We start from the raw sequence: 57,671 nt of genomic DNA, 5'->3' as shown, positions 1-57,671 counted from the left end.
TACGACGCGATTTTTGGAAAAACGATTCCACCTCATAGTATTGTGGCTAAGTTTGTGACATTAGTCATGATGCTACTCGGAATTGGAATTGTGGGAATGTTAACTTCGTCAATTACTTCTTATTTAGTGCGCCGGACTAATGGTGCCAATACTTCACAAAATCATGATAATATTGAACTGATTTTGAAAAAGTTAGACAAATTAGAACAGCAGAATCAAACTTTGGCTGAACAAAATAAGCAGTTAGCAGCAGAAATTCAGGAAATCAAAGATAAAAGTAATGAACATGAATTTTCTAAGTTAAAGGACTGGCTCGAACAGAGAAAGGACAAGATTGATGACTAACGAAAAAAATCAAATGTATTTTGCAGCTAACCCAACTGCTAAACACGATGAACATCTTGTGGATTATCATGTGGATAAGATCGATTTAAAATTCACTACTGATGCAGGAGTCTTCTCAAAAATGCGGGTTGATTATGGCTCAGGTGTTTTAATTAAAGCCATGAAAGAGCAAACTTTTCCAGCTGGCAAAATTCTTGATGCGGGTACTGGTTACGGCCCAATTGGCTTGTTTGCAGCTAAGTTTTGGCCAGAGCGGACAGTTGAAATGATCGATGTTAATGAACGTGGACTAGAATTGGCTAAACGGAATGCGGCTTTAAATCAAATTAGTAATGTCAAAATTTATCCATCAGATGTTTATGCACAAGTGGATAAAAACACCAAATTCGGTTTAATCTTAACTAATCCACCGATTCGAGCAGGTAAAAAAGTGGTTTCGGCAATTATTGGAGAAGCAATTGACCATTTAACTGCTGGCGGCATTTTGTTAGTAGTCATTCAGAAAAAACAGGGTGAACCCAGTGCACGTAAGTTGATGACAGAAGTCTACGGCAACTGTGAAATTTTAGTAAGAGATAAAGGCTACTATATCTTAAAGGCAATTAAGGACTAAAATAAAAAGGACTAAAAAGCTGATTAGATTAGGGTTAGACTTTATAAAAGCGCTTTCTTTTATTAGATTATCTATTTATAATAAGAATATAGTATTTTTACGAGAGGATAATTGTTATGAAAAAAGCGTGTAAATATATTATTGCAGTTCTAATTGTGATCGTCGGTGTATTTATGTTAGGTCTGATTTCTGGAGATAATGAAACTGCTGCTCCTGCCGGGATTGCCGCTTTGTATTTAATTTTGTCAGGAATCTTTTTCTACCATAACTTTAGAAATCGGAAGATTAATAACTTGTAATGTAGCCTATTTTTAAAGGAACCGGTTAATACTATCCGGTTCTTTTTTTGTTAGAATGAATTAAAGACAAAATTTAGTTTAACTGTGAGGGTAAATAATGCTTTCTAGCGACGATAAAAAGAAGTACATGCAATTAGCCATTGAACAGGCAAAAACAGCTGAAAAGCAAGGAGAAGTTCCGATTGGAGCTGTAATTGTTGATCCAGATGGACAGGTGATTGGTAAGGGCTATAATCGCCGCGAATTAGATGAAGATGCGACTCAACATGCCGAAATGATTGCAATTAAGGAAGCTTGTAAGCATCTAGGAATGTGGCGTTTAATTGACTGTAGTTTGTTTGTAACTTTAGAACCATGTCCAATGTGTGCTGGTGCAATTATTAACGCTCGTATTAAAGATGTTTACTTTGGTGCACTTGATCCGAAAGCTGGCGCTGCTGGCAGCGTCATTGATTTATTTGCGGTGGAAAAGTTTAATCATCATCCTAGAGTAATTCGCGGCTTGTTTAAAGAGCAATCGAGTCAAATGCTGAAAGACTTTTTTAGGGCAATTCGCCAGAAACAAAAATTAACTAAATTACAGCAAGATGGTAGCCAAAAAGATTAAAATACGTTATCATATCTAGTGGGCAATGTTTGACCTCTGAATTGTGTCAGGACCGGAAGGTAGCAGCACTAAGGTTGCTCAAGCATGTGCCTTTTACGAGACAATTAACAAACTCTTAACTCTTTTAAAGAGTTAGGAGTTTTTTTACTAGGGAAGAGAATACATGGCTTATCAAGCGCTATATCGAAAATGGCGGCCGCGAACCTTTGATAGTGTCGTCGGACAAGAAGCAATTACTGATACTCTTAAAAATGCAATTAAACGTGGTACTATTTCACACGCTTTTTTATTTGCGGGACCGCGTGGTACAGGGAAGACGTCTTGTGCCAAGATTTTTGCGAAAGCTTTGAATTGTACAAATTTGCAAGATGGCGAACCATGCAATGAGTGTGAAAACTGCCTAGAAGCTGACCAAGGATCAATGCCGGATATTATGGAAATCGATGCTGCCTCAAATAATGGGGTCGATGAAATTCGTGATATTCGTGACAAGGTCAAATATGCTCCAACTCAAGGAAAGTATAAAGTTTACATTATCGACGAAGTTCATATGCTCTCACTTGGAGCTTTTAACGCTTTATTAAAGACACTCGAAGAACCACCCGAGCATGTAGTCTTTATTTTAGCTACGACAGAATTACAAAAAGTTCCAGCAACAATTATTTCACGAACGCAGCGGTATAACTTTAAGCGGATTTCTAAGGCAGCCTTGGAAAAGCGCATGAAGTATATTCTTGATCAAGAAAAAATCGCTTATGAAGATCAAGCAATTAGCGTAATTGCCCAAGTAGCTGACGGAGGGATGCGGGATGCCTTAAGTATTTTGGATCAACTCTTAAGTTATGAAAAAGGTAGTGTTAATTACGAAGATGCCTTGCAAATTACTGGTTTTGCGGCAAGAGAAAAAATTGAACAAATCTTGTTGGCTCTTTTAAATGAAGATACTGGAGCAGCGCTAACCGTCACTAGAGAAGTGTTAGCTAATGGTGCTAGCTCAAAAAATATCTTAGATGAATTAATTGATTTAGCTACTAACGCTTTAATGGTTAATAAAGCAGGTGATACTGAAGATGATGATCATTTTTTAACGCCTGAATTTGCACAAAAAGTTAAAGAAATTCCAAGTGAACGTTACTTTAACCTGATCACTTTAGCCAATACCGCGTTAAATGATTTACGCTATACTAATCAACAGCAAATTCCGCTAGAAGTATTTTTGGTTAGAGCTAGTCAAAAGCCGGCCGTAACTGAGACCACTAAAGAGGCAGCCCCTGTCGCTCCTGCACCTTCTACTAGCAACGCAGGTAATGCTGATTTACAAGCGGAACTGGCGGCTTTGAAAAAACAGGTCGTTGATTTAACGCAACAGTTAAGTCAAATTGCAAATGGCAAAACGGCAACTAATGTCAACCAGGTTTTTCATATGGATACGCCGGCTGCAGTTAAAAAGCCAAGTAAAACGCCAGCAGAAGTTGCGGCAGCTAAGACAGCTCGTAAACCGCGTAGACGGGTTAAGGAAAATCCAAGTCAAAATCGCAAGCAGGTATACCATGTTTTGGAAAATGCGACGCGTCAAGATTTGGAAACTATCAAAAATGTTTGGCCTGATTTACAATCGGTCTTAGCTGTTTCTGAAAGGGCGTTACTTGATGTTTTAGAACCAGTTGCTGCTAGTCCTGACCAAGTAGTCATGAAGTGTAAATATGCTTTATGGTTTGAAAAAGCAAGTTCCGATAGTGACTTATTAACCAAATTAACAGATTATATTGAAAAATTTGCTAAACATAGTTATAGTATCGTTTTAGTACCAGATAGTGATTGGTTAGCAGTTCGGAGTGAATTTGTTAAGAGTCACAAAGAGGAATTGCTAGCTAAAAAGAAGCAAAAAATTGAGGCAATTCAAGAAGAAAAAGCAGAAACTGAAGAAGCTAAGGACGATTCTGAAGTAATTAATAAGGCTAAAGACTTATTTGGTGATACAGTAAATATAAAAGATTAAAAGGAGATTTTAAAAATGAGTAGAAGACCTAATTTCGGTGGTATGGGCGGCATGAATATGCAACAAATGATGAAACAAGCAAAGAAGTTGCAACAACAAATGGCAGAAGAGCAAGAAAATATTACTGCTCAAGAATTCACTGGTAAATCTGCTGATGATTTGGTTGTTGCTACCTTTACGGGAGATCGCAAGTTGAAAGACTTAAAGATCAACCCTGAAGCCATTGATCCTGATGATCCTGATATGTTACAAGATTTAATTATTGATGCAGTTAACAAGGGGATTGCGGAAATTGATGAAGCAACTCAAGCTAGCTTAGGTAAGTACACGAAGGGTTTGATGTAATTGCAATATCCATTACCAATTGCGCATTTAATTGATTCTTATATGAAATTGCCAGGAATTGGGGAAAAGACGGCTACGCGTCTAGCTTTTTATACCTTAGATATGCCTGAGCAAGATGTGCAAGATTTTGCTAAATCATTAAAAGAAGTAAAGGAAAACCTTCACCAATGTTCAATTTGTGGCAATATTACTGAAAAAGATCCTTGTGAGATTTGTAGTAATCCTGCCCGTGATCAAACAACCATCATGGTTGTGGAACAGCCTAAAGATGTAATGGCTTTTGAGGAAATGGGCGAATATGATGGTTTGTATCATGTTTTGCATGGTGTTCTTTCGCCAATGGATGGAGTTGGCCCCGAAGAGATAAATATCAAGTCATTGATTACTCGTTTACAAAAGCAGGATCAAGTTAAAGAAGTAATTTTAGCTTTAAATTCTACGCCTGAAGGTGAGTCAACAGCGATGTATATCAGTAAATTGATTAAGCCAGCCGGCTTAAAGGTAACTAGATTGGCTGCAGGACTAGCTGTTGGTAGTGACATTGAATATGCCAACTCGATTACTTTAAAGCGCGCAGTGCAAGGAAGAACGTCTTTATAATGGCTATGAGAAAAAAAAATAAAATTAAAGAAGAGGGCGATCAAAGATTGATTGCTCTGATTGAAAAACTACAAAATCAATTGGCACTCCAAAAGGATCTTGATCAGACGACCTTAGATATGTCAGATGATAATATTATTGTGAGCAAGATTTTGCGCGCCAAGTATAGTTTTTTATACAATGAAGCACGCTATCGACACACAAGATTTAGTGGTATCACTAATGCCATTACTCAATAGAAAAGTCCCCTTGAAAGGGGCTTTTTTATTTTTGCCCGCAATTAATGCTCAAAGACTGTTAAAGTTAATGAAACTTCTGTAGAATAGACACATGGAGGATTTTATGAGAGGCTTTTTTATTAGTTTTGAAGGACCTGATGGTGCTGGAAAAAGTACAGTTTTGGAGCAAGTTTTAACCCAAATTGGTTCAAAATTGAAGACACAATATCTTGTGACGCGTGAGCCAGGTGGCTCAAAAATTGCTGAAAAAATTCGAAAATTAATTTTAGATCCTGCTAATCAAGAAATGAGTGCCCGGACAGAAGCTTTACTATATGCAGCAGCGCGGAGTCAACATGTTGAGGAAATCATTAAACCAGCTTTAGCAGCTGGAAAGTTAGTAATTTCTGATCGTTTTGTCGATAGTTCTTTGGCATATCAAGGAAAAGGACGCGATTTGGGCATTAGTGCAGTTAAAGAAATTAATGATTTTGCGACTGGTGGAATTGAACCGGATTTGACCTTATTCTTTGATTTAGATCCTAGAGTTGGTCTTAGCCGGATTGCTAAATTGCGACCAGGACATGAAGACCGCTTAGAGCAAGAAAAGCTATCTTTTCACCAGAAGGTATATCAAGGTTATCAAGAAATAGCCCAGAAATATCCTGAACGAATTGTCAGAATTGATGCTGGTCAACCATTAGAACAGGTAGTTGAAGCTAGTATTCAAGCAATTGAAACGCGCTTACCAGAGCTATTTTAAGAGGTGATTTGATGAAATTAATTATTGCAATTGTGCAAAAAGATGATTCTAACAAATTGCAACGTGCCTTTGTTAAAAATAATATTCGAGCTACTAAGTTAGCGACTACTGGCGGTTTTTTAAGTGAAGGTAATAGTACTTTTTTAATTGGGACGCCAGATGAGCAAGTAGATAGTGTTCTAGAAGTAATTAAAAGTAAGTCTGAAGCGCGAGAAGAATATGTACAGCCTAATTTAATTTCAACTGGCTTAGAAATGGATTACCCAGTGAAAGTTACGGTTGGTGGTGCTACTTGTTTTGTCGTGCCAGTTGATCAATTTAAGCAATTCTAATGATTGATATAAATAATATCGCTGCTAAGCAAGCAGCTTTTTTAAAACAAGCTTATGAAAATAAACAATTAGCGCATAGTTATCTGTTTGTCGATCGTGATGAAGTTCGGGCTTTAAATACGGCTTATTGGCTGGCCTGCTTATTTAATTGTACTGGTGAAGAAAAGCCTGATGGAAAGTGTCAAAATTGCCAGCAGATTCTATCAGGTAACCATCCTGATGTCTTACTTGTTCAGCCTGAAGGTAAGCAGAGTTTAGGGATTGATCAAATTCGGCCATTAAAAGAAGAATTGGCCAAGAGTCCTGTCGAAAGTAGTCGACGCTTCTTCTTTATTAATGAAGCACAAAAATTAACCTTGCCCGCAGCTAATGCCTTATTAAATCTGCTAGAAGAACCAGTAGCACCGGTTGTTTCAATTTTGATTACTAATAATGCGGATCAAATTTTGCCAACTGTGCGCTCTAGAACGCAAATTATCAATTTTAATGAAAATGAAGCAGTGGCAGGTCAGGATTTGCTTTTGGCTAACGGCTTTTCTCAAGACGAAATTGACGAATTAGGTGACACCAAAAAGTTTGATCAAGATATTAAGTATTTTTATCAGGAATTATTAGAAAAGAACAATTTATCTTTTGTAAGTGCACATCAGTTAGCTGATTTTGCAAAAACGCTTCCGCAGCAGGAGTATCTTTTGATAAAACTAAAAATGCTGGCACAAAAGGATTTAAGCCAAGAAAGTACCCGCTTAGCAGGAACGTATATGCTAAAATGTTTGATAGATGTTGATAAGATGCGGTTTAGTAATGTGAATTTTCGTAATTTGCTAGATTATCTCGCTTTACAGTGGAAACGGTAGGTGTTAAGGATGGATCCTTATTCCAAGTTGCAACAACTCCACAACTCGATGGAAAATATGACCAAAACGATCGAAAGTCTAGAAAATGATATTCTTGAGACTTTGAAAGAGAACACGGAATTAAAAGTTGAAAACCAACTTTTGCGAGAAAAGTTGGATAAGATGACTGCTAAACGTGATGAACCAGTAGCTAAGATTCATAGTGGTTTAGAGTCATTAAAGCAAATCTACAATTCTGGTTATCATATTTGTAATATCTACTATGGTTCACATCGTGATCCTAGTTCAGATTGTATGTTTTGCTTAGATATTTTGAATAATTTTGGTGAAAAGAAGAAGCGGTAAAGGACGGATAGAATGCAGCGGCAAAGTAGTTACAGTCAAGATACAGGTAAGCTATATTTAGTGCCAACGCCAATTGGTAACTTAGAAGATATTACTATTCGGGCAAAAAAAGTTTTGACGAATGCTGATTATATTGCAGCTGAAGACACTCGAACTAGTGGAATTTTATTAGAAAAAATTGGTGTGCATAACCGAATGATTTCCTTTCATAAATATAATTCTAAGGAACGGGCACCAGAATTGATTAAGTTAATGCAAGATGGGGCCGTGATTGCAGAGATTAGTGATGCAGGGATGCCAGTAATTTCCGATCCGGGCTATATTTTGGTCCAAGAATGCATCAAACATGACATTCCCGTTGTCCCTTTACCTGGACCGTCTGCTTTTGCGACAGCTTTGATCGCATCAGGCTTTGACGCACAGCCATTTACGTATTATGGCTTTTTGCCAAGAAAGGCTAGTGAGCAAAAGCCATTTTTTGAACAAATGAATCAAGCACGAGCAACTTCGATTTTTTATGAAGCACCACATCGTTTAGTTAAAACATTAAAAACAATGGCGCAAATTTTACCAGCAGAACGGCAAATTGTTGCTGCGCGAGAATTAACGAAAATTCACGAAGAATTTATTCGGGGCAGTGTAGCTGAATTGAATGATTATTTCGCTCAAAATGCCCCACGTGGTGAGTTTGTAATTTTGGTTTCACCGAATACAGAAGCGCCTAAACAACTATCTTGGCCAGAATTGATTACTTTAGTTGACCAACTAGTTGCAGCAGGCAATAGTAAAAAGGATGCCATCAAGCAAGTGGCTAAAGAACACCACGTATCCAAGAATGAACTTTATGATCAATATCATCAGGAATAAGAAGCAATGAAATATACGGAAAAATATCAAATCGGCTTTAATGAATGTGACGAAAATCAACATCTAAAATTACCATCAATGGTAGATTTGTTGATGAAGGTTTCTGAAGATCAGTTAGACGCAGGCCGTGCCGGGACTGAGGCATTAATGGAACGTGGTCTGGGCTGGGTAGTAACGCAATATCATTTTGAAATTAAGAACTTACCACGCCCAATGGATAAGGTGATTTTGAGTACTGAAGCGAGTGGTTATAATCGCTTTTTTGAATATCGTGATTTTGGAATTAGTGACCAGCAAGGTAATGAGTTAGTAAAAGTTACCAGCCAGTGGGTAATGTTTGATTTAAAAGCGCGAAAATTGATCCCATGTGATGAAGAATTAATGAAGCAATTTAAGGTGCCATTATTGCCAAAAATGCCGCATTTTTCTAGATTACGCGCCTTGAAGCAATATGATCAGAGCCGCAAGTATCGGGTACGATATGATGATTTAGATACCAACCATCATCTGACTAACAGTCACTATTTCAATTGGTTTATCGACATGATGGATCGTGATTTTTTACGAAAGCACTTGGTTAGTCAAATTGATATCAAATTTGATCAGGAAGTTCGTTATGGTGAACAACCACTATCGCTGATGAGCTTAAAAGAAGACAAAAATGATTTAATGTCGTATCATGCAATCGAGGATGATACTGGCAAAGTTCGGACCGTTTGTGAATTAAAGTGGCGGTCAATTTAATGAAAAAATGTCATGCTTTTTTAGTGAAGGGGAGATGCGCATGAATTTAAAGAAAGCAGTTAACCTTGAATTACGTGAGTTAGTTCTTTTGGGAGTAATTGTTGCGATTAAAATTGTGTTATCGCAATTTTCTTTTGGCCCAGCCTTTGTTAAAGTAGGGTTAGGCTTCATTGGTAGTGTCATGTTAGGATACCTTTTTGGACCATTATGTGGCGCAATTGGTGGGGGAATTAGTGACTTGGTTTCTTCGGCAATTTTTGGTAATCAAGGCGGCTTTTTTATTGGCTTTACATTGACAGCAATGGCTGCACCCTTTATTTATGGTTTATTCTTTTACCAAAAGCCACTTAAAGTCTGGCGGGTAATCGTAGCCACCTTGTTAGTGACAATCATTGTCAATATTGGGATGAATACCTTGTGGATTCATTTCTTATACGGCGTTAACCTGCAAGCAGTATTTTTGCAGCGGCTGCCAAAAGAAATAATTGTGCCGTGGATTCAAATGCTAATTACCTGCATTGTTTTACAGGCGCTATCTCGTGTTAAAATAAAAAGGTAACTATCAAATTTGATAAAGGGAAATTATTAATATGAAAATCTTAAGTGTTTCAACTGCTACTAACCATTTAAGTGTGGCACTAAATAATTATGAAACAATTGTTGAGGAAAAAAACGAGCAAGATCAGCGTAATCATAGTGAACATCTTGATCCAATGATTGCTGCGATTTTAAAAGAAAATAACTTGCAATTAAAAGACCTAGATCGCTTCGCTGTTGCGATTGGTCCTGGCTCATATACTGGCTTAAGAATTGGCATTACAACGGTGAAGATGTTTGCTAGCATCTTGAACAAAGAAGTAGTGGGGATTTCTACCTTGCAAGCTTTGGCTAAGAGTATTGATGAACAAAATACACTAATTGTGACTGGCCTTGATGCTAGAAATGATAATTATTTTGCTGGGGCTTATGTTAATAATGCAGAAAAAATGCCAGAAATGGTGATTCCCGATGGCCACTATCATATTGATGTCTTACTAAAGGCAGTATCTGCTTATCTTGCTGAAAATGATTTAACGAAAGTGATATTTGTTGGGACCGGATTAGCTAAGCAAGATGAACAAATTAAAGCAATGGGCATAGATTATACTTATGCCACAGAAGAACAAAATGAGTTGCATGCTGGGTTAATTGGGCAATTGGCAGTGACTGCTCAACCGGTTGATCCAGATCAGCTTTTGCCCCGTTACTTGCGTAGAACTCAAGCCGAAGTAGATTGGCACAAGAAGACGGGCAAGCCTTTCGGTCCAGATAGTGATTATGTTGAAGAAGTTTAAAAGGCTGAATAATTTCTTTCATCCAGAAGTTAATAAGATTGATATGAATTTTAGTCCGTTTGCGATGACGGTTAATGGTAAGGTCTTGCAAGTCATGCAAGCAACGGATAATGATATTCCCGCCTTATTGGTTTTAGAAAAAGCAGTTTATTCCGGGCATACACCATGGAGCAGCTTTTCCTTTGAAAGTGAATTAAAGAAACGTAAAAATTCATTATATTTAGTTGTTTATCAAGCTTCGACCCTAGTTGCTTTTATCGGTGCACGTTTTCATCCGCGCGAAGCACATATTACTAATATTGCGGTTGCACCAGATTATCAAGGACAACATATTGGGAGAAGACTATTGGAACTAATGATTGATCGTGCTCGCAAGAATGAAAGTGAGTGCGTTAGTCTAGAAGTAAAAATCGATAATGATGTTGCCAAGCGCCTGTATGAATCAATCGGGTTTGAAGCAACCTTTATTCGAAAAAATTATTACCAAGATACGCATACTGATGCTGTTAATATGATTCTTTGGTTAAAACCACATCAAATTAAGAGAAGGAAGTTAACATTTTGAGTGAGAAAAAAGACGTCCGCATTTTAGCTTATGAAAGTTCCTGTGATGAAACTTCAACAGCAGTAATTAAAAATGGTCGCGAAATCGAAAGTTTAATTGTTGCTACTCAGATTAAGAGTCACCAACGCTTTGGTGGGGTTGTTCCAGAAGTTGCCAGTCGTCACCATATTGAAGTGATTAGTCAAATTACTAAAGAAGCCTTAAATGAAGCACATACGAGTTGGAACGATATTGATGCAATTGCGGTAACTGATGGCCCAGGTTTAGTTGGTGCCTTGTTAATTGGGGTTAGTGCTGCAAAAGCTGCTTCAATGGCAACAGGGATTCCGCTGATTGGCGTGGACCATATTATGGGACACATTATGGCAGCGCAATTAAAAGATCAAATCGAATACCCGGCTTTAGCTTTACAAGTTTCAGGTGGTCATACTGAAATCGTCTTAATGAAGGATCCAATTAATTTTGAAATTATCGGTGACACCCGGGACGATGCAGCTGGTGAAGCTTATGATAAGATTGGCCGAGTACTTGGGGTTAATTATCCAGCTGGTAAAACAATTGATGCTTGGGCTCATGAAGGAAAAGATACCTTCAACTTCCCACGGGCAATGATGGAAGACGATGATTATGACTTTTCGTTCTCTGGGTTGAAGAGTGCTTTCATTAATACTTGTCACCACGCTGATCAAATTCATGAAAAATTGAATAAATACGACTTGGCAGCTAGTTTCCAAGCTGCAGTAATTGATGTTCTGGCTCATAAGACAATTAGAGCAATTAAACAATATCAACCGAAGACCTTTATCATGGGTGGCGGTGTTGCTGCTAACCATGGTTTGCGTGATTGCATGAGTGCTGAAATTGCTAAGTTACCTAAAGCAAAACAACCAAAGGTTATCTTGCCAGATATCAAGTTATGTGGTGATAATGCGGCAATGATTGGGGCTGCTGCTTATAACTTATACAATGCGGATAAGTTTGCGGATTTGACTTTGAATGCTGATCCATCACAAGAATTGCCTTATGCTAATAGTATGTTGAATTAAAGAGTAAAAGTAAAAGCCTTAGTGTATCAAGCAGAATACACTAAGGCTTTTTATGTGCAAAATTATATCTCTATCAGCATCTATTTATTACCTATTTTTTATATTAAAATTGAAGTTAAATACATCTTTTTCAAACTGATTCGAAAAACTTGCTATTAAGCAATGTAAGCGCATCCATTAATATTGAAAGTGAATCAAGCGAAAAGAGGTATTTAGAAATGAATGATTGGTTAAATTTGGAAGATAAAGTTTACATTGTTACAGGTGGCTCATCCGGTATTGGTGCAGCTATTGTCAAGGAACTTTTAGGTCATGGTGCTAAAGTAGTTGACGCCGACTTAAACGAACCTAAGGAAGAGCATGATAACTTAGTCTTCTACAAGACCGATGTTACTAATAAGGAAAATGTTGAAGCAACAGTTAAGGCAACTGTTGATAAATTTGGCAAAATTGACGGGGTTGTTAACAACGCAGGTATCAATTTACCAAGATTATTAGTTGATGATAAGAAGCCTGAAAGTCAATATGAAATGACGGAAAATGATTGGGCTAAAATGTTCAGCGTTAACGTTAAGAGCGTCATGTTGATGTCACAAGCTGTTGGTCGTCACTTAGTTGCTCAAAAGCATGGTGTGATTGTTAACATGTCAAGTGAAGCTGGTCTTGAAGGTTCACAAGGTCAAAGTATTTATTCAGCAACCAAAGGTGCCATTAACGGCTTCACTCGTTCATGGGCTAAGGAATTAGGTAAGTTCAATGTTAGAGTTGCAGGTGTTGCTCCTGGGATTATGGAAGCTACGGGTTTAAGAACTCCAACTTATGAAAATGCATTAGCTTACACGAGAAATATTACTGTTGATCAACTTCGGGCAGGTTACAAGAGTACCACAACTACTCCAATGGGACGTAGTGGTCACTTGTATGAAGTTGCTGACTTAGTTTCATACTTGCTTTCAGAAAGAGCAAGTTACATCACTGGTGTAACTATCAACGTTGCAGGTGGTAAATCAAGAGGATAATACTAAAGATAATCAAAGATTGGAGGCCATCAGATGAACAGCGACTTGTACAAAATCATTCGCATTCTAATAGAAAATGGCCCCACAACCATTGATGAATTAGCCTACTTAGAGAATGTAAGTAGACGAACAATTGAGAATCGAATTAAAGATTTATCTCAAACTTTAGAAAAGGTTGTTGCGATAGTTAAACGCGGTAACGCATATAGTTTAGCAGTTCTTGACTTTAATCTCTTTTATGAGATGCAGTATAAATATTTGCAGAATGGCTTTAACGTTGATGATCCTGAAGAAAAGTCATTACGGATTATTTATGAATTAATCAAGCAGCCAGATTACACTTCAATTGATAATTTGGCAGACAAATTGACTCTTGATAAGCGTTCAATCAGTCGTAATATTTCTGATAAAGCAAAATACTTAGCTTTATATTTTGCTCAAGCAACTAGTAAGCAGGGCAAGGGAATTAAGATTAGTTTTCAAAATGAAGCAATGATTTTGCTTTTGATGAGAAATATTATGACCCTGGGACATGGATATGTTGACACAGATCGTTTTGATAAAATTTTCAACTCCCTCGATCAAAAATTTACCGATAAGAAACTTCTTAAAAAGATCGTGCTAAATATTCTTGTTTTAGAAAAGGTAAGAAATTGTCGGGGTCAAATTAATGATCGAATTCCTTTCTTTTATCCTTTATGGGATCAGGAAAATTCAGAAATTCAAACTTTAACATCTTGGTTTAAGGTTCATTTTATGGGCTTAACAGCAGCAGAAACAGAATTCTTACTGTCACCATTAAATTTGAACAAAAATATTTATACTAGTGAAGTCAAGCTGGAACAAGTATTTAACGAAAATCGAAAGTTAGTCTATAGCAGCTTAAAGAAAAGTGTCCTTAACTACGGTTTAAATACAGATACAGTATATTTTAAAATCAAGTGGCATATTTTATTCTTAATCAATCGCTGTGTCTTACGGCAGAATTTAAAAGAAACTCTCCCTAAAGAAACTGCAGAAAAATATCCTGTAGCCTTCGAGTTTGCTTTGAGTTTAGTAGAAATTATTGAAACTAAGTATGAGGCAAAGGTTAGCTTAGGTGAAATTAACTATTTGGTTTTGTATTTCCAACAAGCAATTGATGAGTTGGATACAGGAAAGATTAATTCTGCAGAAAAAATAGCAGTTATTAAAACTTTTCGTTCCTCGGCTAATGATTTTTTAGGCGAGAAAATTAAAAGTAAACTACCAAATGCCGAGATTGCGATTTTTAAGAATAAAAAAGAGCTACTTAAAGATAATCATGATTACTTATTTGTACTCTCAAGAATGCCCTTTGTTTATAAAGATATTCCGGTAGTTAATCCCAACATAGTATTTAAGAAGGATAAGCTTTCGATCTTAATTACCATTGCTTTAATTCAAAAATATATTAAGCAAAAATTGATTAAAGTAGTGCGGCATGATTTAACGGCCAAGACTTACTATCAGACAGTAGAAGAATTAGTGGGTTTGCTTAGTGAAGATTATGAATTGACGACTGATTTTTATCAACGGTGGACTGAGCGTGAGAAAAAATCCAATAACGTAATTTCAAATGGAATTGCGATTCCTCACGCAGTTGATAATTCTGGTAAGCAGCGAATTTTACTTAGTTTTGGTATTGTTAAAAGTTCAGTAACTTACAAAAAGACCAAGTTAAAATTAGTTGCGTTAATCGGAATACCAGAGGATTTGAATACTCCGTTAGTGGAAGCTACTTCAGAGTTATATGATTTTATTTCAATGGTAATTCGTAATGAAGTTCTACTAGAAAATGCTGAAAAGTATGATAATACGCGGTCATTTATACAAATGTTAGAAGGGATTTAAGATGAATATTTGGTTTGTATTAATTTTTATTGCAGCGGCTTTCCTTTTACAAAGTCTATTGGGATTCTTACAATTACAAAATTTCGTCAAAGTTTTTAGAGGAATGAGTAAGAACGGTAAAGTTTTAATTGGTAAGAACCCGAAGAAACTTCGTGCAGGAAGTTTACTGCTGCTAAACATTGATCAAGATGCCAATATTCAGAATGCTAATTTAATGAAGGGTGTAACCGTATTTGCTAGATTTAAGCCTTTCAAAGAATTGGAGAATAAATCTCTTCCAATATTGGCTAGCTCATATGATGAAATGAAAAAGTTTGATCCGTTGACTAGAGAATGTATTTTAAATGCATATCGCAATTTTGTGAACTATCGAACCGGCAAGATGAGTCGTGAAGATTGGGATAAAAGTACCAATTTCTTATCACTACCAGTGTTTAACATGTGGAAAAATATGGCGATAGTTGGTTTTAACAAGATGAGTAATAAAGTTAGATCATTAGTAAAGAAGGCGTAAACGATGAAATATATAATTAATTTTGCCACATGGTTTATGGGATTGTTCCAAGCTGGTGGTAAACAGTTTGCTAATTGGGTAGCTACAATTATTCCATTAGTATTGATCATGTTGGTATTCATGAATGCTTTGATTGCCTTAATTGGTCAAAAGAAAATGAATAAGTTTGCCAAGGCTTCAGCAAGTAATCCGATTATGCGGTACATGATCTTGCCATTCTTAGCAGCTTTCATGTTGGGTAATCCATTAGCACATACGATGGGTAAGTTTTTACCAGAGTATTATAAACCAAGCTATTATGCTGCATGTGCTCAATTCTGTCATACAAGTAACGGTGTTTTCCCACACATTAACCCTGCTGAATACTTCATTTGGATGGGGATTGCTGCAGGAGTTCAAAAGTTAGGTTTAAATACCATGGACTTAGCAGTTAGATATTTGCTAGTAGGTTTAATTATGAACTTTATTGGTGGTTGGATTACTGATTTTACGACAGCTTATGTATGTAAAAAAACTGGTATTAAGTTATCAAAAGAAGCTAACTTGACTAAATAAGTTTGAAAGGAGCAACCGTTATGACAAAGTGGAAAAGCGTTAAAGTAGTTCGCGGTTCAGGCGGTTGGGGTGGTTCATTGACGATCACGCCAACTGATCAAAAGAATAAAATTTTGTATGTTACCGGTGGTAACCGGCCCGCAATTATTGATAAATTAAGTAAATTAACAGGGATGCAAGCCGTTGATGGCTTTAAGACCTCAATTCCTGATGATGAAGTTGCAGTAGCAGTTGTGGACTGCGGCGGTACTTTAAGATGTGGGATTTATCCTAAGAAGAAGATTAAGACAATTAATATTTTGCCAACTGGTAAATCAGGTCCGTTAGCGGATTTCATCACTCCAGAATTATATGTTTCTGCAGTTGATGTTGATCAAATTACTCCATCTGATGAAGATGCTGCTCCAAGTGATAGTGGAGAAAGCAAAGAAGATGTGAAGAAAGACGAACCAAAGATTGATACGCAAAAGACTTTAACTCAACAAAAGAGTGGTGGCTGGGTAGCCAAAGTTGGCGTTGGGGTTGGAAAAGTAGTTGCCACTTTCAACCAAGCTGCTAAGAAGTCAGTTAAGACCGTTATTGAAACTATTTTGCCTTTCATGGCCTTCGTTTCTTTATTGATCGGGATTATCAATGCTTCAGGAATTGGTAAGTGGTTTGCTAAGTTAATGACGCCACTTGCAGGTAATATTTGGGGCTTAATGATCTTAGGTTTCATTTGTTCATTACCATTCTTGTCACCATTACTTGGACCCGGTGGGGTTATTGGACAAATCATTGGTACCTTAATCGGGGTTGAAATTGGTAAAGGACACATCCCAGCACAATACGCTTTGCCAGCTTTGTTTGCGATTAATACGCAAAACGGCTGTGACTTTATTCCAGTTGGTTTAGGATTGATGGATGCTGATGCTAAGACTGTTGAAGTCGGTGTTACTTCAGTTCTTTACTCAAGATTTTTAAACGGTGTACCACGAGTATTCGTTGCTTGGCTTGCTAGCTTCGGCCTATACAGTGGAAAGTAAAAGAAGGAAATTAAAATGGATGCAGTAAAAAATAAAGTTTATGAAACAGAAGTTGTCGATATTGGTAGTGACGCCCAAGAATTCAAAGAAGTAAATATGTTGATTTTCTTTGGCGATGAAGCTCCTGATGCATTACGTTCTTCATGTTTCATTATTAAAGTTAATAATTTAGAACAAGATATTGAAGTTGGTCAAACTCTTCAAATTGGTGATGATAAATATAAGATTACCGCTGTTGGTAATGAAGCCAACCGGAATTTGAAGAATTTAGGTCACGTTGCAGTGAAGTTCACAGGGGATAAGGTTGCTGAAATGCCAGGTTCTCTCTATGTTGAAGAAGGAGAATTCCCTAAGATTGAAGTAGGTACGAAGGTTCAAATCTATTAATGCTTTTCTTTAAAATATCATTAACTAAAAACCTCAATGAATCAATAATTTGATCCATTGAGGTTTTTGCTTATTCAAATTCATCTAGGGCTGTCAACGCTTGTTCCCAAGCATCATTAGCTTGATCAAGTTCTTTTTGAATTGCGGTTAATTTTTCTTGCAGCGGTCCTAATTTATCAAAATTAGTGGCAATTTCAGGATTAGCCATTTCAGTTTGAATCTCTTTTTGTTGAGTTTCTAAACTTTCAATTTGCTTTTCCGCATCATCCACTGCTCTTTGCAATTTCCGCTTTTCGGAATCACGCTTTTTCTGCTCTTGATAAGACAACTTTTGCTCGCTGACTGGTTTAGTAACTTGAACAGTTTGTGCATTATCATCGTCAGTAGTTGCTTCACCCGGGGTCAAGCCAGCGGCTTGTTTAGCTTTTTCATCAAGATAATAGGAATAGTTTCCTTCATAGATCTTGGCATGACCATCACGTACTGACACAATCTTATTAGCCAATTGATTAATGAAGTAACGGTCGTGGGAAACGAAGAGCAAAGTGCCGTCATAATCTTTGAGCGCGCCTTCTAAGACTTCTTTGGCTTCAATATCTAAGTGGTTAGTTGGTTCGTCCATCAATAAAAAGTTATCGTGTTCAAGTGAAAGGACGGTTAAGGTTAAACGCGCTTTTTGACCACCTGATAATTGACCGACTGTCTTATCGATATCTTTGGCAGTGAACAAGAATGAGGCTAAGATTGAGCGCATATCTCGTTCAGGCATGGTCTTATGCCGGTCCCAAACCGTATCAAGGACAGTTTTACCCGGCTCTAAGCGCTGTAATTCTTGGTCATAGTAACCAATATTAAGGGATGCCCCATACTTAATTGAGCCATCTTTAGGGGTTAATTGCTTCATAATGGTCTTAAGTAAAGTGGACTTACCGATCCCATTGGGTCCGATGATTGCTACTCGATCACCTTTATTAACCTGAAAAGAAATATCCTTCACCATGGTCTTATCCGGATAACCAATCGTTAAATCATTTAAGATCAAAACTTCTTTGCCTGAAGGTCGTTCACTCTTAAAGTGGATTTTTACCTTATTTTTGTGTTTAGGTGGATTAATCCGTTCAATTTTTTCTAATTTCTTGCGCCGACTTTGAGCTCGTTTAGTGGTTGTGGCCCGCACCAAGTTCTTTTGAATGAATTCTTCGTCTTTTTTGATTTCTTCTTGTTGCTTTTCGTAGGCTGCTTCTTGTTGTTTATCACGTAATTCCCGTTCTTGTTGATATTGTGAATAATTACCTTTGAAGGCAGTCAATTTACCAAATTGCAATTCAAAAATCTGCGTTGCTAAATGATCTAAGAAGTACTGGTCGTGGGATACGACTAAAATCGCACCGTCGTAATTCTTTAAGAAACTTTCTAACCAATCTAAGGTATCCATATCTAAGTAGTTAGTCGGTTCGTCCAAAAGCAACAGGGGTGGTTTACGCAAAAGTAATTTGACAAAGGCCAAACGAGTTTTTTCACCACCAGATAAACTGCCAATTTGCTTTTGCCAAGTATTTTCTGGGAACTTGAAGCCGTTTAAAATACTCTTGATATCGGCTTGGTAGGTGTAACCACCTTGTTGTTCAAAGTCAAATTGCATTTGATCATATTGTTTAAGCAATGCTTCGTCTTCAGGATGATCTGCAATTTTCATTTGCATATGTTCTAGTTTCTTCCCCTTATTAATTAGAGGTGCAAAAACTTCTTCCAGTTCATCCCAAATGCTTTTGTCTTCGTCTAATGCATTTTCCTGAGCAATATAACCAACTTCAATGCCTTTATTAACAGTGAATTCACCATGGGTTGGTTCTTGCTGACCAGTCATAATTTTAAGTAGGGTAGTTTTTCCCACCCCATTAGGACCAACTAAACCAATTCGGGCATTAGAATCGATTGAAAAGTTAACATTTTTAAATAAAGTATTGGCACCAAATTGTTGTTCAAGATCGTGCCCTTGTGCAATAATCATAATTTCTTCACCTGCAATTATTCTACCATAGCCCTAGCTGACTTTGCCTTATTTATAGGAAAAGATAGGTTACAGTTCTATTAAGATTTTGTGATTGTGAATATTATAGTTGAAAAGATACCATAAAAGCAGGTATGATATAAGTGCTTGATTGTAAATTCACAAACAAAACATCTAGGGGGCTTAATAATGAATAAAATAAAAATTCCTAAGGCAACAGCCAAAAGATTACCGCTTTATTATCGTTACTTAATTATCTTAAACGAAGAAGGTAAAGCTAAAGTTTCTTCAACCGAATTGTCTGAAGCTGTTCAAGTAGATAGTGCTTCAATTAGAAGAGATTTTTCTTACTTTGGTGCTTTAGGTAAACGTGGATATGGATATGATGTTAAGAGCTTGCTTAGCTTTTTCAAGAAAATTCTAAATCAAGATACTTTAACTAATGTGGCACTAGTTGGGGTTGGTAACTTAGGGAGAGCGTTACTTAACTACAACTTTAAGCGTAGTAACAACATTAGAATTTCTTGTGCGTTTGATATTAATAAGGAAATTACTGGTCGAATTTTAAGTGGTGTGCCAGTTTATGACATGAGCGACTTAAAGCAACAGATTAGTGATCAACAAATTTCAATTGCTATTTTAACTGTCCCTTCTAGCGCAGCGCAAAGAACGACGGACGATATGGTAGAGGCTGGAATTAAAGGAATTATGAACTTCACCCCTATTCGTTTATCTGCTCCAGCTAGTGTAAGAGTCCAAAATGTCGACTTAGCAACGGAATTGCAAACCTTGATTTACTTCTTGGATTCTGATAAGGCCAAAGATTCAGATTTATAATTGAAGAAAGGACTGCTTTTTGCATGAAAGCAGTCTTTTTTTGTCTCTTAGTTAGAAAAAATGACCACTTAGTTAAAAAGGCTAGTTTTAGTTGAAAAAAGTTGGTTTAATACTATTAAGCCAAGTAAAGGAGGGGATAAAACTTGAAAGTCAAATTAGAAATTAATCCTGATCAAGCCGAAACAGAAATTACGATTTCAGCTGCTAAAATGGATGATCAAGTATTAAAGCTTTATAAAATGCTGCAGGAAAATAAAGATCAACCTGAACAAATTGAAGCCTTTAAAGATCACGTTTCTTATTATTTGGATTTAAGTGAAATCCTCTTTTTTGAAACAGATAGCAAAGTTGTAATGGCTCATACAGCTAAGCAGGCTTATCAAGTAAAGTATAAGTTATATGAATTAGAAGATATTTTGGGTAGCAGCTTTATGCGAGTGGCTAAATCAACAATTCTTAATTTAGACCAGATTCATGCTGTTACGCGGTCGATTTCTAACTGTCAGATTCAATTCAGCGATTCGTATAAGACAGTCTATGTTTCAAGGCATTATTATCGCGATCTACGTAATCGTTTAGAAGAAAGAAGGAATTTTAAATGAGAGGCAAAGTTTCTAGAATCTTTTGGGGTCTTTTCTTTTTAGCTTGTGCAATCTTTATTGTATTAAATCAAATGGGCATTTGGACTTACCGCTTAGGCTTTTGGGCAGCAGTTGGCACTGTGATTTTTGCCATTAGTTTAATCGATGGTTTAGTCAATCGCAGAATTACGGAAGCAGTCTTTTCAGTTGCCTTTATCTTGATGATTTTTGCCCAACCACTACATATTACCAAGTTAGTTCCTTGGACGATTTTATTGGCAGCAGTCCTAATTTCCATTGGTTTGGGGATTATATTTCGCAATCGATTTCATACGGTGGTTTATGCAAATAAGAAAATTAAGGACTTTAGAGACAAAAGAGAAAATATTACGGATCATCTCTTTACTGACACAGTAACTAAGGAAGATGGTGCTCATATCCTAGTTAAGCAAACGATGTCGGATACATCCAAATACATTCATTCTAAGGCACTTGAAACAATTGATGTCGATGCCAAAATGAGTGATGTTAATTTGTATCTAGATGATACACAAGCTGCTGGAGAGACAGTTACTTTGAATCTGAACTTAACGATGACAGATTTAACAGTTTATTTACCACTTTCTTGGCAAGTTGAAAGTAACATGACTTCGGGTTTTATGACGGGTGATTTAGAAATTGATGGCACCTCTAATGGTGGCGGCCCAACTTTAATTATTGGCGGTCATACCAGCATGAGTGATGTTGAAATTAAATATGTTTAAGATAAACGGAAGACGGTAATCTTCCGTTTATTTATTTTTTGTCTTAAAATGAGAGAGATGAATAGTTAGTTTATCTATGGAAAGTACGAAGCCTCATGATTAATAAAAATGTGAAATTAAGCTTGTTATATGAGCTTGATAATTTGCACCATGTTGTTGTGCAAGCCTCAGACGTTGGGTCAAAGTATGTCTATGCGTTGCAGTTATTGCATAAGCAGACTGATATTATTGTCTATCGTGAACAACCTAGCGGTAAACATGTGATTTTTGATGAAGATAATCCCATTGTTTACTTAACTAATATGGCTGGCGGACATACTCAGACTTGGACTTATGCAGGTGAAAAAGATCGTTGGTTTATTGGAACTAAACCTAAGAAGCATGGCAGTATTTTGTGGGATACCCAAATTGCGCGGATTGATTTAGCTAACGCTCCAGTACAAGTGGATGCCAATACGGCTTTGCCACGTTTGTCTTATCTTAACCGAGCTGGATCTGGCTTTGGCGATGGTAGTGTTGCTTATCCTGGTAAAGATTTAGAGCGTTTGGAAGCAGCAGTTTCTCCAGATTACAAGAAGTTTTTAATTGCCAGCATCGATTTGAACCATGTTGGTCACTTTGCTCTTTATGATTTAGCTGAGGTTAATGCTGCTTTAGACCAAGCAGAAGCTGATAATTCCGATGTAAACATCCAAAACTTACATTGTTTAGGCGCCTTTAACATTCCTAATATGAATACTGATCCTTTGAAATCAATTCAAGGCTATGACATTGATGAAGACAATAATATTTACATTTCTAGTCAATTAGGACCAACTACTGACTTTTTAGGTTTAGCCAAAGAAGGTAAGCCACGTGAAATTGTTAAGATTCCATGGGGTGAAGCAGATTCAAGTAAGTGGGAAGTAGCTGACTTGATGCATGATCATACAGTTGATGCTTTAGGTTTTGTTACTGAATTTGAAAGTGTTCAAGTTATCAGTCCTGATGAAATTTATTTGACTGTTGCTTACCACCGCAAAAGTGATTTAAAGAGTTTGAAGAACCGAGTTTATAAGATTGAAGGCTTCGGTGATTAAAGCAATAAAAAAGAGGAAATTCCACTGGAATTTCCTCTTTTTTATGCTGTCGTTAAGCTTTTAATTAGCTTTACCGGCAATTCATAATGCATTTCTTCTAGTTTTTCTTTTGGTTTAGTAATTCTAGTTAATAATAATTTTACTAAGACTAAAGCGATATCTGAAATTGGTTGCGCAATCGTTGATAATTCAGAATGATAAGTTTGAATTTCCTTAGTTCCATCAAAGCCGATCACCTTTAAGTCTGCTGGAACTTTAATCCCTAATTTTTGCGCTTCTTGTAGGACGAGAATGGCCGTCAGGTCATCCGTGCAAACTACACCGTCAGGGTGGTCATTGACTAGCATTTGATGAATCCGCATATTTTTTAATACGATCGAATCCGAAAAGGCGATCGAGCGAATATGTGGTTCAAACTGGTCCTTTTTGGCCATATCCAGATAAGCTTCTAAACGTTGGTCAGTCGGATTGCCTTTGCGATGTTCGTTACCTAAAAAATAGATTTTGTGGCAATTGGCTTGCAGAAGGTCATGGACTGCTAATTCAATACCCTGGTAGTTATTACAACTGACAATTGGAATATTATCTGAGAGTTTCCGGTCAAAAGAAACAATTGGTAAATTCAATTGTTGATATTCTTCGATTCCTAAATTATGTGCTCCTGCAATAATGCCATCGACTTGATTAGCCATGAGCATCCGTAAATATTCACGTTCTTTTTCTTTGTCGCGTCCAGCGTTACAAAGGATCGTTTTGTATCCTTGAGCAAAAAGCTGAGTTTCGATAGCTTGCACTAATTCCGCAAAAAACGGGTTAGTAATTCCCGGAAAGATTAAGCCAACCAGTTTCATTCGCTTTCCCTGCAAGGAGCGGGCGAGCGAGTTAGGCTGATAATTTAATTCTTTCATAGCTGCAAAAACTTTCTTTTTAGTTTTGTCGCTTAAGTAGCCATGATTATTAATTACGCGCGAAACTGTGGTTACAGAAACACCAGCTTTTTCTGCTACGTCTGTTAATTTAACTGCCATCTGATCACCTGATTAAAGAATGGTTTCCATCTTCCAGAAGGTTCCTTCATGTTCTGTCTCTTGATCAAAGGTAATAAGTTGATCTTGAGGCTCAGTAAAGAAGCGGCCGGTTAAAACCTGTTCACCATCATTAACGAAGATTTCAACTAATGAATGATCAACGAAGATATTGAGTTTAACAGCTTCTTGTTTTGGCAAAGTAAGAGTTCTGCTAGTGCCATAATCAACTGCCACTTGTTTACCAGCTTGCTTGCGGTCTAAAGTCAACTGCCCTTTAGTTGTATCAAATTTTACTTGTAAACTTTGACTTAAATCGCTGTTTGCAGCTAAGTGCAAAGTGCCCATTTGATTAGCAGCAATGGTTAATTCAAGTTCATATTGACCGCCAGCATTAGTTTGGATTAACTTGTTAGGCACTTTTTCTTCACCGCGACGCAAGGTCTTCATACTTGGGACGGGCGTTTGAATTAATTGACCATCACGAATGGTTAATTTCTTAACTTGGCTGAGGCAGTTAGCCCAATTCTCATCATCAGTTGGGTAAGTTGTATCAGGTAAGCCTACCCAGCTAATGGCATAAGCTGTGCCATCTGGAGCATTAAAGGCTTGAGTGGCATAAACATCAAAGCCTTCATCTAGATTGTGCAAAGGGCTAGGGTTAATTAATTTGTGATTTTCCCAGTCGATGTCATCAGCAATAATGTACATGTCAGGATAAATGTCATCATAGTCAGCAATTCTTTTATCAAGGCCTTGTGGACAAAAAATGACAACAACTTTGCCATCAACTTTTACAATATTAGGACATTCAATCATGTAGCCCATTGGTTCACTACCTAGGTCTAAGAAGCCAACTTCTTCCCAATCTTTAAGATCAAGGGATTTCCAAACATCAATATGGCCGTGCTTTTCTGCTTTATCTTGTGCACCTAAGATAGCGTAATAAATCCCATTTTCTTCAATAATTTGAGGATCACGGAAATGTTCAGTGATATGATCAGGATTTTTAAATAAGACAGTTTTATCGCTGACCTTACCATTTTTATCCATCCAGGCACCAATTTGATAAGGAGTCCGAACCCAATTTTCATCGCGGTAGTTACCGGTGTACATTAAGAATAATTTATCATTAATTTCTTTAGCAGAACCAGAATAGGCACCATGAGAATCAGCCATCGTATCAGGCTTAACAGCTAAGCCTAAGTTAATCCAATGAACTAAATCTGTCGATTTAAAATGTACCCAAGACTTTAAACCGTGAACTGCGCCAAATGGATATGACTGATAAAAGACGTGATAAGCGCCATTAAAGAAAGAAAAACCATTTGGATCATTTACTAGTCCAGAAGTAGGGTGTAAGTGATAATGCATCTGATAAGGGGAATTGGCAGCTTGAGCTTGTAAGTCAAGTAAAGTTTCTGCATCCCATTTACTATAAGGTAAATAACGTTTCTCTCTTGTCCATTCCATAACTTTTTCCTCCGTGAAAGCGGTATCTTTATATAAATTATTGTAGAAAAAAATGGTAAATATGTCAATCGCTTAATATATACTGATCATTAGTCTATAACCTATTGAACCATAAGCTAAGGAAAATATTGAGAAAATTTATGTCAAACGATTGACATATTCACAGAATGCGCTATCATAGTTTATGAGTTCAATAATAAAAGCGTTTACATTAGGGAGGACGATTATGGACCATAGAAAAGTGGCTGAACGAGTAATTAAAGACGTCGGTCGCGATAACATTATCGCCGGCGCTCACTGTGCTACTCGTTTACGCCTTGTGTTGAAAGATGATTCAAAAGTTGACCAAAAGGCTTTGGATAATGATCCAGATGTTAAAGGTACTTTTAAAACCAATGGTCAATACCAAGTAATCATTGGGCCAGGGGATGTTAATGATGTTTACGATGAATTCATTAAAATCACTGGCTTGAAGGAATTATCAACCGATGATTTGAAGAAGGTTGCTGCTGAAGGGCAAAAGAAGAACCCAGTAATGGACTTCATTAAGCTATTGTCAGACATCTTCGTACCAATCATTCCAGCCTTAGTTGCTGGTGGTTTGTTGATGGCTTTGAACAACTTCTTGACTTCACCTGGATTATTTGGTTCTAAGTCAGTTGTTCAAATGGCCCCTAACATTGCGGGCTTGTCTAACATGATTCAAGTCATGTCAGCTGCACCATTTATCTTCATGCCAATTTTGGTTGGTATGTCGGCAGCTAAAAGGTTTGGCGCTAACCAATTCTTAGGTGCAACTATCGGGATGATTATGACCACACCTAACTTGGGTGGTGCTGCTAAGTTCTGGGACATTTTTGGTTTACATGTTGCACAAACTAATTACCAATACCAAGTTATTCCAGTTTTAGTTGCTGTTTGGGTCTTGTCAGTTTTGGAAAAGAGATTCCACAAATGGTTACCATCTGCAGTTGACTTTACCTTTACACCACTTCTTTCAATTATGATTACTGGCTTCCTTACTTTCACAATTATTGGGCCAGTCTTCAAGGGTGTATCTGATGCCATTACTAACGCGATTGTTTGGCTTTACAACACTACTGGTGCCTTCGGGATGGGTATCTTTGGTTTGACTTACTCAGCAATTGTTACTACTGGTCTTCACCAAAGTTTCCCAGCTGTTGAAACACAACTTTTAGCAGCCTTTGCTAAGAACCCAGCAAGTTCTGGTGACTTTATTTTCGTTACTGCATGTATGGCTAACATTGCTCAAGGTGCTGCCACCTTTGCCATTTACTTCTTGACTAAAAACAAGAAGATGAAAGGCTTGGCAAGTTCATCTGGTGTATCTGCCCTTCTTGGAATTACTGAACCAGCTTTGTTCGGTGTTAACTTGAAGTATAAGTTCCCATTCTTCTGTGCTTTGATCGGTTCTGGTGTTGCTGCTGCCTTTGCTGGCGCAATGCACGTTACTGCTGCTGCTCTTGGCTCAGCCGGTTTCCTTGGATTCCTTTCAATTTATCCAAAGACTATTCCAATGTGGATCGTTTCTGTAGCAATCAGTTTTGTAGTTGCCTTTGCTTTAACTTACTTCTGGGGCAAGGGTCACTTGAAGGAAGAAGTTGCTGAACAAGATGTGCCAGTTAACGATGCAACTACTATCGCTGAAGATAACCAAAAGGCAGAAAAAGTTGCTAAAGAACAATTAAGCTTAAAGGATGAAATTATTGCTTCACCAGTTGATGGTACTCCTGAAAGTTTAACTAAAGTTAACGACCAAGTATTTTCAGCTAAATTAATGGGTGATGGTGCTGCTGTTATTCCTAGCGATGGCACAATTTACTCACCAGTTACTGGTACAGTAACGATTGCTTATGAAACTAAGCACGCATATGGTATTAAGTCAGATGATGGTGCTGAAGTATTGATTCACATCGGTCTTGATACTGTAAACCTTAAAGGTGAACACTTTGAAAGCTTTGTAAAACAAGGTCAAAGAATTAATAAGGGCGATAAGTTAGGTACAGTTGATCTTGATGCAGTCAAGAAGGCAGGTTATGACACTACTGTGATGGTAGTTATTACTAATACTGCTAACTACGCTAATGTTCAGCGCATCACTGATGCTGGCGACAAACATGGTGATAACTTAATCGCTGTGACTGCACACAATTAATAAATAATTTCTTTGTACTCCTCTAGAAATTTACAATATATATCTTAAAAAGAGACGTTAAGAGCAAATCTTAGCGTCTTTTTTGTTGTTTAGGATAAGAATCTAATTAATTAGATTTTTGAGAAAAAATGGAATAAAAATAAAGTTAATTAGATTCCTGTAGGTAAAAATCCATGCTATAATTTTTGCTAATTAAAGGGGATGATGAGAATGAAAAAGAAGAAAAATGATACAGTAAAAATCACTTGGATCATGACCGCCGTATATTGGGTAGTTGGCCTATTGTGCATGTTTTGGGGTAAGTTAGAGCAAGGAAAAGGTACTAACAATGTGTATGCATTGTCGTTATTGATTATTTTGGTCTTACCATTACTTTTTTCAATCTTATTATCTCTGAAAGTGAAACCACCACGTTTGATTTGTAATCCCTTGGTTACGGTAATTTATTTACTAGTCGTGATTGCTGCAGGGATGGCATATAGATTCCAGAATATTATTGGTTATTTCTTTCCGCTTATTCTCTTTGTTTTAATGGCAGTGTTAGCAGTCTTTTATGCTTTGGTTAAAACGGTTAGAAATAAGAAAAAAGGTAAATATTATTTTATTGATGATAAAGATCAAAAAGAATGCCAGAGTTTTTGGGATGCATACAAGCAATACTATGTGACAGGATTAGCTTACGGCATTATCGATGGGTTGTTGACAGCAAATTAAACAAAAGTCAAGAATTAGCACTTTTTCAAAAAGAGTGCTAATTTTTTCTTGCTTTTTTTCACAAAACAGGTTATTATCATATTTGTAAGTTAGCACTTGATAAATAAGAGTGCTAATCATTAACTAAAATTTTAAATTATACATAAAAAATTGAAATATAGGAGGGACTAAACGTGTTAGAACCAATTGGTGATCGCGTAATCGTTAAAGTTAAGGAAGAAGAAAAGACCGTCGGTGGAATCGTTTTAGCATCAAACGCTAAGGAAAAGCCAACTGAAGGTGAAGTTGTAGCAGTTGGTAATGGTGCTTACGCTGATAACGGTGAAAAGTTACCTATGACTGTTAAGAAGGGTGACGTTGTTTTATACGATAAGTATTCTGGCACCAATGTTAAATACGAAGGTGAAAAATACTTAGTCCTTCACGAAAAAGATATTTTAGCAATCGTTAAGTAATTACCTAGAAGTTAAATAAAAATCGAAAATAAGGAGCATTGAATTTATGGCAAAAGATATTAAATTCTCAGAAAATGCAAGACGTTCTCTTATTAAGGGTGTTGATAAGTTAGCTGATACTGTTAAGACTACTATTGGTCCTAAGGGTAGAAATGTTGTTTTGGAACAAAGTTATGGTAACCCTGATATTACTAACGACGGTGTCACTATCGCTAAGTCAATCGAATTGAAGGATCACTTCGAAAACATGGGTGCTAAGCTGGTTGCTGAAGCTGCTCAAAAGACCAACGACATTGCTGGTGACGGTACTACTACTGCTACTGTTTTAACTCAAGCTATTGTTCGTGAAGGGATGAAGAACGTTACTGCTGGTGCTAACCCAGTAGGTATCCGTCGCGGGATTGAAAAAGCTACTAAGGCTGCTGTTGACGAACTTCACAAGATTAGTCACTCAGTTTCTTCAAAGGATCAAATTGCTCAAGTAGCTGCTGTTTCATCAGCTTCTAAAGAAGTTGGTGACTTAATCGCTGACGCAATGGAAAAAGTTGGTAACGATGGTGTAATCACTATTGAAGATTCACGTGGGATTGACACTGAACTTTCAGTAGTTGAAGGTATGCAATTCGATCGTGGTTACTTATCACAATACATGGTAACTGACAACGACAAGATGGAAGCAGACCTTGATAATCCATACATCTTGATTACTGACAAGAAGATTTCAAACATTCAAGACATCTTGCCATTATTACAACAAATTGTCCAAGAAGGTAAGTCATTATTAATCATTGCTGATGACGTTACTGGTGAAGCTCTTCCAACTCTTGTTTTGAACAAGATTCGTGGTACCTTCAACGTGGTAGCTGTTAAGGCTCCAGGCTTTGGTGATCGTCGTAAGGCACAACTTCAAGACATTGCTGCTTTGACTGGTGGTACTGTAATTACCGATGACTTAGGTCTTGAACTTAAGGACACTAAGATTGATCAATTAGGTCAAGCTCGTCGTGTAACTGTAACTAAGGACTCAACTACCATTGTTGATGGTTCAGGTTCAAAGGATGCTATCCAAGAACGTGAAGACTCAATCAGAAAGCAAATTGAAGAAACTACTTCAGACTTCGACAAGAAGAAGTTGCAAGAACGTCTTGCAAAACTTACTGGTGGTGTCGCTGTAATCCACGTTGGTGCTGCTACTGAAACTGAACTTAAGGAACGCCGTTACAGAATCGAAGATGCCTTGAACTCAACTCGTGCCGCTGTTGATGAAGGTTACGTTGCTGGTGGTGGTACTGCTTTAGTAAACGTTGAAAAGGCAGTTAAGGACCTTAAGAGTGACAATGCAGATGAACAAACTGGTATCAACATTGTCCTTAGAGCTTTAAGTGCACCAGTTCGTCAAATTGCTGAAAATGCTGGTAAAGATGGCTCAGTTATCTTAGACAAGCTTGAACACCAAGAAAACGAAGTTGGTTACAACGCTGCAACTGACAAGTGGGAAAACATGGTTGAAGCTGGTATTATCGACCCAACTAAGGTAACTCGTACTGCTTTGCAAAACGCTGCTTCAATTGCTGCTTTGCTTTTGACTACTGAAGCTGTAGTTGCTGATATTCCTGAAGAAAAACCAGCTACTCCAGCAGCTCCAGGTGCCGGCGCTCCAGGTATGGGAATGTAATTGTAGCTCTTAGTGCTTTAGCACTTAGAGATACAATTCTTGATTACGAAGTAATCAAGTTCATTAGCATTTTTGTACCTTTAAGTAAATTAGCCTTTAGAGATACAATTCTTGATCACGAAGTAATCAAGTTTATAAAAGTGATATATAAAGATATACAAGAAAAAAGAATCGCAAGAAAAATGCGATTCTTTTTTTGTGCCGAAGAGCAGTTTGGTATAATAGTAGAGCTATTGTTTTTACGTTACTTGAATTTGTGAAGGGAATTAGAATGAGCAAAGAATCTATTTTAGCTGGTTTAAATCCACAACAAAAACAGGCAGTTGAAACTACCGAAGGTCCATTATTGGTAGTTGCGGGAGCTGGGTCTGGGAAGACGTCAGTCTTAACTCGGCGCATTGCCTACTTAGTAGAAGAAAAAAATGTCGCTCCTTGGAGTATTTTAGCGATCACCTTCACTAACAAGGCCGCTAACGAAATGCGTGAACGTGAACAAAAACTATTGGGGCCTGCAGCCGAAAGTATTTGGATGTCGACTTTCCACGCTCTTTGTGTAAGAATTTTACGTCGTGATGCTGATAAGATTGGTTATAGCCATAACTTTTCAATTGCGGATTCAGCTGAGCAATTAACTTTAATTAAGCATATTGAAAAGGACTTAAATATTAATCCTAAGTTGTATGATCCGCGTGGTGTGTTATCTGCAATTTCTAATGGTAAGAATGACTTGATGACTCCTGATGCCTTTGAAATGAGTGCTTCTTCGCCTTTTGAAAAGACTGCAGGCAAGGTTTATCAAGAATATCAGCGCCGATTAAAGCGAGATCAAATTATGGACTTTGATGATTTGATCATGCAAACACTCGTCTTATTCAAAAAAGATCCTGCTACACTGCACTACTATCAAAATAAATTCCGCTATATCTTAGTAGACGAGTATCAGGATACTAACCAAGCCCAATATGAATTAACTCATGCTTTGGCTGCGCAATATAAAAATATTTGTGTAGTTGGGGATGCCGATCAGTCAATTTATGGCTGGCGTGGTGCCAATATGGAAAACATCATGAATTTTGAAAATGATTATCAAAAAGATGGTGTACAAACGGTCAAATTGGAACAAAATTACCGTTCAACTGGACATATTTTATCAGCAGCTAATTCAGTTATTAAGAATAATCAAAATCGTAAAGCTAAAAATCTGTGGACTGATCGTGGTGAAGGTGAAAAAGTTACATATTACCGTGCTCAAAGCGGGGATGATGAGGCGCACTTCATCATTTCTAAAGTTAAAGAAGAAGTAGAAGCCGGTAAACGTAAATATCAGGATTTTGCCGTGCTTTACCGGACTAATGCCCAATCACGGACGGTCGAAGAAGCCTTCGTTAAATCTAATATTCCTTATCAAATTGTCGGTGGGCATAAATTCTATGACCGTAAAGAAATTAAAGACATTATGGCTTATCTAAAAATTGTTGCTAATCCGGCTGATACAATGAGCTTAAACCGGATTATCAACACCCCTAAGCGAGGAATTGGCGCCGCAACTGTGGATAAGTTGTTAGCTTTTGCTGATGAAAATCACTTTAATGCACTAGAGGCAATGGATAATGTAGCCATGTCTACTATTTCGACTAGAGCAGCACAAAAATTAAGTGATTTTGGTGCTAAATTACATGATGCAGTTAATTTTGCGCAAACCAGTTCTGTCACGGGTTTAACGGAAAAAATCTTAGAAGACTTTGATTACAGCTCTACTTTAAAACAAGAGCATACAATTGAAGCAGATACTAGATTGGAAAACTTAGACGAATTTCTTTCAGTAACTAAACGGTTTGATGATCAATATGAGCCAGAAGAAGATGCTTCTAATCCGCTTAGTGATTTCTTAGCTGAAGTATCACTGTTGAGTGATCAAGACGATTTAGCAGAAGATGATAATCAAGTAGCTTTGATGACGCTTCATGCTGCTAAAGGTTTGGAATTTCCAGTAGTTTTCTTAATCGGAATGGAAGATGGCCTATTCCCATTATCACGTTCAATGATGGATGATAGTCAACTAGAGGAAGAGCGGCGCTTGGCTTACGTTGGGATTACGAGATCTAAAGAAGAACTTTATCTGACCAATGCTTATTCACGAATGATGTATGGTCGAACTCAAAATAATCCACCTTCACGCTTCCTAGATGAAATTGACACTAAGGACTTAGATGTTGAGAATCCGTCAGCTGGTAATAGCTTTATGCCGACTGGCAACTACCAAACTCAAGCAGCTCCATTTGCGCGTCGTGATGAACGCGCAAGGGCACAGGTTTACACTACTGCTAAAAAGGCTAGCGGTGCTGTGGGTGCTGAAAAGAAGGGCTGGAATGTTGGTGATCAAGTAGAACATAAAGCTTGGGGCCGCGGGGTTGTTACTAAGGTCAACGGTGAAGGTGAAGATATGGAATTAGATATTGCTTTTGCTGGTAAAGGTGTAAAACGCCTTTTAGCTGCCTTTGCCCCTATTAAAAAGATATAATAAAAAATAAAGATAGATTTTTAATCAGGAGGAAAAAATGGCAGAAATAACTCTTGATCAAGCTCGCCAAGAAGTGGCAGCTTTACGTAAGCAACTTGATGAGTGGGCAGATGCGTATTATACAAAGGATGCGCCAGTCGTTGAAGATAATGTTTACGATCAAAAATACAATCGGTTATTAGAAGTAGAGCAAGAATTTCCAGAATTAGTGACACCTGATTCGATTACGCAAAGAGTTGGAGGACAAGTAGACTCAGAGTTTACTAAAGTAGCTCACCCAATTCCAATGCTATCGATGGGGGATGTTTTTTCAAAAGATGAATTGAAAGAATTTGACCAAAGAATGCAAAAGCTAGTTGGTCATCCTGTCACTTATAATGTGGAGTTAAAGATCGACGGTTTATCATTGTCACTTGAGTATGAAAATGGACGCCTTAAGCGGGCATCTACGCGTGGTAACGGAAGTGTAGGGGAAGATGTGACGGCTAATGCACGCTACATTAGTGATATTCCCCAAACTTTACCTGAACCATTGACTACTGAAGTACGCGGAGAATGTTATATGGGCAAAAAGGCCTTTGCCAAGTTAAATCAAGAACGTGAAGAAGCTGGCCAAAGTGTTTTTGCTAATCCGCGAAATGCCGCAGCTGGATCTTTGCGTCAGCTCGATGCAAAGGTAACTAAAAAGCGGGATTTAAGTACCTTTATTTATACCTGGGTCAATCCACCAGCAGAAATAACTAGTCAACACCAAGCAATTGATGCCATGCATAAGTTAGGCTTTCACACTAATGAAACTGGTCGTAAATTAGCCTCACTTGATGAAATCTTTGCTTTTATTGATGAATATACTGCTAAAAGAGATAGTTTAACTTATGGTATTGATGGAATTGTTTTAAAAGTTGATGATTTAAATCTCCAGCAGCAACTTGGTAATACTGTGAAGGTTCCTCGCTGGGAAATTGCTTATAAGTTCCCACCAGAAGAACAAGAAACCGTTGTCCATGAGATTGTTTGGACAGTAGGACGAACTGGGGTAGTCACTCCAACTGCCGTGATGGATCCAGTTCAATTAGCAGGAACCACGGTTTCTAGAGCTAGTTTGCACAATCCCGATTATTTAATGGAAAAAGGCGTGCGCATTGGTGAGACCGTTAAACTGCATAAGGCTGGCGACATTATTCCTGAAATCTCAGAAGTAGTCTTAAGTAAAAGACCAGCTGACTCAGTTCCTTATAAGATACCAACTACTTGTCCTTCATGCGGACAAGAATTAGTGCATTTGCAAGATGAAGTAGCTTTGCGCTGCATTAATCCATCCTGTCCTGCTCAAGTTGAAGAAGGAATTACTCACTTTGCATCTCGCCCAGCAATGAACATCGCTGGGTTAGGACCTAAAATTGTTAAACAATTAATTGCTAGCGATTTAGTCCATAATGTTGCTGATCTATATCACCTGACTCCAGATGATTTGGTTACCTTAGAGCACTTTAAAGAAAAGTCAATTAACAATTTATTGACGGCGATTGATAATTCCAAGCAAAATTCAGTGGAATTATTGTTAACTGGTTTAGGAATTGACCATGTTGGTGCTAAAGCTGCCCGTTTAATTGCTAAAAAGTTTAAAAATATGGCAAAGATTATGGCAGCAAGCGTGCAAGATGTGGCTGCAATCGATACAATAGGAACGACGATTGCAGAATCATTAACTACTTATTTTGCTCAACCAGCTGCGCAAAAGCTAATTGAAGAGATGCAAGAAAACGGCTTGAACATGAATTATCTAGGTGAAGACGATTCGGAAGAAATTCAAGATAATTTCTTTAAGGATAAGACGGTTGTACTTACGGGCAAGTTAGAGCATTATAGTAGAAGTGAGTTTACTAAAAAGTTGCAGGCACTTGGAGCAAAAGTTACGGGTTCAGTTTCACGAAAAACTGATTACGTCGTTTATGGCAAGGATGCTGGCTCTAAGTTTACCAAGGCACAAGATTTAGGAATCTCACTTTTAACGGAAGAAGAAGCAATTGCACAAATAGAATAAAGGAATATCTAATTGTGAAAAAATATTTGCAGATAATCGCAATAGCAGGAGTAGCTTTAAGTTTAAGTGCTTGTGGTAATTTAAAAAAATCTAATCTAGCCAATAATGCTACTACTACCTCTAATGCGAATAATAAGACCAAAGGTTATCAAACTACTAGCGCTGGTAAAAACGACTATACTGTTTTATTAAAAAATGGCCAATATCTCACCAGTGAAATCTCTGGTTTAACGGCGACTGACAATGATAATTCAGTTGATACCCGTGAATTAGAACGAGGACTAGTGCAAATTTCTAAGCTGCAGTTTCCAACGGGGTCTTATGTCTTTCAAGAAGGACAATACTTGGATTCACCAACTGTTACGGATTGGCTAGGACGTAAGTCTAAGGATAATCCGAGTGGACTTAATCCAGTAAAGGGAACTAAAAACGACTATCATCCTTATTACTTAGAAGAATTAATTGAACAAGATTATTTTACTGGTTCACGTTCTAACTATCACATTGGTGGTGTTAGCATTGGACTAGCAATGAATTCAGTTGATTATTATCAAAAAGTAAAAGATGGTCCCCAATATCAAAAGGCAATTTCACGAGCAACCCAGCGCCGTGAAGGCGAGCAAATAGCGCAAAAAGTAGTGGCACGCTTGCGGAAGAAAAAGGCTTTAAAGAATGTGCCGATTGTTATCGGGTTGTTTTCTAAAACTGATAAAGACTCCTTAGTTGGAGGAAGTTACTTTGCTTATGGGACAGCGAGCGCTAATAGTAGTAAAATAACTAAATGGAAATCTGTATCGGAAAAAACGCAAGTTTTGCCGACAGTTGGTAATGCAAAAGCCGTAAATAGTAATGATGCGTCGAGCTTTAATAGTTTTAAGACAGCTATTCAAAACTATTTCCCTAATATTAGTGGGGTCACAGCTACTTTGCGGTATAAAGATGGCAAGCTAGTGCAAGAGAATATTTCAATTACCACCCAGTTCTATGGGTATGAACAAGTTAAGAGTTTCTCGCAATTAGTTTTGTCAACAGCAAAGAAATACTTGGCTAATGACGTTGCAATTGAAATTAAAATTGGTTCAGTTGATGACGTCCAAGCATTAATTGCTAAGGAAACGGCTGATAGTGCTTATCAAGTGCACATTTATGGCGGCGAATAGGAGGTATTTGATTGAAGATCACAGAAGATACGGTTAAGCACGTTGCTACGCTCTCCAGACTTGAGTTTAGCGACAGTGAAATCGGTGAATTTACTGAACAAATGGGCAATATTATTAATATGGCAAGTCAACTGCAAGCAGTTGATACCGAAGGCGTTGAAGAAACGGTCCAAGTTGTTGACCGTGATACTGTCTTCAGAGAAGATAAGCCTGAACACTGGCAAGATCGAGAAGAATTGATGGAAAATGTTCCTGAAAAGGCTAACGGCTTCATTAAGGTGCCTGTAATTATTGAGAAGGACGATAACGAGTAATGAATTACTTAAATGAAACTATTGACTCATTAAATAAGAAACTCGCCAGTGGAGAAATTACAGCAGATCAATTAGCTAAAGATACTGTTGCAAATATTAAAGACACTGACAAGAAATTGAACGCTTGGATTACTGTTGACGAAGATGCAAAACCAGCTGAAAATCTTGATTTTGCTAAGAATAAGTTAGCAGGTATTCCAATCGCGATTAAGGATAATATTGTTACTAACGGTATGAAAACTACTGCTGCAAGTCATATTTTGGATAACTTTATGCCGATGTATGATGCTACAGTTATTAGCAAGTTAAAGAAGGCTCAATTTACCCTTGTTGGTAAGACTAACATGGATGAATTTGCGATGGGTTCTTCAACTGAACATTCATACTTTGGTGCAACTCACAACCCATGGAATTTAGATAAAGTTCCTGGCGGTTCCTCCGGTGGTTCTGCAGCTGCCGTTGCTGGAGGTCAAGTAGTTGCTGCCCTTGGTTCAGATACTGGTGGTTCAATTCGTCAACCAGCTGCTTTTAATGGTATTTTTGGGATTAAGCCAACCTATGGTCGTGTTTCACGTTGGGGCTTGATTGCCTTTGGTTCATCCCTTGACCAAATTGGGGTAATGAGTAAGCGTGTTAAGGATTCAGCTGAAGTCTTGAATGTCATTGCTGGTAGTGATGATCATGATTCAACCATGTCTACTCGTGAAGTTCCTGACTTTACTAAATTCTTAGGTCAAGATGTTAAAGGTCTTAGAGTAGCTGTTCCTAAGGAATATATGGATGCAGTTGATGGTAAGATGCGCGAATTAATTCAAAAGCAAATTGACCTTTTGAAGGATGCTGGCGCAATTATCAACGAAGTATCTTTACCTCATACTAAGTATGTCGTACCAACTTACTACATTATTGCTTCAAGTGAAGCTTCATCAAACCTTCAAAGATATGATGGTATTCGTTATGGCTATCGTGCAAAAGACACCAAGAACTTACTTGATGTTTACGTTAAATCACGTTCTGAAGGATTTGGTACAGAAGTTAAGCGTCGGATCATGCTTGGTTCATTTGCTTTGTCTGCTGGTTCATACGATAAGTTCTTTAGACAAGCAGCTAAGGTTAGAACTTTAATTTGCCAAGACTTCGATAAGATTTTTGCTGAAAATGATGTTATCCTCGGTCCAACTACGACTGAACCAGCATTCGGAATTGGTGAAGAAGTATCAGATCCAATTAAGATGTACAACAACGATATCTTGACAATTTCAGCCAACTTAGCAGGTATTCCTGCAGCTAGTGTTCCAGCTGGATTAGTTGATGGAATGCCATTTGGTTTACAAATTATGGCTAAACGTTTTGATGAAGGTAATGTCTTTAAGACTGCTGACTTTATTGAACGCAGCAACAAGTTTTATGAAAAAACACCAACTGGAATGGAGGATTAATTGAATGAATTTTAAATCGACTATCGGACTAGAAGTCCACTTCGAATTAAAGACCAAGAGTAAGATTTTCTCACCTTCACCAGTAACTTATGGTGCCAAGCCTAACACAGAAACTAACGTGATTGATTGGGCTATGCCTGGTGTCTTGCCAATGGTTAACAAGAACGTTTACCGTTTGGGAATTATGGTAGCTTTGGCAACCCATGCTCACATTTTGCCAACTACTCACTTTGACCGGAAGAACTATTTCTATCCAGATAACCCAAAGGCTTACCAGATTACGCAATTCTTCCAACCACTTGCTCGTGATGGTTACATTGAAGTAGAAGTACACGGAAAGAAGAAGCGCATTGGTATTCACGAAATGCACATCGAAGAAGATGCCGGTAAGAACACTCACGGAACCAATGGTTTCTCATATGTTGACTTAAATCGTCAAGGTGTTCCACTTCTTGAAGTTGTTTCTGAACCTGACATGGAAGACCCAGAAGAAGCTTACGCTTACCTTGAAAAATTACGTAAGATCGTTCAATTTACTGGTGCTTCAGACGTTAAGATGGAAGAAGGTTCAATGCGTGTTGATACCAACATTTCTATTCGTCCAGCAGGCCAAAAGGAACTTGGTACCAAGGTTGAAATGAAGAACTTGAACTCATTTGATCACGTTCGTCGTTCACTTGCATATGAAGAAAAACGTCAACAACAAGTATTGCTTTCAGGTGGTCACGTTCAACTTTCAACTCGTCGTTTTGATGAAGCTACTGGTAAGACTGTTTTGGAACGTGTTAAGGAAGGTGCTTCCGACTATCGTTACTTCCCAGAACCAGATATTGCACCAGATCATATCAGTCAAGAATGGATTGATGAAATTGCTAAGGAATTACCAAAGAGCCCATTTGACCGTTATGATGATTATGTTAACAAGTTTGGCTTGAAGCCATACGATGCTAACGTTTTGCTGCAAACTAAGGAAAGTTCAGACTTCTTCGATGCTGCTGTTGCCGCTGGTGCTGACCCGACAATGGCTGCTAACTGGATGAACACTCAAGTTAACGGTTACTTAAACGACAACCGCGTATCATTGGCTGATGTTAAGTTAACTCCAGAGCATTTAGCAGCAATGATTAAGTTAATCAAAGATGGTACCATTTCATCTAAGATTGCGAAGAAGGTCTTTGCTGAAACAATTGCTAACGGTACTGATCCTAAGAAGTATGTTGAAGACAAAGGTATGGTACAATTATCAGATCTTTCAGTCTTGGAACCAATGGTTACTAAGGTTGTAGATGATAACCCACAATCTGTTGAAGACTTCAAGAATGGTAAGGACCGTGCAATTGGCTACTTGGTTGGTCAAATCATGAAGCAAACTCGTGGTAAGGCTAACCCAAAGGTTGTTAACAAACTTTTGAACAAGGAATTAGCAAGTCGTTAAATTTTTTAGAACCAAGGTAGTAAATATGACTCAGAAAGCAAGATTGATTTATAATCCTGTATCCGGTCACGAACAAATGCCTAAAAATGTGGCGGATATTTTGGATGTTTTAGAACAAGCTGGCTACGAAGCTAGTGCTTTTAGAACTACACCTGAAGAAAATAGTGCCCAAAATGAAGCTACACGTGCAGCCAAAGAGGGGTTTGACTTAATTGTTGCTGCTGGTGGTGATGGGACAATTAATGAAGTAGTTAACGGTCTGGCCTTTTTAGAGAAAAGACCAAGGATGGCAATTATTCCAGCCGGAACTACCAATGATTATGCCCGTGCCTTAGGTATTCCGCGTGATAGTATTTTGGATGCAGCCAAAATTGTCCTTAAAAATAAAACACGAAAAATGGATATTGGTAAGGCTAATTTTGGTGCGCGTGCGCAAACTCAGTACTTTGTTAATATTGCTGCTAGCGGTTCACTTACTGAACTTACCTATGGTGTCCCTTCAGAAATTAAATCAGCATTGGGTTATGCGGCATATTTGATCAAAGGGGCAGAGATGTTGCCACATTTGACTGAAAATGAAATGCGCTTAACTTATGATGATGGTGTTTATGAAGGGAAGCTTTCCATGTTCTTATTGGGGATGACCAATTCAATTGGTGGTTTTGAACAAATTATGCCAGATGCCCAATTAAGTGATGGTTTATTCCAATTGATCGTAGTCAAGCCATCGGATCCAGGTAATTTGCTGAAGTTAATGGCTTTAGCCTTGAATGGTAAGCACGTTGATGATCCTAAGATTATTTATACGAAAACTAGAAATCTTAAGGCAGAATTGATTGGAAAAAGTGCAGGACAAGATTTACCAGTTAACCTTGATGGTGAAATTGGTGGTTATTGTCCAGTAAGTTTTGAAAATTTGAAACAACATATTGAATTTTATGTTGGTGGTTAAAAGACCAAAAAATAAGGGATGCAGATCGATTTCTGCATCCCTTATTTTTTATGATTAATTAACGACGATCTCCGCCCATGCCAAAGATTTGTAAGAAGTAAAGAAAGACATTTACGAAATCAAGGTATAGTTGCAAAGCGCCAGCAACTGCTAAGCCTAACTCGGTATTTTCGTTAGCAAAGCGAGCATAAATATTTTTCATTTGTTGAGCATTCCAAGCAATCAAAATTGCAAAGATAATTACACCGATGTAAGAAAAGATGTAAGTTACCATTGGATTTTTCAAGAAAATATTAACGACACTAGCAACAATCAATCCAATTAAAGCAGCAATAGCATAAGAACCCATGTTGGTTAAGTCTCGTTTGGTTGAAGTTCCTAATACTGCCATCGTAATGAAGACTGCAGCTGCAGAAACAAAAGCTGTAGCAATTGTTGCACCAGTATAAGCGGTGGCAATTACGGCAAAGACTAAGCCATAGGCTACTGACATAATCATTAGCATTATAAAGCTAGCACTAGGATTACGAGTAGCTCTAAAGGTAATTACTAAAGATAAAACAAATGGTAAAAAGAGCAGAATTAAAGAACTAGCAGGGTTTGAAAACAAGCTGACAAAAGCTGCTTTAAAGACTGTAGTTGCTGAGAAGGCAGTTAAAGCAGAAACTAAAACAGCTAACGCCATAATACCGTATGTTTTAGCTAAGAAACGGTTAACAACTGTAACGTCTTGCACTTGACGACGTTCAGGACTACTTGAAAAGTTATTCATTATTCAAGTCCTTTCTAAATTTATTTACTTTACCTAATATTATACCAACATTCACCTCTTCTCTGATAGTAATGCACTAAATTTTAAAAGAATATCAAACATTGTTATAATTTTTAATAGTTTAAACTAATAATGGAGGGAAAATATGAACAGTGCTAGAAATTACGTTTTAACGCAATTGCAATCGCTTAATCAAGCACTGACAACAAGTGAATTAGCTAATAGATTAAACTTATCGCGTTCTGTTGTTAGTCATTATTTAAATGAACTTGAAAAAGAAGGGCAAGTTCATCGCACTACTGGAAGACCGATTAAATGGACACTCAAGCTGAAAGTTCCACAGCAAATGCATTTAGTGATTTTATTGGGTATCATGGTTCAATGCGGCAGATCATTAAACAAGTTAGTGCCGCTGTGGTTTATCCACCAAATGGACTTAACATTCTAATTACCGGCCATTCAGGTGTAGGTAAAAGTTACTAGCGAGTAGAATTGCTAAATTTGCTAAGGAAGAGCGAGTTTTATCGGCTAATGCGCCGTATATTGTGCTTAACTGTGCTGATATTATGCTAATAACCTAGAACTAGTCTCCAGTATGTTGTTTGGTCACATTAAAGGGGCTTACACTGGAGTAGATGAAGATAAAGCTGGTTTACTTGAACAGGCTAATGGGGGCTACTTATTTTTAGATGAAGTTCATCGTCTGAGTAATGAAAATCAAGAAAAACTATTTAGTTTTATTGATACTGGTCAATTTTATCGAATGGGAGATAATGCACATTCCGTAAAGGTGAAGGTGCGCTTAATCTTAGCAACAACTGAAAATCCTGAGGAAGTATTATTGACGACTTTTTTACGACGGATTCTCGTTCATCTAGTTTTACCTGATTTCATTAAGCGACCACTTGATAAGAGATTAGAACTTTTACGTTATCTCTTTTACCGAGAAGCAAAAGCCATTAATAAAAAAATCGAAGTTAGTAAGTATGTGTTGTCAGCTTTACTGCAAACAAATCATTCAGGTAATATTGGTTATTTGAAAAATATTATACAAGTTTCGTGTGCGGCTGCCTACCACGACCAAAATGAGGCAGAAACGATTGAATTAAGGTTAGATAATTTATTACTAGAAAAACTGCCCAATTATGAGGATTACGGTAGTTTATTGGTTGATCTTCAAGTGTCTTTGAAGCGTAATTTAACTAGTTTAGCGCAGGAACATTTACATGAAGTGACTGAGCTTTTTACCGATTTAAGTGAGAATTATGATTTAAGTCAGCTATCTGCAATTAAAGTTAAGTTATTAGGATTAGATAAATATGTACCTGCCTGGAATTTAAAGCCGGGGCTACACTTATTATACCAACGAATTTTTAAACAAATTATTGAACAACATTTTGGCTTAAATAAAACAGCTTATCTCGAACCACTACTTTATTTTTTGTATGAGTTTGATTTCAAGCTGAGTGATGAAGAAAGTGATTTATTAGAGAATAGTTTGGCGCAAGATTTGCCACGTGCTTTTCATGTTGCTAGTATTTTTTATAACCGATTACAGCAAATTGATAATTTGGAGCATAAAGATTTAGTGACAGTTTTAACTATCATATTAAGTGATCATGTTAATGAAAAAATCCAATTAAAGGATTTAATTGTTGCTCATGGAGAAACTACAGCTACAAGTATTCAAACAGTCGTTAATTCTTTATGTGGGACTTATGTCTTTGATGCAATTGATATGCCAATTGAAGCTGGTGTACGGTCAATTACCGACGAAGCTAATAAGTTAGTTTATAGTTACAATACTACTAGTGGGTTTATTCTGATGATTGATATGAGATCTTTAACGCAGTTATACCGGGCGATTAAAGATCATTTAGCGGGGCTCTTATTGGTAGTTAACAATTTAACAACTTTGACGGCTTTGGATTTGGCCTTAAAAATGCAAGCGCGCGTTCCTTTTAAAACCATTGCCGAACAAGCTGATCAGAATTATCAGATTGGCGTTCAATACTATGAGGGTTTCTCGCAATCACCGAATATTTTAGTTTCGTGTATTTCAGGGATGGGTATTTCTGAAAAGATTACTGAAATCATCCAACCGCTTTTACCTGAACAAATTAAGGTCATTCCGATTGATTATGCCACTTTAAAAGACAAGATAAAAAATCAAGAATGGCAGTATTTCAGTAAAACTTTATTCGTCCTAACCACAATTGACATCAATGAAGCTGTCCCATTTAAACATATGAATTTATATGATCTGCTAGATGCCAGTGGTGAAAAGAATTTGCAAGCTTGGCTTGCTAAGCATATGACGAAAGCGCAAATCGATCAATTCAGTCAACGTTTACTTCGCTTCTTCTCAAAAGAAGGAATTTCAGAAAGATTAACCTTCCTCAATCCAGATGTCATTTTGAAGGAAGTAGAACTAATTAACAGTAAATATGAAAATGCCTATCACTTACAACTGGATGGTAAAATCAGACTTAATTTGTACATGCACATTGCTTTGATGATTGAGCGGTTGATGCTGCATCATTCTTCAGATATTAAGTTTGAGCCACATGATCAGCAGGAGCAGCAATTCTTTAATATCAGTCATGGTATTTTTCAACCGATTGAAACTAAATACAATATTAAGTTATCAAATTATGAATTATCCTTACTGTATGAGTTGTTTAAGCAATTCATCGAGCAAGCTTAAGTGTTTAAGAAAAGAAGAAAACAGTGTTTAAGTTTTAAACATTGTTTTTTTGATGCTATTAGATCAAGCTTATCGATACTTGGCACACTTTTTGCTATATATAAGTGTAAAGAAAAAATGGAAGGAGAGCTCAATATGACAGATATCTTAATTGCTAGTCATGGTCATATGGCTAGCGGAATCCAAAGCTCTTTAAATATCTTGACGGGGATGGGGGATCAAGTCAAAGTCATTGATGCCTATGTCGATGATAGTGATTACACCCCACAAATTGAACAGTTTATTAAAGAGGCAAAAAAGCCAGCTGTCATCTTTACTGATTTATTAGGTGGCAGCGTTAATCAGAAAGTGACTTTAAAAGCCAGCAGTGAAAAGGATGTCTTTATTGTCACCCAAATGAATCTCGCAATAATTATGGCAGTTTTACTTGATAGTGAACCGCTCACTAAGGATCATTTGCAAAAGCTGATTAAACAAAGTCAAGTTCAGTTAGTTGAGTTAGCAGAACCAGCAACTGAAGAAAGTGATGACAACTTTTTTGGATAAAAGATAGGAGAGTATAAACGATAATTGCACAATTAAGAGTAGATGACCGGCTAATTCACGGACAGGTAGCTTTAGTTTGGACTAAGAAATTAAACACTACAGGTATTGTAGTAGCCAATGACAATGCTGCTAACAATGAAATGGTGCAAATGACCTTAAAGATGGCAACGCCAACTGAAAAGAAATTGTTGATGATGCCATTAAGGTCTTTAACAATCCAAAAGGGGCAAAGATGAGAATTTTTGCTTTAGTCAACTGTGTGCAAGATGCCTTAAAGATTGCCCAAAATGTTAAAGATATTGATGGAATTAATGTTGCGAACGTTGGCCGCTTTACTAAAGATGCCGATGATGCAACCCAATTATCTTCTACTTTAATGTTACGCTCTGATGAATTAGCAGCGTTAAAGGAATTGGTTAAGCTCGATGTTCCAGTATTTCACCAGGTTGTACCAAACAATGTTAAAACTCCAATTGCTTCAATGTTAAAGAATAGTTAGTTAAAAACGGAGAAAGAAAAATGTTACATACAGCGATACTCGCAGCTTTGTGTGTGCTGATCTGTTTGGGCGGCAACTGGCTGTGGGGACAAACAATGATTGAACGTCCTTTAGTCGTTGGGATGGTTGCCGGATTAATGTTTGGGGACTTACAAACCGGTATTTTAATTGGTGCCGCCCTTGAAGCGATCTTCATGGGAGCAGTTGATATTGGTGGGGCTCTTTCTTCAGAACCAGTAATCGCCACGGTCTTAGCAACTTGCTTTGCCATTACCTTAGGAGTAAATACTAAGGCAGCTTGGGCTTTGGCAGTGCCAATTGGGGTTTTCGGAGCCTTCATTTCCATGTTCTTGAAGAATGTTGTGATGAACGTCTTTGCTCCATTAGTTGATAAAGCGGCAGATAAAAACAATCCAAAAATGTTAACCCGTCTGCACTACGGCATGTGGGTTGCTAACTACTTTACCTACTCATCAGTAACTTTCTTTGCTGTTCTTGCCGGTGCCAAGCCAGTGCAACACTTAGTAAGTGAAATTCCAGCTAACTTGATGGCCGGTTTATCTGTGACTGGTGGATTATTGCCAGCTGTTGGTTTTGCCATCTTAATGAGAATGCTTTGGAGTAAACAATTATCACCATACTACTTCTTCGGCTTTATTTTAGCTGCTTACTTAAATTTGCCATCCGTAGGCTGTAGCTGCGATCGGTATTATCATTGTTGTTTTGCAATGGATTCGTGATAAGCAAGTGATGAATTTAGAAAACAAGCAAAAAGAATTAGCTACTGCCGGTGTAAAAGTTGAAAATAATTCAACTGCATCTACATCAGCTGACCAAGAAGAGGAGGACTTTTTCTCATGAAAATCACTAAGAACGTCTCACCTAAAGACAAGAAAATCATTAACCGGATATTCTGGCGCTCCTTTACTGTTTTTGCCAGTCGTGCAGGTGCTACCAAGTCTCACGCTCCAGGCTTCATGTACTCAATCATGCCTGCCTTAGATGAATACTTTAAGGACGATCCTGAAGGTCACCATAAGGCCATGATGCGGCATACTACTTGGTACAACATTACGCAAAATGTGGGTACCTTCGTTATGGGTCTAGTAGCTTCAATGGAAAAGAAGACAGCTCAAGACCCTAACTTTGATCCAGATTCAACGGTTGCCATTAAGACCTCATTAATGGGGCCATTATCAGGAATTGGTGACTCTATCTTCTGGGGTGTATTAAGAGTTATTGCTGCCGGAATTGGGATTAGTTTAGCCAGTCAAGGTTCAATTATGGGACCAATTTTGTTCTTGCTGATCTACAACATTCCATCAATTTTAACGCGTTACTACTTGACCTACATGGGTTTCACCGTTGGTGATACATTTATTCAAGACATGTACAAGAGCGGCAGTATGAAATTATTGAACAAAGCTGCTTCTACCCTTGGTTTGCTGATGATTGGTTGTATGACCGCAACCATGGTTAAATTTGAGTCTAAATTAAGTATTCCGATTGATGGTGGTAAGCCAATTCAATTACAAACTTACCTTGATCAATTATGGAAAGGTTTAGTGCCATTAGCTATTACTTTAGCTTGTTACTGGCTCTTATCCAAGAAGGTCAATGTTAACTGGATCTTACTCGGTGTCTTAGTTCTGTCAATTATTTTAGGTTTAGTTGGGGTGGTTTAAAATGGATGAAGCAGTAACACTATCGGAAATAATCATTCGGTTGGTGTTATCTGTCTTTGTGGCCACCATTATCGGTTATGATCGTGAGCACAAGAATCGACCAGCCGGAATTAAAACCCACGTCTTGGTTTGCGTCGGGGCCTGCGTTATTGCCCTACTTCAAAAAAAGATTGGTTATGATGCAGTTCAATTAGCTTTAGCACAACCCAAGGTAGCGGGCATTATTAGAGCAGATGAAGCAAGATTAATTGCCCAAGTTGTTTCAGGAATTGGTTTTTTAGGAGCTGGGACAATCCTAGTGCAGCATCGGACTGTCTTAGGATTAACCACCGCCGCAAGTCTTTGGGCAGTAGCTGGAATAGGACTGGCATTAGGAATGGGAAATTATGAAATAGGAATTGCAGGTGCAATTACCGTCATCTTAGTTTTAGCTTTTTCTAAACGGTTAATCCAAGTTCACCCAATGAAAAAACTAGAAATTCAATATAAACATAAACTAGAAACTAAAGAATTTATTCAAAAATATTTTGAAGAACATCATATCACCGTGATGAATGTTAACTTTACCGTTAAGCAAGATAGTAATAATTCCATTTATACAAATATTTACGATATTGAAGTTCCACATTCTTTAAATTATGCTGATATAATTGAAGATATCTCATTGAATAAAAACATTATGAAGATTCAAATGGTCAGTATCTAATTTAGAGAGGAAGAAAGTCATGTCACAACAGCAATAATTAGGTTTAAAGCCCAGTGCGCAGTTAGTGACACGGCTTTTTTTATCGCCAAAATTAAAACAGAGCTTGGCTATTCTTAGTTATAATGCGCGAGACTTGCTGAAAAAAATGAAGAAATATGAAGAAGCCAATCCTTTCTTGAACTTGAAGTATCCGCAGCAAGAAATGCAAGACTTGAGCTGGCTGGAAGCAGAGAGTCAGGAAAGTTTAATTGCTTACTTAGAACAGGAAGTGGCAGTTAGCAAATATTCAGTCAAAGAAAAAAAGCTGCTGACTTTTCTTATTTATCAACTAGATGAACAAGGATATTTACGCATAAGTGATCAAGAATTAAGTCAAAAGAGTGGTTTTACGCTTGCACAGGTTCGACAAGCCCGAAAAGATTTACAGAAAATTGCCCCGGTTGGAGTGGGAGCTTTTAATTTAACCGAGTGTTTATTGTTACAAGCTCAGGCAAAGGAAGATTTCAATCCCATTGCAAGGGAAATATTGACAGATAATTTACTAGAAATTGTTGCTGATCCAAATAAGTGGCAACAATTAAAATGGAGTAAATCAGAAATTGAAAATGCCTTGGTTGCAATTAGAAAATTAAACCCTAATCCTGCTAGCGACTACAGTCCAGTGCCAGCAGTTAACTACTTAATTCCTGATTTGATTTTTAAATTTGAAGACGGACAAATGCGCGTGTTAACTTCGAAATATTTTTTACCAGAAGTAGTTTTTGATGAACCAGTCTATCAAGAGTTAAAGCAAAAAAGTAATCGCGCAGAGCAGAAATTTTTAACACAACAAAAGAAAAATTATCGAGAAATAAACGCGGCAGTAGGACAACGGTCTGAAACTTTGTTGCGAATTGGTAAGTATTTAGGCCAAAAGCAATTAGCTTTTTTAAAAACATTGAAGAAAAATGATTTACAAGCCCTAGGACTAAAAGAAATTGCGGAGCAGTTAGACTTAGCACCAAGTACTATTAGTCGCGCTTTGAAATATAAGTATTTTGAATGTCAGGGACAGGTGCTACCCTTAAATTTATTTTTAGTTAAGAAAGTCGCCGATCAATCTCAAGAAAAGATAAAAGCTTTATTAGTAAATTGGGTTGATCAAGAGGACAAAATTGCGCCTTATAGTGACGAAGAATTAGTGCAGTTGTTTGCAGATAAAGATATTAAGTTATCACGAAGAGTAATTGCTAAGTATCGAAAGCAACTAGGAATTGCTAATTCATATCAGCGAAAAAGCAAGTGAGAACATTTACTCACTTGCTTTTTTTGAAAGATATTTTACTTTTTATTTTGCCACTTCAAACCAATCCCAGTGAAACCACTGATAATTGAGAAGATTGGTGAAAGTAAACTGAAGAAGGTAAATGGTAAGAAGGCTAAAACTGGTACGCCTAAGGTTGCTGCCGCAAATGAACCAGCAACGCCCCAAGGGATTAAGTAGTTAATAACGCTACCACCATCTTCAAGCACCCGGCTGAGGGCTAATGGTGAAAGGCCCATCTTGTCGTAAGCAACTTTGAATGCCCGACCTGGCAAGATTACAGACAAGTATTGTTCACCAACAAAAAGGTTAATGGCAATTCCAGAAAAGATGGTAACCGTGATTAAAGAACCAGGACGATGTAAATGATTAACAAGTGGATCCATGGCGTTTTGCACGATCTTGAATTTCATTAACATCCCACCTAAAGAAAGAGTGGAGATGATTAAGGCAACGGTTGCCATCATGCTTGATATACCACCACGAGTTAACAAGGCGTTAACAGAAGCATCACTAGTTTTAGCAACAAACCCGTTCATAATTAAATTATTCAGAGAAGTTACAGAAGTATGAGGATTTTCAACGAAAATCATAATTACTGTTGCAGTAATATTAATGAATAAGGTCGGAATAGCGGGAACTTTGCGCCATGCACATAAAAGCATTAAGACAATCGGAATCACTGCCCACCAGGTAATGACGAAGTGGTTTTGCAAAATAGTAGAAGTATGTTCAATTTTAGTAGCGTCAATTTGACCGCTGTTACCTAGAATCCAGAATAAAATAAAGGAAACAATGAAGGCAGGGATTGTGGACCACATCATATTCTTGATATGAGCAAATAATTCACTTTCAGCAACAGCTGAAGCCAAGTTGGTTGAGTCAGAAAGTGGTGACATTTTATCGCCGAAGATTGCTCCGGACACGATTGCCCCAGCTACTAAGGCAGGATTGGCGTTCATACTTGCACCAATTCCAAATAAGGCAATCCCCACAGTAGAGATAGTGGTAAAACCAGAACCAATTGCCACTCCGACAATCGAACAAACAACAAAGACTGAGGGAATGAAGAAACTACCACTGATTAAATGGAAGCCTAGTACCATAATTGATGGAATAATTCCGGCCTGAATCCAAACCCCGATTAAGGCTCCAATCAAAATAAAAATAAAGATTGGAATAATCGCTACGCCGATACCTTCTTTAATACCGTCTTGAATTTCACCCCAAGACCAACCTTTAAATTTTGCCCAGAAGGTCAATAGTAGAACTGTAAATAAAACTGGTACTTCTGGGGATAAGCCAAATTTGATAACGGCTATGCCTAAGATTGCTAAAAGAAGTAGCAGAATAATAATTGACTCTGTGAAAGAAACTTCTTTTTTCTTCATAATAATTCCTCCAAAATAAAAATCCCGCTGACTAAAATAGTCAACGGGACGATTAAAAACCGTGGTACCACCCACCTTGTAAGCTATAAACTTACACTCTATCAGATGATAACGGTTCTGAATTTTACCGAACAATAAGGATCAACGATGTAATTCATTAACTCCGCCTGACTGGTTCGCACTAACCACCAGATCTCTGAACGCTGAACGAGGCAACTACTAATTCGTTTCTTGTTGGTCATTATGATAGCAAGATGAAAAAATGTCAATAGTTTAATTAAAAAAAGTTGTTTGAGTGAAAAATTAGTCAGTTGTGAATTTTCTAGTATAATTGAACTGATTAATTAAAAAAGGACGAAATTATGCAAAAGAATCAAATAGTTGAATTGGAAATTACTGACTTATCATATGAAGCAATGGGTGTGGCTCATTATGAAGGGATGACGATCTTTGTTAATAATGCTTTGCCTGGTGAAATTGTCAAAGCAAAAATTTTGAAAGTGAAAAAGCGTTTTGCCTTTGCCAAAATTGAAAAAATTATCAAAGAAAGTCCCGATCGAGTTAACGTTAAGTTAAATCAATGGGTTCAAACAGGGCTAGCCTCGCTTGCACATATTAAATATGACAAACAACTTGAATTTAAGCGCAATCAGGTCGTGAATTTGTTGCACAAGGCCGGTCTTGATGAAATTAAAGTGAATCAAACTTTGGCTAGTCCTGAAGAAACAGGGTACCGCAATAAGGCTCAGGTGCCTGTACGTGAAGTCAAAGGACAACTAGAAATTGGCTTTTTTAGACGGCATTCTCATGATTTAGTGCCACTGACTAATTTCTTTACGACAGATCCAGAAATTGATCGAGTATTAGCTGCGGTGCGTGATATTTTACGTAAATACAAGGTGCCAGCTTATGATGAACTTCATCATAAAGGTGAAGTTCGCTATCTAGACGTTCGGCGCAGTAAAGCAACTGGCGAAATTATGGTGATCTTAGTTTGCTTACATCAAGATTTTCCACAAATTATGGAAGTAGCTGCCGAAATTAGTCAGATCAAAGATGTTACTAGCCTTATTTTGAATCATAATCCGAAGAAAACGAATGTCATCTTAGGGAAGGATGATTATGTTGTCTTTGGTGAAGATCATATTACGGACAAGATTGGTGACGTTAAGTTTAGAATTTCACCAAAGAGTTTCTTCCAAATTAATTCTTTACAGACGCCACGTTTGTATCAATTAGCAATTGACAAGGCCAACTTAAAACCAAGTGATGTAGTAATTGATGCTTATTCAGGTATTGGAACAATTGGACTGAGTGTAGCTAAGCATGTCAAGGCTGTGCGCGGAATGGAAACTGTTAAAGATGCGGTTAAAGATGCTAATGCGAATGCCAAATTAAACGGGATTGATAACGCTCAATATGTGGTTGGTAAGGCTGAAGAAGTGATGCCACGTTGGGCTAATGAGGGCTTAAAGACAGATGTAATCTTTGTTGATCCGCCAAGAAAAGGCTTAACGCCAGAATTTATCAAAGCAGCAGTTGCGACTAAGCCTAAAAAGGTGGTTTATATTTCATGTAATCCAGCAACACAAGTGCGAGATTTACAATTGTTTATGAAACAAGGTTATAGCTTTAATGAAGTAAGTCCAGTTGATATGTTCCCACAAACGCCACATGTGGAAAGTGTCGCAGTGTTAACTAAAGACTAAGAAAAGTAATTAAACGTTGAGGAGAGAAAATGAAACTTAAACGTTGTAATTGGGGTAATAGTAACGCTGATGATTTATATCGTGAATATCATGATCATGAATGGGGTAAGCTTAACTTAAACGAGCAGTATTTATTTGAAATGTTAGTTTTAGAGAGCTTTCAGTCTGGACTTTCCTGGGCTACAATTTTACACAAGCGGGAAAATTTTAGAAAAGCCTTTGCAAATTTTGAAATTGCCAAAGTAGCCCAGTTTGATGACCAGGATTTTGAACGGTTAATGCATGACGAAGGAATCGTACGCAACAAGTTAAAGATTAAGGCCGCAATTAATAATGCCAAAATGATTTTAAAAATGGAAGAAGCTGGCAGTTCTTTTGCAGCTTTTCTTCAAGCATATCTTCCTCAGCCAATTATTAACCATCCTAAGCAAATGAGTGATATTCCCAGTCAGACTGAGTTATCTAAAAAGATTTCAAACGGATTAAAGAAGAAGGGCTTTAAATTTGTTGGGCCAGTGACGGTCTATTCCTTTTTGCAGGCAGTTGGCTTAATTAATGATCATTTGGATGATTGCAGCTTCAAATATTAGCAAAAGACGAACAATAAAGACTGAAAAATTATATTAGTTAATAAAAATAGCAATTATTTCCCAAAAAGCAGTGAAATCAATTAGAAAATATGTTAGAATCTGATCATTGATGAATGCGAAGGGAAAATATTTACAATGAACAGCGATATTGAAAAAGTATTATACTCACAAGATCAACTTAATCAGCGGATGGATGAAATGGCTACTGAATTGAATCAAAAATATCAAGGACAAGAACCAATTGTGGTCCCGGTTTTAAATGGAGCTATGATTTTTGCTAGTGATATGATTAAACGACTTACTTTTAACTTAACAATCGATCCAATCAAGGCTTCTAGTTATGCTGGTGCACATTCCACGGGACAGGTTAAAATTGTGCAAGATCTTAAATCTGACGTTAAGAATCGTCCAGTAATCTTCATGGAAGATATTATTGATACAGGTCGGACGTTGAAAGCTTTAACTGAAGAAATGAAGCTTCGCGGCGCCAAGAGTGTTGAAGTAGTGGCCATGCTTGATAAGCCAGCTATCAGAGTAGTAGATTTTCATGCTGATTATTATGGCTTTCAAGTTCCAGATGCTTTTTTGGTTGGTTATGGTCTGGACTATAATGGCCTGTACCGTAACTTGCCTTATATTGGAGTTTTGAAGCATGAGATTTATGCTTAAGTAAAAATAAAAAGGAAAATGGCTTGTGTTTTTATAGCTAAGCAAGCATAATTAGAGCAGATGTTAAGTCTTGACTGGAAAAGCAGTCAAGACTATTTATTTCTTGAATTATTAGAAGAGTGAGGCGAAAGAATGAATAAGAAGCAAATTTCAATGGTAACTTTTGCCATGATTTTAGCCAATGTGATGGCGGGATTAGATAGTACGATTATTAATACGGCTATTCCTGCAATTATTGCAGACTTACACGGCATTCAATTTATGGGATGGATTATTGCTTTAATGCTATTAGGGATGTCGGTTTTTACACCAATTTGGAGTAAAGTTGGTGAACAGATTGGTAATAAAGCTGCCTTTGAACTTTCGCTATTATTCTTTGTGGTTGGTTCTCTTTTTCAAGGCTTAGCTGAGAATATGTATTTCTTCTTAGTGGCGCGGACGATTATGGGAATTGGTGCCGGAGGTATGGGATCAATCCCATATATTATGGCAGGTTATATTTTTGAAAATATTAAAAAGCGAACTAAGATTTTAGGCTATTTGGGAGCTAGTTTTAGTGTGGCTGCCATTATTGGACCGTTAGCTGGTGGTTATTTGGTTGATACCTTATCCTGGCACTGGGTCTTTTATATTAATATCCCAATTGGCTTGTTCGCGGTCTTACTTTCTGTACTCTACTACCGGGAAACTAGACCAGCACAAAAGAGTCGCTTTGACTTAGTAGGATCATTTTTAGTAGTTATTGGCTTGGTCTTAGTGCTGTTAGGAATTCAATTACTTGGCTTAACTTCACCTGTAATTATCTGGGGCTTAATTGTTGCTGGAATTATCTTATTAGTAATCTTCTTTAAATACGAATCTAAAGTTAAGAATCCTGTAATTCCAATTGAAATGTTTAATAATAAACCTTTGGTTGGCGATTTACTGCTCTTTGTCTTTACTTGGGGAGCCTTTTTAGCAGTTAATACTTATTTACCAATGTGGGCACAAGGCTTATTAGGTACAACTGCTTTAATTGGAGGGATGACTTTAGTTCCAAACTCAATTGCCGATACAGTTGGTACACAAGTGGTTAACCAAATGAAGGCTAGATTTAGTGATTACTGGTTGATTTTACTAGCAATTGTCTGCATGCTTATTTCTAGTTTTGGAATGGTAGTTATTCCTCAGAATAGTAACTTTTGGATTATTACTTTTTTGGCTACTTTCTCTGGGTTTGGTGTCGGCTTTGTTTTTGTTTTATTGCAGATTAAAGTGCAAGTCGATGCGCGTGAGGAAAATATGGCTGAAGCGACATCGCTGTCTTATTTGATCAGAATTTTAGCACAGACAGTAATGGCAGCTGTGTACGGCGTTATTATGAATATGGCATTAGCTCGGGGTGTAAGTCAAAATCATGGCATTACCATGAACATGCTTAATAAGTTGAGTGATGCTAAAGCTGCCAAGAGTTTACCGGTAGAATTATTACCAACGATGCGGAAGATTTTTTATTCAGGTTTAAGAGAAATTATGATCTGTGCCACGATCTTATTGGTAATTTCTGTCGGTTTGAATGTTTACTACAACGGTAAAAAGAAAAATTCCTAATATTTAGCATGGATATTCCAAAATTAAATTAATTATTTGATAAACATTGTGAAAAATAGAGCAACTGCTGCGTCATGCAGCAGTTTTTCTGTTATCATTATGGTATTGAGTTTTAATAGTGATTTTAAATTAGAAAAGAAGGATATTATTTTAGACTCGAAACCCGCCCGATGGGGCACAAAAGCATACCGTGACGCAAAAGATTTATACATGAAGGCCTTTCCTGCGTGGGAAAGATTTTCGATGTTTTCACTTTTGGCAATGTCACTACACCGTAATGTTAAGTTTCACGCAATTTATAATGGCGATCAGTTCTGCGGCATAACTTATTATGCCGAGAACGATAAGACGGTCTATCTAACTTATCTAGCAATCAATGAAGAATTGCGCGGTCAAGGCTATGGCTCCAAGATTTTGACCATGCTGGAAGATCGTTTTCCAGATAAGCAAATTGTGATTGATATTGAGCCGGTTACTTCGAAGGCGAAGAATTATAAGCAACGAGTTAGCCGACTTAAGTTCTATGAGCGGAATGGTTTTCATAGAACTGATCAAAAGTTAAAGGATCCTGATGGCGAATTTGAAGCGCTGACGACAGGGAAGAAGCTAGACAAAGAAAGCTTCATTGATACCTTGCGTCAGATGAGCTTCGGTTTTTATCAGGCAAAAGTTGAAAAATAGAATATAAAATTAGCCCAGGCATGTTGTGGTATGCCTGGGCTTTTTTGTATATATCAGATATAAGAATGTGTTATCATCAGTGTAATACAAAAAGATATATTTTTTATTATAGTCATGTGGTAATAAGTCAATGTAAAAGTTAAATTTTATTTTTAATTAGTTTGTTTTAAAACCAAAATTTGCGTGCATGAAACTAAGCCCTATTTCAAGGGATTTTTTAACAACTATTATTTACTCCTCCAAAAATGTTTTAGACCAATTAATCACCTCGGTGTTTGATAGATTTGACCATTTTTGAGCAGAGTGAAAATGGTCCTGGTTAATTTTCTTGCACAAAGAACGCAAGCACGTTTATGCGGAGAATAGAAAGCTTCATCGTATTTCTTTTGATAGTACTTCCGAAAAACGGGATCTCTTTGTCTAATCAGGTTGGCAGCTTCACCCAAATAATATCTTAGATAATGATTTCCGTTTTTAGTCATCGGTTTGTGTTCGCTATCAAAATTACTAGATTGCTTTTGACGCCAAGCTAGACCAGCGATTTAGCTAGCTGTGCTTCAGTGTCAAAGCGATCAATACTGCCGATTTCAGCGATAATACCAGCGGAATAAACTGACCCAATTCCTGGAATAGATTGTAGTATTCTCTCTTCAGGAAGCGTTTGGACGATATCTGTAATTGCTTTATCTAAGTTCTTAATCAATTTCTGATTAGTTTTAATTTCGGCATAGTAAACAGATAATACGGCATCAATCGAGTCTTTCATGACTTTACCTAAGCGATATGATCCTCTAACGGCTTTTCTGATCGCTTTAGCTAAAGTCTCTATCAGAGAAGCGGCCACGTCCTTTGGGTTGAAGGTAGTCAATTAGATCCTCGATTGGCATTTCAGCGATTTCATCGATGGTTTTACTATCAGTAACAATTGACAGCATCGTTGCGCCAAAGATAGAAGTTTTAATATTGTCTTTGTCAACGGTAACTAGTTTGTTTACACGATAATAAAGAGTTTCAATGAAGTGCTGCTTAGCTCTAGTGAGCGAAGATGTGATTTCATATCTAGCTCTAGTTAAACGCTGTAAAGCTAAGTATTCCTCTTGCCGAGCAATAGTGACATGGTATTTACCAAAGCGTAAGTATTCAGCGATGTAATAGGCATCAGTAGGATCATTCTTATTTTCTTCGTAAACGTCATGAAATCGTTTAGTGTTTTTAGGATTAATGACATCAGTTTCAAGATTAATTTTTTGAAAATCTTCGTCATTGGCAAAGAAATAAGCAGGGTGAAAGCTATAGATTGAAGTGGCTTCCATGCCGATAATTACTTTGTCATAGCTGTTCTGTTTAGCAAGTTGAAGAATTATCTTTTTGACCTCATTAGCACCAATCAGGTCATTAGAAAAAGATTGGTTAAGTAAAGGTTTTTGATAATTTTCTGAGTCAGTAATAGCGACTTGAAGATCTTTTGAACTAACGTCAATTCCGATAAAAAGTTTCATTGAGAATGGCCTCCTTTCTAGCAAATATTTGGTCATAGATCGATCATCACATGTTAGTCCCTAATTACAGATTCTAAGACAATCTCGCAAAATATAAGTATTCATAGGTTCAAGCTAAAAAAGCTGCGACTGAATCTGCTCTGAATCAGTAATAGCCAGAATCGATACAGCATGTGAGTAAGTCATTAGTAAAACTGCTTGGGTGGCAGACTAAAAAAGTAGTCAAAGCTACAGAAGGAAACAACCTATACCAATTGACCAAGGTCAATGACAATTAGAGACTAGCATCTGATGATCGAATAAACAAACTAAAAGAATAATCATTATCACTGATTTAATTTATATAATACGAATAAAGGAAAAATCATGGAAAAATACGTAACATTAAACAATGGAATAAAAATGCCGCGACTGGGCTTTGGTGTTTATCAAATTAATGATTTAGCTCAAACACAACAAGTCGTAGAAGATGGACTTGAAGTTGGTTATCGTTTAGTTGATACCGCGCAAATTTATGGTAATGAACAGGCTGTGGGGGATGCAATTAAACATAGCAATATTCCTCGAGAAGATATATTTGTTACCTCAAAGGTGTGGGTTGATGATTACGGTTATGATCAAACACTCAAGGCTTTTGATGAAACGATGAAAAAGTTGCAACTTGATTATCTTGATCTATATCTAATTCATAAGCCTTATAACGATTACTATGGCACTTGGCGAGCAATGGAACGCTTATACAAAGAAGGCTGCATTCGTGCGATCGGCGTCAGCAGCTTTTGGAATGAACGGTTAGCTGACTTAATCACTTTTAATGATGTTAAGCCTGCCGTGAACCAGATTGAAACAAATATTTGGAACCAGGAGTGGAAGGCGCAAGCCTACATGGAAAAAGAAGGCGTGCAACCTGAAGCCTGGGCACCATTTGCGGAAGGTGCAGAGCATGTTTTTACTAATCCCGTTTTAGAAGAAATCGCAAATAAGCATGATAAAACTACTGCTCAAGTAATGCTGAGATGGTTCTTGCAAAGAAATTATGTCGTGATTCCAAAGTCTGTGCATAAAGCAAGATTAGAAGAAAACTTCAATGTCTTTGATTTTGAACTTGATGATGAAGACATGGCCAAGATTAAGACATTAGATCAAGGTCACAGTATTTTGGAGGATGAAATGGATCCAGAGATTGCTGAAAGTTTTAGATAAAATTAAAAGCAGTTAGTTATCATCAGTGATAGCTAACTGCTTTTTTAGTACTTATTTCAAATTATTGGTAAATCTTACCTTCTTGTTTTTGTTTATTCTTTTCTTCAAGTGCCTTTTCACTGGCAGCCTTCTTCGGCAATACCCAGTTCAAAATCATCCCAATGATTGTTGAAAGGGCAACTGAAGTTAATTGGAAATTGCCAAGTTGGAGGTAA

At 37.3% G+C, this 57,671-nt stretch carries 57 protein-coding genes, 1 other RNA gene, 3 pseudogenes and 1 other annotated feature (2 of these 62 cut by a window edge); of the genes and pseudogenes, 54 read left to right on the top strand and 7 right to left on the bottom strand.

The window, feature by feature from the left end:
* The 25 genes from EJK17_RS02900 to EJK17_RS02780 all read left to right on the top strand — a co-directional run.
* A protein-coding gene (locus EJK17_RS02900) for an ion transporter (protein WP_103661737.1) crosses the window boundary here: on the top strand, nucleotides 1-345 show its end. 510 nt of this gene lie to the left of the window's left edge; 345 of the gene's 855 nt are visible here — the last part of the coding sequence; the start codon falls outside the window, past its left edge; its stop codon occupies nucleotides 343-345.
* Entirely contained in the window at nucleotides 338-958 is a 621-nt protein-coding gene (locus EJK17_RS02895; protein WP_103661738.1) for a class I SAM-dependent methyltransferase, read from the top strand. The genes EJK17_RS02900 and EJK17_RS02895 overlap by 8 nt, the downstream gene beginning before the upstream one ends.
* Before the next feature lie 116 nt (nucleotides 959-1,074).
* Complete coding sequence (locus EJK17_RS02890; RefSeq protein WP_103661739.1) at nucleotides 1,075-1,257, top strand: hypothetical protein; 183 nt, start codon at nucleotides 1,075-1,077, stop codon at nucleotides 1,255-1,257.
* A 97-nt stretch (nucleotides 1,258-1,354) separates the two neighbouring features.
* Nucleotides 1,355-1,864, top strand: a complete 510-nt coding sequence (gene tadA / locus EJK17_RS02885; RefSeq protein ID WP_103661740.1) for a tRNA adenosine(34) deaminase TadA — start codon at nucleotides 1,355-1,357, stop codon at nucleotides 1,862-1,864.
* A 12-nt stretch (nucleotides 1,865-1,876) separates the two neighbouring features.
* An RNA gene (gene ffs, locus EJK17_RS02880) (signal recognition particle sRNA small type) lies at nucleotides 1,877-1,970 on the top strand.
* A gap of 57 nt (nucleotides 1,971-2,027) precedes the next feature.
* A complete protein-coding gene (dnaX, locus tag EJK17_RS02875; protein WP_103661741.1) occupies nucleotides 2,028-3,863 on the top strand; it encodes a DNA polymerase III subunit gamma/tau in 1,836 nt (611 codons plus the stop codon).
* Nucleotides 3,864-3,878: 15 nt separating this feature from the next.
* Nucleotides 3,879-4,208, top strand: a complete 330-nt coding sequence (locus EJK17_RS02870; RefSeq protein ID WP_103661742.1) for a YbaB/EbfC family nucleoid-associated protein — start codon at nucleotides 3,879-3,881, stop codon at nucleotides 4,206-4,208.
* On the top strand, nucleotides 4,209-4,808 hold the full coding sequence (gene recR / locus EJK17_RS02865) for a recombination mediator RecR (protein WP_103661743.1): 600 nt from the start codon (nucleotides 4,209-4,211) through the stop codon (nucleotides 4,806-4,808).
* Nucleotides 4,808-5,047, top strand: coding sequence for a YaaL family protein (locus tag EJK17_RS02860; protein WP_103661744.1), 240 nt, complete (start codon nucleotides 4,808-4,810; stop codon nucleotides 5,045-5,047). Before recR ends, EJK17_RS02860 begins: the two co-directional genes overlap by 1 nt.
* A 103-nt stretch (nucleotides 5,048-5,150) precedes the next feature.
* Nucleotides 5,151-5,789: a dTMP kinase gene (tmk, locus tag EJK17_RS02855; RefSeq protein ID WP_103661745.1), complete on the top strand. Its 639-nt coding sequence runs from the start codon at nucleotides 5,151-5,153 to the stop codon at nucleotides 5,787-5,789.
* A gap of 11 nt (nucleotides 5,790-5,800) precedes the next feature.
* The gene (locus EJK17_RS02850) at nucleotides 5,801-6,121 is read left to right on the top strand and encodes a cyclic-di-AMP receptor (protein ID WP_103661746.1); all 321 of its coding nucleotides are present in this window, start codon (nucleotides 5,801-5,803) and stop codon (nucleotides 6,119-6,121) included.
* Entirely contained in the window at nucleotides 6,121-6,978 is an 858-nt protein-coding gene (locus tag EJK17_RS02845; protein WP_103661747.1) for a DNA polymerase III subunit delta, read from the top strand. Before EJK17_RS02850 ends, EJK17_RS02845 begins: the two co-directional genes overlap by 1 nt.
* Before the next feature lie 9 nt (nucleotides 6,979-6,987).
* Complete coding sequence (gene yabA / locus EJK17_RS02840) at nucleotides 6,988-7,323, top strand: DNA replication initiation control protein YabA (RefSeq protein WP_103661748.1); 336 nt, start codon at nucleotides 6,988-6,990, stop codon at nucleotides 7,321-7,323.
* A 12-nt stretch (nucleotides 7,324-7,335) separates the two neighbouring features.
* Nucleotides 7,336-8,190 carry a 16S rRNA (cytidine(1402)-2'-O)-methyltransferase gene (rsmI, locus tag EJK17_RS02835; RefSeq protein ID WP_103661749.1) on the top strand — a complete coding sequence of 285 codons (855 nt, stop codon included), beginning with the start codon at nucleotides 7,336-7,338 and terminating at the stop codon, nucleotides 8,188-8,190.
* A 6-nt stretch (nucleotides 8,191-8,196) separates the two neighbouring features.
* Nucleotides 8,197-8,934, top strand: a complete 738-nt coding sequence (locus EJK17_RS02830; protein WP_103661750.1) for an acyl-[acyl-carrier-protein] thioesterase — start codon at nucleotides 8,197-8,199, stop codon at nucleotides 8,932-8,934.
* A 40-nt stretch (nucleotides 8,935-8,974) separates the two neighbouring features.
* The gene (locus EJK17_RS02825; RefSeq protein ID WP_103661751.1) at nucleotides 8,975-9,493 is read left to right on the top strand and encodes a folate family ECF transporter S component; all 519 of its coding nucleotides are present in this window, start codon (nucleotides 8,975-8,977) and stop codon (nucleotides 9,491-9,493) included.
* Nucleotides 9,494-9,524: 31 nt separating this feature from the next.
* A complete protein-coding gene (gene tsaB, locus EJK17_RS02820; RefSeq protein ID WP_103661752.1) occupies nucleotides 9,525-10,268 on the top strand; it encodes a tRNA (adenosine(37)-N6)-threonylcarbamoyltransferase complex dimerization subunit type 1 TsaB in 744 nt (247 codons plus the stop codon).
* Nucleotides 10,252-10,833: a ribosomal protein S18-alanine N-acetyltransferase gene (gene rimI, locus EJK17_RS02815; protein ID WP_103661753.1), complete on the top strand. Its 582-nt coding sequence runs from the start codon at nucleotides 10,252-10,254 to the stop codon at nucleotides 10,831-10,833. Before tsaB ends, rimI begins: the two co-directional genes overlap by 17 nt.
* Nucleotides 10,830-11,879 carry a tRNA (adenosine(37)-N6)-threonylcarbamoyltransferase complex transferase subunit TsaD gene (gene tsaD / locus EJK17_RS02810; RefSeq protein ID WP_103661754.1) on the top strand — a complete coding sequence of 350 codons (1,050 nt, stop codon included), beginning with the start codon at nucleotides 10,830-10,832 and terminating at the stop codon, nucleotides 11,877-11,879. The genes rimI and tsaD overlap by 4 nt, the downstream gene beginning before the upstream one ends.
* A 218-nt stretch (nucleotides 11,880-12,097) precedes the next feature.
* Complete coding sequence (locus EJK17_RS02805; RefSeq protein WP_103661755.1) at nucleotides 12,098-12,898, top strand: SDR family oxidoreductase; 801 nt, start codon at nucleotides 12,098-12,100, stop codon at nucleotides 12,896-12,898.
* Nucleotides 12,899-12,931: 33 nt separating this feature from the next.
* Nucleotides 12,932-14,770, top strand: a complete 1,839-nt coding sequence (locus EJK17_RS02800) for a BglG family transcription antiterminator (protein WP_103661756.1) — start codon at nucleotides 12,932-12,934, stop codon at nucleotides 14,768-14,770.
* Nucleotide 14,771: 1 nt separating this feature from the next.
* Nucleotides 14,772-15,284: a transcriptional regulator GutM gene (locus tag EJK17_RS02795; protein ID WP_103661757.1), complete on the top strand. Its 513-nt coding sequence runs from the start codon at nucleotides 14,772-14,774 to the stop codon at nucleotides 15,282-15,284.
* 3 nt (nucleotides 15,285-15,287) lie between these two features.
* The gene (gene srlA, locus EJK17_RS02790) at nucleotides 15,288-15,839 is read left to right on the top strand and encodes a PTS glucitol/sorbitol transporter subunit IIC (RefSeq protein WP_127796171.1); all 552 of its coding nucleotides are present in this window, start codon (nucleotides 15,288-15,290) and stop codon (nucleotides 15,837-15,839) included.
* A 20-nt stretch (nucleotides 15,840-15,859) separates the two neighbouring features.
* Nucleotides 15,860-16,864 (top strand): PTS glucitol/sorbitol transporter subunit IIB, encoded by a 1,005-nt coding sequence (gene srlE / locus EJK17_RS02785; RefSeq protein ID WP_103661759.1) that lies wholly within the window; start codon nucleotides 15,860-15,862, stop codon nucleotides 16,862-16,864.
* A 15-nt stretch (nucleotides 16,865-16,879) separates the two neighbouring features.
* On the top strand, nucleotides 16,880-17,251 hold the full coding sequence (locus EJK17_RS02780; RefSeq protein ID WP_103661760.1) for a PTS glucitol/sorbitol transporter subunit IIA: 372 nt from the start codon (nucleotides 16,880-16,882) through the stop codon (nucleotides 17,249-17,251).
* Nucleotides 17,252-17,321: 70 nt separating this feature from the next.
* On the opposite strand, the gene EJK17_RS02775 is transcribed toward EJK17_RS02780, so the two are convergent.
* Nucleotides 17,322-19,262, bottom strand: a complete 1,941-nt coding sequence (locus tag EJK17_RS02775; RefSeq protein WP_103661761.1) for an ABC-F family ATP-binding cassette domain-containing protein — start codon at nucleotides 19,260-19,262, stop codon at nucleotides 17,322-17,324.
* Nucleotides 19,263-19,451: 189 nt separating this feature from the next.
* On the opposite strand from EJK17_RS02775, the gene EJK17_RS02770 reads away from it, so the two are divergent.
* The 4 genes from EJK17_RS02770 (at nucleotide 19,452) to EJK17_RS02755 (ending at nucleotide 22,523) form a co-directional block, all read left to right on the top strand.
* Nucleotides 19,452-20,099: a redox-sensing transcriptional repressor Rex gene (locus tag EJK17_RS02770; RefSeq protein WP_103661762.1), complete on the top strand. Its 648-nt coding sequence runs from the start codon at nucleotides 19,452-19,454 to the stop codon at nucleotides 20,097-20,099.
* A 143-nt stretch (nucleotides 20,100-20,242) separates the two neighbouring features.
* On the top strand, nucleotides 20,243-20,701 hold the full coding sequence (locus EJK17_RS02765) for a LytTR family DNA-binding domain-containing protein (RefSeq protein ID WP_103661763.1): 459 nt from the start codon (nucleotides 20,243-20,245) through the stop codon (nucleotides 20,699-20,701).
* The gene (locus tag EJK17_RS02760) at nucleotides 20,698-21,444 is read left to right on the top strand and encodes a LiaF transmembrane domain-containing protein (RefSeq protein WP_103661764.1); all 747 of its coding nucleotides are present in this window, start codon (nucleotides 20,698-20,700) and stop codon (nucleotides 21,442-21,444) included. The genes EJK17_RS02765 and EJK17_RS02760 overlap by 4 nt, the downstream gene beginning before the upstream one ends.
* Nucleotides 21,445-21,539: 95 nt before the next feature.
* Nucleotides 21,540-22,523, top strand: coding sequence for a class III bacteriocin (locus EJK17_RS02755; protein ID WP_127796170.1), 984 nt, complete (start codon nucleotides 21,540-21,542; stop codon nucleotides 22,521-22,523).
* Between the two features lie 41 nt (nucleotides 22,524-22,564).
* Here the strand turns inward: EJK17_RS02755 and EJK17_RS02750 are convergent, their stop codons facing one another.
* Both EJK17_RS02750 and EJK17_RS02745 read right to left on the bottom strand, forming a co-directional pair.
* A complete protein-coding gene (locus EJK17_RS02750; RefSeq protein ID WP_103661766.1) occupies nucleotides 22,565-23,551 on the bottom strand; it encodes a LacI family DNA-binding transcriptional regulator in 987 nt (328 codons plus the stop codon).
* A 12-nt stretch (nucleotides 23,552-23,563) separates the two neighbouring features.
* Nucleotides 23,564-25,021, bottom strand: coding sequence for a sucrose-6-phosphate hydrolase (locus tag EJK17_RS02745; protein ID WP_127796169.1), 1,458 nt, complete (start codon nucleotides 25,019-25,021; stop codon nucleotides 23,564-23,566).
* 226 nt (nucleotides 25,022-25,247) lie between these two features.
* Between EJK17_RS02745 and EJK17_RS02740 the strand changes: the two genes are divergently transcribed.
* The 11 genes from EJK17_RS02740 to EJK17_RS02690 all read left to right on the top strand — a co-directional run bounded on the left by EJK17_RS02740 (nucleotide 25,248) and on the right by EJK17_RS02690 (nucleotide 39,906).
* Complete coding sequence (locus tag EJK17_RS02740) at nucleotides 25,248-27,197, top strand: sucrose-specific PTS transporter subunit IIBC (RefSeq protein WP_103661768.1); 1,950 nt, start codon at nucleotides 25,248-25,250, stop codon at nucleotides 27,195-27,197.
* 201 nt (nucleotides 27,198-27,398) lie between these two features.
* Entirely contained in the window at nucleotides 27,399-27,911 is a 513-nt protein-coding gene (locus tag EJK17_RS02735) for a hypothetical protein (RefSeq protein WP_103661769.1), read from the top strand.
* A gap of 173 nt (nucleotides 27,912-28,084) precedes the next feature.
* Nucleotides 28,085-28,366, top strand: a complete 282-nt coding sequence (gene groES, locus EJK17_RS02730; protein ID WP_103661770.1) for a co-chaperone GroES — start codon at nucleotides 28,085-28,087, stop codon at nucleotides 28,364-28,366.
* A 46-nt stretch (nucleotides 28,367-28,412) separates the two neighbouring features.
* The gene (gene groL, locus EJK17_RS02725; RefSeq protein ID WP_103661771.1) at nucleotides 28,413-30,041 is read left to right on the top strand and encodes a chaperonin GroEL; all 1,629 of its coding nucleotides are present in this window, start codon (nucleotides 28,413-28,415) and stop codon (nucleotides 30,039-30,041) included.
* Between the two features lie 271 nt (nucleotides 30,042-30,312).
* Nucleotides 30,313-32,562: a DNA helicase PcrA gene (pcrA, locus tag EJK17_RS02720; RefSeq protein ID WP_103661772.1), complete on the top strand. Its 2,250-nt coding sequence runs from the start codon at nucleotides 30,313-30,315 to the stop codon at nucleotides 32,560-32,562.
* Between the two features lie 37 nt (nucleotides 32,563-32,599).
* Complete coding sequence (gene ligA, locus EJK17_RS02715) at nucleotides 32,600-34,606, top strand: NAD-dependent DNA ligase LigA (RefSeq protein WP_103661773.1); 2,007 nt, start codon at nucleotides 32,600-32,602, stop codon at nucleotides 34,604-34,606.
* Between the two features lie 14 nt (nucleotides 34,607-34,620).
* Nucleotides 34,621-35,766: a CamS family sex pheromone protein gene (locus tag EJK17_RS02710; RefSeq protein WP_103661774.1), complete on the top strand. Its 1,146-nt coding sequence runs from the start codon at nucleotides 34,621-34,623 to the stop codon at nucleotides 35,764-35,766.
* A gap of 11 nt (nucleotides 35,767-35,777) precedes the next feature.
* Complete coding sequence (gatC, locus tag EJK17_RS02705) at nucleotides 35,778-36,080, top strand: Asp-tRNA(Asn)/Glu-tRNA(Gln) amidotransferase subunit GatC (protein WP_103661775.1); 303 nt, start codon at nucleotides 35,778-35,780, stop codon at nucleotides 36,078-36,080.
* A complete protein-coding gene (gene gatA / locus EJK17_RS02700) occupies nucleotides 36,080-37,519 on the top strand; it encodes an Asp-tRNA(Asn)/Glu-tRNA(Gln) amidotransferase subunit GatA (RefSeq protein WP_103661776.1) in 1,440 nt (479 codons plus the stop codon). Before gatC ends, gatA begins: the two co-directional genes overlap by 1 nt.
* Nucleotides 37,520-37,523: 4 nt before the next feature.
* On the top strand, nucleotides 37,524-38,954 hold the full coding sequence (gene gatB / locus EJK17_RS02695; RefSeq protein WP_103661777.1) for an Asp-tRNA(Asn)/Glu-tRNA(Gln) amidotransferase subunit GatB: 1,431 nt from the start codon (nucleotides 37,524-37,526) through the stop codon (nucleotides 38,952-38,954).
* 25 nt (nucleotides 38,955-38,979) lie between these two features.
* Entirely contained in the window at nucleotides 38,980-39,906 is a 927-nt protein-coding gene (locus tag EJK17_RS02690) for a diacylglycerol kinase family lipid kinase (RefSeq protein WP_103661778.1), read from the top strand.
* A 58-nt stretch (nucleotides 39,907-39,964) separates the two neighbouring features.
* On the opposite strand, the gene EJK17_RS02685 is transcribed toward EJK17_RS02690, so the two are convergent.
* Entirely contained in the window at nucleotides 39,965-40,678 is a 714-nt protein-coding gene (locus EJK17_RS02685) for a Bax inhibitor-1/YccA family protein (protein WP_127796168.1), read from the bottom strand.
* Nucleotides 40,679-40,823: 145 nt separating this feature from the next.
* On the opposite strand from EJK17_RS02685, the gene EJK17_RS12085 reads away from it, so the two are divergent.
* The 8 genes and pseudogenes from EJK17_RS12085 to rpoN all read left to right on the top strand — a co-directional run bounded on the left by EJK17_RS12085 (nucleotide 40,824) and on the right by rpoN (nucleotide 48,106).
* Entirely contained in the window at nucleotides 40,824-41,126 is a 303-nt protein-coding gene (locus tag EJK17_RS12085; protein WP_168180714.1) for an ArsR family transcriptional regulator, read from the top strand.
* Nucleotides 41,127-41,273: 147 nt separating this feature from the next.
* Nucleotides 41,274-43,385, top strand: a complete 2,112-nt coding sequence (locus EJK17_RS11980) for a sigma 54-interacting transcriptional regulator (RefSeq protein WP_168180711.1) — start codon at nucleotides 41,274-41,276, stop codon at nucleotides 43,383-43,385.
* A 135-nt stretch (nucleotides 43,386-43,520) separates the two neighbouring features.
* A complete protein-coding gene (locus EJK17_RS02675; RefSeq protein ID WP_103661542.1) occupies nucleotides 43,521-43,931 on the top strand; it encodes a PTS sugar transporter subunit IIA in 411 nt (136 codons plus the stop codon).
* Between the two features lie 20 nt (nucleotides 43,932-43,951).
* Nucleotides 43,952-44,430 (top strand): annotated as a pseudogene (locus EJK17_RS02670) (PTS sugar transporter subunit IIB).
* Between the two features lie 20 nt (nucleotides 44,431-44,450).
* Nucleotides 44,451-45,291 (top strand): annotated as a pseudogene (locus tag EJK17_RS02665) (PTS mannose/fructose/sorbose/N-acetylgalactosamine transporter subunit IIC).
* Nucleotides 45,288-46,115, top strand: coding sequence for a PTS system mannose/fructose/sorbose family transporter subunit IID (locus EJK17_RS02660; protein ID WP_103661541.1), 828 nt, complete (start codon nucleotides 45,288-45,290; stop codon nucleotides 46,113-46,115). Before EJK17_RS02665 ends, EJK17_RS02660 begins: the two are co-directional and overlap by 4 nt.
* Nucleotide 46,116: 1 nt before the next feature.
* Entirely contained in the window at nucleotides 46,117-46,821 is a 705-nt protein-coding gene (locus EJK17_RS02655) for an MgtC/SapB family protein (protein ID WP_103661540.1), read from the top strand.
* 64 nt (nucleotides 46,822-46,885) lie between these two features.
* Nucleotides 46,886-48,106 carry an RNA polymerase factor sigma-54 gene (rpoN, locus tag EJK17_RS02650; RefSeq protein ID WP_103661539.1) on the top strand — a complete coding sequence of 407 codons (1,221 nt, stop codon included), beginning with the start codon at nucleotides 46,886-46,888 and terminating at the stop codon, nucleotides 48,104-48,106.
* Between the two features lie 35 nt (nucleotides 48,107-48,141).
* On the opposite strand, the gene nhaC is transcribed toward rpoN, so the two are convergent.
* Nucleotides 48,142-49,515: a Na+/H+ antiporter NhaC gene (gene nhaC / locus EJK17_RS02645; protein ID WP_103661538.1), complete on the bottom strand. Its 1,374-nt coding sequence runs from the start codon at nucleotides 49,513-49,515 to the stop codon at nucleotides 48,142-48,144.
* A gap of 41 nt (nucleotides 49,516-49,556) precedes the next feature.
* Nucleotides 49,557-49,757: a binding site (T-box leader), on the bottom strand.
* A gap of 120 nt (nucleotides 49,758-49,877) precedes the next feature.
* On the opposite strand from nhaC, the gene rlmD reads away from it, so the two are divergent.
* The 5 genes from rlmD to EJK17_RS02620 all read left to right on the top strand — a co-directional run bounded on the left by rlmD (nucleotide 49,878) and on the right by EJK17_RS02620 (nucleotide 54,754).
* Complete coding sequence (rlmD, locus tag EJK17_RS02640) at nucleotides 49,878-51,224, top strand: 23S rRNA (uracil(1939)-C(5))-methyltransferase RlmD (RefSeq protein WP_103661537.1); 1,347 nt, start codon at nucleotides 49,878-49,880, stop codon at nucleotides 51,222-51,224.
* A gap of 29 nt (nucleotides 51,225-51,253) precedes the next feature.
* Nucleotides 51,254-51,814: a DNA-3-methyladenine glycosylase I gene (locus EJK17_RS02635; protein WP_103661536.1), complete on the top strand. Its 561-nt coding sequence runs from the start codon at nucleotides 51,254-51,256 to the stop codon at nucleotides 51,812-51,814.
* 135 nt (nucleotides 51,815-51,949) lie between these two features.
* Nucleotides 51,950-52,483 (top strand): hypoxanthine phosphoribosyltransferase, encoded by a 534-nt coding sequence (hpt, locus tag EJK17_RS02630; RefSeq protein WP_103661535.1) that lies wholly within the window; start codon nucleotides 51,950-51,952, stop codon nucleotides 52,481-52,483.
* 132 nt (nucleotides 52,484-52,615) lie between these two features.
* Complete coding sequence (locus EJK17_RS02625) at nucleotides 52,616-54,073, top strand: MFS transporter (protein ID WP_103661534.1); 1,458 nt, start codon at nucleotides 52,616-52,618, stop codon at nucleotides 54,071-54,073.
* A gap of 147 nt (nucleotides 54,074-54,220) precedes the next feature.
* Nucleotides 54,221-54,754, top strand: a complete 534-nt coding sequence (locus tag EJK17_RS02620; RefSeq protein WP_255404982.1) for a GNAT family N-acetyltransferase — start codon at nucleotides 54,221-54,223, stop codon at nucleotides 54,752-54,754.
* A gap of 263 nt (nucleotides 54,755-55,017) precedes the next feature.
* Here EJK17_RS02620 and EJK17_RS12080 read toward each other — a convergent pair.
* A pseudogene (locus tag EJK17_RS12080) lies at nucleotides 55,018-56,253 on the bottom strand (IS110 family RNA-guided transposase).
* A gap of 366 nt (nucleotides 56,254-56,619) precedes the next feature.
* On the opposite strand from EJK17_RS12080, the gene EJK17_RS02610 reads away from it, so the two are divergent.
* Nucleotides 56,620-57,456: an aldo/keto reductase gene (locus tag EJK17_RS02610; RefSeq protein WP_103661532.1), complete on the top strand. Its 837-nt coding sequence runs from the start codon at nucleotides 56,620-56,622 to the stop codon at nucleotides 57,454-57,456.
* A gap of 61 nt (nucleotides 57,457-57,517) precedes the next feature.
* Here EJK17_RS02610 and EJK17_RS02605 read toward each other — a convergent pair whose 3' ends face one another.
* Nucleotides 57,518-57,671, bottom strand: partial view of a uracil-xanthine permease family protein gene (locus EJK17_RS02605; protein WP_103661531.1) — the 3' end only. 1,181 nt of this gene lie beyond the right edge of the window; 154 of the gene's 1,335 nt are visible here — the last part of the coding sequence; its start codon lies beyond the right edge, outside the window; it ends in the stop codon at nucleotides 57,518-57,520.

Source organism: Lactobacillus xujianguonis, assembly GCF_004009905.1.
GTDB lineage: Bacteria > Bacillota > Bacilli > Lactobacillales > Lactobacillaceae > Lactobacillus > Lactobacillus xujianguonis.
This window is presented reverse-complemented; position numbering and strand designations above follow the sequence as displayed.

Coding starts and splice junctions, on each gene's coding strand:
- EJK17_RS02685 (WP_127796168.1), bottom strand. CDS start 40,678: ATGAATAACTTTTCAAGTAGTCCTGAACGTCGTCAAGTGCAAGACGTT.
- EJK17_RS02895 (WP_103661738.1), top strand. CDS start 338: ATGACTAACGAAAAAAATCAAATGTATTTTGCAGCTAACCCAACTGCT.
- srlE (WP_103661759.1), top strand. CDS start 15,860: ATGACAAAGTGGAAAAGCGTTAAAGTAGTTCGCGGTTCAGGCGGTTGG.
- EJK17_RS02805 (WP_103661755.1), top strand. CDS start 12,098: ATGAATGATTGGTTAAATTTGGAAGATAAAGTTTACATTGTTACAGGT.
- ligA (WP_103661773.1), top strand. CDS start 32,600: ATGGCAGAAATAACTCTTGATCAAGCTCGCCAAGAAGTGGCAGCTTTA.
- EJK17_RS02780 (WP_103661760.1), top strand. CDS start 16,880: ATGGATGCAGTAAAAAATAAAGTTTATGAAACAGAAGTTGTCGATATT.
- EJK17_RS02690 (WP_103661778.1), top strand. CDS start 38,980: ATGACTCAGAAAGCAAGATTGATTTATAATCCTGTATCCGGTCACGAA.
- EJK17_RS02825 (WP_103661751.1), top strand. CDS start 8,975: ATGAATTTAAAGAAAGCAGTTAACCTTGAATTACGTGAGTTAGTTCTT.
- EJK17_RS02625 (WP_103661534.1), top strand. CDS start 52,616: ATGAATAAGAAGCAAATTTCAATGGTAACTTTTGCCATGATTTTAGCC.
- EJK17_RS02735 (WP_103661769.1), top strand. CDS start 27,399: ATGATGAGAATGAAAAAGAAGAAAAATGATACAGTAAAAATCACTTGG.
- EJK17_RS02795 (WP_103661757.1), top strand. CDS start 14,772: ATGAATATTTGGTTTGTATTAATTTTTATTGCAGCGGCTTTCCTTTTA.
- EJK17_RS02635 (WP_103661536.1), top strand. CDS start 51,254: ATGAAACTTAAACGTTGTAATTGGGGTAATAGTAACGCTGATGATTTA.
- dnaX (WP_103661741.1), top strand. CDS start 2,028: ATGGCTTATCAAGCGCTATATCGAAAATGGCGGCCGCGAACCTTTGAT.
- EJK17_RS02760 (WP_103661764.1), top strand. CDS start 20,698: ATGAGAGGCAAAGTTTCTAGAATCTTTTGGGGTCTTTTCTTTTTAGCT.
- EJK17_RS12085 (WP_168180714.1), top strand. CDS start 40,824: ATGAACAGTGCTAGAAATTACGTTTTAACGCAATTGCAATCGCTTAAT.
- EJK17_RS02860 (WP_103661744.1), top strand. CDS start 4,808: ATGGCTATGAGAAAAAAAAATAAAATTAAAGAAGAGGGCGATCAAAGA.
- EJK17_RS02830 (WP_103661750.1), top strand. CDS start 8,197: ATGAAATATACGGAAAAATATCAAATCGGCTTTAATGAATGTGACGAA.
- tsaB (WP_103661752.1), top strand. CDS start 9,525: ATGAAAATCTTAAGTGTTTCAACTGCTACTAACCATTTAAGTGTGGCA.
- hpt (WP_103661535.1), top strand. CDS start 51,950: ATGAACAGCGATATTGAAAAAGTATTATACTCACAAGATCAACTTAAT.
- rimI (WP_103661753.1), top strand. CDS start 10,252: ATGTTGAAGAAGTTTAAAAGGCTGAATAATTTCTTTCATCCAGAAGTT.
- EJK17_RS02610 (WP_103661532.1), top strand. CDS start 56,620: ATGGAAAAATACGTAACATTAAACAATGGAATAAAAATGCCGCGACTG.
- EJK17_RS02890 (WP_103661739.1), top strand. CDS start 1,075: ATGAAAAAAGCGTGTAAATATATTATTGCAGTTCTAATTGTGATCGTC.
- EJK17_RS02740 (WP_103661768.1), top strand. CDS start 25,248: ATGGACCATAGAAAAGTGGCTGAACGAGTAATTAAAGACGTCGGTCGC.
- pcrA (WP_103661772.1), top strand. CDS start 30,313: ATGAGCAAAGAATCTATTTTAGCTGGTTTAAATCCACAACAAAAACAG.
- EJK17_RS02800 (WP_103661756.1), top strand. CDS start 12,932: ATGAACAGCGACTTGTACAAAATCATTCGCATTCTAATAGAAAATGGC.
- EJK17_RS02675 (WP_103661542.1), top strand. CDS start 43,521: ATGACAGATATCTTAATTGCTAGTCATGGTCATATGGCTAGCGGAATC.
- nhaC (WP_103661538.1), bottom strand. CDS start 49,515: ATGAAGAAAAAAGAAGTTTCTTTCACAGAGTCAATTATTATTCTGCTA.
- rsmI (WP_103661749.1), top strand. CDS start 7,336: ATGCAGCGGCAAAGTAGTTACAGTCAAGATACAGGTAAGCTATATTTA.
- tadA (WP_103661740.1), top strand. CDS start 1,355: ATGCTTTCTAGCGACGATAAAAAGAAGTACATGCAATTAGCCATTGAA.
- EJK17_RS02750 (WP_103661766.1), bottom strand. CDS start 23,551: ATGGCAGTTAAATTAACAGACGTAGCAGAAAAAGCTGGTGTTTCTGTA.
- EJK17_RS02745 (WP_127796169.1), bottom strand. CDS start 25,021: ATGGAATGGACAAGAGAGAAACGTTATTTACCTTATAGTAAATGGGAT.
- groL (WP_103661771.1), top strand. CDS start 28,413: ATGGCAAAAGATATTAAATTCTCAGAAAATGCAAGACGTTCTCTTATT.
- tmk (WP_103661745.1), top strand. CDS start 5,151: ATGAGAGGCTTTTTTATTAGTTTTGAAGGACCTGATGGTGCTGGAAAA.
- gatA (WP_103661776.1), top strand. CDS start 36,080: ATGAATTACTTAAATGAAACTATTGACTCATTAAATAAGAAACTCGCC.
- EJK17_RS11980 (WP_168180711.1), top strand. CDS start 41,274: ATGTTGTTTGGTCACATTAAAGGGGCTTACACTGGAGTAGATGAAGAT.
- srlA (WP_127796171.1), top strand. CDS start 15,288: ATGAAATATATAATTAATTTTGCCACATGGTTTATGGGATTGTTCCAA.
- rlmD (WP_103661537.1), top strand. CDS start 49,878: ATGCAAAAGAATCAAATAGTTGAATTGGAAATTACTGACTTATCATAT.
- EJK17_RS02850 (WP_103661746.1), top strand. CDS start 5,801: ATGAAATTAATTATTGCAATTGTGCAAAAAGATGATTCTAACAAATTG.
- EJK17_RS02770 (WP_103661762.1), top strand. CDS start 19,452: ATGAATAAAATAAAAATTCCTAAGGCAACAGCCAAAAGATTACCGCTT.
- EJK17_RS02655 (WP_103661540.1), top strand. CDS start 46,117: ATGGATGAAGCAGTAACACTATCGGAAATAATCATTCGGTTGGTGTTA.
- EJK17_RS02660 (WP_103661541.1), top strand. CDS start 45,288: ATGAAAATCACTAAGAACGTCTCACCTAAAGACAAGAAAATCATTAAC.
- EJK17_RS02775 (WP_103661761.1), bottom strand. CDS start 19,262: ATGATTATTGCACAAGGGCACGATCTTGAACAACAATTTGGTGCCAAT.
- EJK17_RS02870 (WP_103661742.1), top strand. CDS start 3,879: ATGAGTAGAAGACCTAATTTCGGTGGTATGGGCGGCATGAATATGCAA.
- gatB (WP_103661777.1), top strand. CDS start 37,524: ATGAATTTTAAATCGACTATCGGACTAGAAGTCCACTTCGAATTAAAG.
- EJK17_RS02755 (WP_127796170.1), top strand. CDS start 21,540: ATGATTAATAAAAATGTGAAATTAAGCTTGTTATATGAGCTTGATAAT.
- yabA (WP_103661748.1), top strand. CDS start 6,988: ATGGATCCTTATTCCAAGTTGCAACAACTCCACAACTCGATGGAAAAT.
- EJK17_RS02845 (WP_103661747.1), top strand. CDS start 6,121: ATGATTGATATAAATAATATCGCTGCTAAGCAAGCAGCTTTTTTAAAA.